Source organism: Microbacterium sp. Leaf203, assembly GCF_001421275.1.
Lineage (GTDB): Bacteria > Actinomycetota > Actinomycetes > Actinomycetales > Microbacteriaceae > Microbacterium > Microbacterium testaceum_A.
Genome location: NZ_LMKF01000031.1, coordinates 696,078 through 741,591 on the forward strand (window position 1 = coordinate 696,078; position 45,514 = coordinate 741,591).

37 protein-coding genes (1 of these 37 running past the window's edge) are annotated in these 45,514 nt (G+C 69.8%); 15 read left to right on the forward strand and 22 right to left on the reverse strand.

What is annotated here, in order from left to right; translation table 11 throughout:
• A protein-coding gene (locus ASE56_RS16105; RefSeq protein ID WP_056232144.1) for a hypothetical protein crosses the window boundary here: on the forward strand, nt 1-435 show its 3' portion. It extends 54 nt beyond the left edge of the window; the window shows 435 of its 489 coding nt (coding positions 55-489); its start codon lies off the left edge, out of view; it ends in the stop codon at nt 433-435.
• A gap of 409 nt (nt 436-844) precedes the next feature.
• On the opposite strand, the gene ASE56_RS16110 is transcribed toward ASE56_RS16105, so the two are convergent.
• Complete coding sequence (locus ASE56_RS16110; RefSeq protein ID WP_056232147.1) at nt 845-1,771, reverse strand: heme o synthase; 927 nt, start codon at nt 1,769-1,771, stop codon at nt 845-847.
• A gap of 230 nt (nt 1,772-2,001) precedes the next feature.
• Between ASE56_RS16110 and tkt the strand changes: the two genes are divergently transcribed.
• The 7 genes from tkt to ASE56_RS16145 all read left to right on the forward strand — a co-directional run bounded on the left by tkt (nt 2,002) and on the right by ASE56_RS16145 (nt 12,948).
• On the forward strand, nt 2,002-4,101 hold the full coding sequence (gene tkt / locus ASE56_RS16115) for a transketolase (protein WP_056232151.1): 2,100 nt from the start codon (nt 2,002-2,004) through the stop codon (nt 4,099-4,101).
• A gap of 19 nt (nt 4,102-4,120) precedes the next feature.
• Nucleotides 4,121-5,242, forward strand: a complete 1,122-nt coding sequence (gene tal, locus ASE56_RS16120; RefSeq protein WP_056232154.1) for a transaldolase — start codon at nt 4,121-4,123, stop codon at nt 5,240-5,242.
• Entirely contained in the window at nt 5,239-6,864 is a 1,626-nt protein-coding gene (locus ASE56_RS16125; RefSeq protein ID WP_056232157.1) for a glucose-6-phosphate isomerase, read from the forward strand. The genes tal and ASE56_RS16125 overlap by 4 nt, the downstream gene beginning before the upstream one ends.
• Nucleotides 6,865-6,867: 3 nt before the next feature.
• Nucleotides 6,868-8,418 (forward strand): glucose-6-phosphate dehydrogenase, encoded by a 1,551-nt coding sequence (gene zwf, locus ASE56_RS16130; protein ID WP_056232160.1) that lies wholly within the window; start codon nt 6,868-6,870, stop codon nt 8,416-8,418.
• Nucleotides 8,415-9,362 (forward strand): glucose-6-phosphate dehydrogenase assembly protein OpcA, encoded by a 948-nt coding sequence (locus ASE56_RS16135; protein WP_056232163.1) that lies wholly within the window; start codon nt 8,415-8,417, stop codon nt 9,360-9,362. The genes zwf and ASE56_RS16135 overlap by 4 nt, the downstream gene beginning before the upstream one ends.
• Nucleotides 9,359-10,150: a 6-phosphogluconolactonase gene (gene pgl, locus ASE56_RS16140; RefSeq protein WP_056232168.1), complete on the forward strand. Its 792-nt coding sequence runs from the start codon at nt 9,359-9,361 to the stop codon at nt 10,148-10,150. Before ASE56_RS16135 ends, pgl begins: the two co-directional genes overlap by 4 nt.
• A gap of 254 nt (nt 10,151-10,404) precedes the next feature.
• The gene (locus ASE56_RS16145; protein WP_162234526.1) at nt 10,405-12,948 is read left to right on the forward strand and encodes an AAA family ATPase; all 2,544 of its coding nucleotides are present in this window, start codon (nt 10,405-10,407) and stop codon (nt 12,946-12,948) included.
• Here the strand turns inward: ASE56_RS16145 and ASE56_RS16150 are convergent.
• On the reverse strand, nt 12,899-14,233 hold the full coding sequence (locus tag ASE56_RS16150) for a glycosyltransferase family 2 protein (protein ID WP_056232175.1): 1,335 nt from the start codon (nt 14,231-14,233) through the stop codon (nt 12,899-12,901). The two genes, ASE56_RS16145 and ASE56_RS16150, sit on opposite strands and share 50 nt — an antisense overlap.
• Nucleotides 14,234-14,561: 328 nt before the next feature.
• On the opposite strand from ASE56_RS16150, the gene ASE56_RS16155 reads away from it, so the two are divergent.
• The 5 genes from ASE56_RS16155 to ASE56_RS16175 all read left to right on the forward strand — a co-directional run bounded on the left by ASE56_RS16155 (nt 14,562) and on the right by ASE56_RS16175 (nt 21,046).
• The gene (locus ASE56_RS16155) at nt 14,562-15,893 is read left to right on the forward strand and encodes a nucleotide sugar dehydrogenase (RefSeq protein WP_082450774.1); all 1,332 of its coding nucleotides are present in this window, start codon (nt 14,562-14,564) and stop codon (nt 15,891-15,893) included.
• Nucleotides 15,890-16,954, forward strand: coding sequence for an NAD(P)-dependent oxidoreductase (locus tag ASE56_RS16160; RefSeq protein ID WP_235557019.1), 1,065 nt, complete (start codon nt 15,890-15,892; stop codon nt 16,952-16,954). The genes ASE56_RS16155 and ASE56_RS16160 overlap by 4 nt, the downstream gene beginning before the upstream one ends.
• Nucleotides 16,954-18,768, forward strand: a complete 1,815-nt coding sequence (glmS, locus tag ASE56_RS16165; protein WP_056232178.1) for a glutamine--fructose-6-phosphate transaminase (isomerizing) — start codon at nt 16,954-16,956, stop codon at nt 18,766-18,768. Before ASE56_RS16160 ends, glmS begins: the two co-directional genes overlap by 1 nt.
• 80 nt (nt 18,769-18,848) lie before the next feature.
• Entirely contained in the window at nt 18,849-20,300 is a 1,452-nt protein-coding gene (locus ASE56_RS16170) for a polysaccharide deacetylase family protein (RefSeq protein WP_056232181.1), read from the forward strand.
• A complete protein-coding gene (locus ASE56_RS16175) occupies nt 20,297-21,046 on the forward strand; it encodes a hypothetical protein (protein ID WP_056232185.1) in 750 nt (249 codons plus the stop codon). The genes ASE56_RS16170 and ASE56_RS16175 overlap by 4 nt, the downstream gene beginning before the upstream one ends.
• 116 nt (nt 21,047-21,162) lie before the next feature.
• Here the strand turns inward: ASE56_RS16175 and ASE56_RS16180 are convergent, their stop codons facing one another.
• The 11 genes from ASE56_RS16180 to ASE56_RS16230 form a co-directional block, all read right to left on the reverse strand.
• Nucleotides 21,163-21,516 (reverse strand): RNA polymerase-binding protein RbpA, encoded by a 354-nt coding sequence (locus tag ASE56_RS16180; protein WP_055955187.1) that lies wholly within the window; start codon nt 21,514-21,516, stop codon nt 21,163-21,165.
• 1 nt (nt 21,517) lies between these two features.
• Nucleotides 21,518-21,766, reverse strand: coding sequence for a preprotein translocase subunit SecG (gene secG / locus ASE56_RS16185; protein WP_056232190.1), 249 nt, complete (start codon nt 21,764-21,766; stop codon nt 21,518-21,520).
• 113 nt (nt 21,767-21,879) lie between these two features.
• Complete coding sequence (gene tpiA, locus ASE56_RS16190) at nt 21,880-22,668, reverse strand: triose-phosphate isomerase (protein ID WP_056232195.1); 789 nt, start codon at nt 22,666-22,668, stop codon at nt 21,880-21,882.
• A complete protein-coding gene (gene pgk / locus ASE56_RS16195; protein ID WP_056232199.1) occupies nt 22,659-23,873 on the reverse strand; it encodes a phosphoglycerate kinase in 1,215 nt (404 codons plus the stop codon). Before pgk ends, tpiA begins: the two co-directional genes overlap by 10 nt.
• A gap of 6 nt (nt 23,874-23,879) precedes the next feature.
• Nucleotides 23,880-24,890 (reverse strand): type I glyceraldehyde-3-phosphate dehydrogenase, encoded by a 1,011-nt coding sequence (gene gap / locus ASE56_RS16200; RefSeq protein ID WP_056232202.1) that lies wholly within the window; start codon nt 24,888-24,890, stop codon nt 23,880-23,882.
• Between the two features lie 103 nt (nt 24,891-24,993).
• Entirely contained in the window at nt 24,994-25,620 is a 627-nt protein-coding gene (locus ASE56_RS16205) for a superoxide dismutase (RefSeq protein WP_056232453.1), read from the reverse strand.
• 496 nt (nt 25,621-26,116) lie between these two features.
• Nucleotides 26,117-27,094 (reverse strand): DNA-binding protein WhiA, encoded by a 978-nt coding sequence (gene whiA / locus ASE56_RS16210; RefSeq protein ID WP_056232204.1) that lies wholly within the window; start codon nt 27,092-27,094, stop codon nt 26,117-26,119.
• A gap of 40 nt (nt 27,095-27,134) precedes the next feature.
• Nucleotides 27,135-28,016 carry an RNase adapter RapZ gene (gene rapZ, locus ASE56_RS16215; RefSeq protein ID WP_056232207.1) on the reverse strand — a complete coding sequence of 294 codons (882 nt, stop codon included), beginning with the start codon at nt 28,014-28,016 and terminating at the stop codon, nt 27,135-27,137.
• A gap of 31 nt (nt 28,017-28,047) precedes the next feature.
• Nucleotides 28,048-29,991, reverse strand: a complete 1,944-nt coding sequence (uvrC, locus tag ASE56_RS16220) for an excinuclease ABC subunit UvrC (RefSeq protein ID WP_056232210.1) — start codon at nt 29,989-29,991, stop codon at nt 28,048-28,050.
• A 2-nt stretch (nt 29,992-29,993) separates the two neighbouring features.
• Entirely contained in the window at nt 29,994-32,963 is a 2,970-nt protein-coding gene (gene uvrA / locus ASE56_RS16225) for an excinuclease ABC subunit UvrA (RefSeq protein WP_056232213.1), read from the reverse strand.
• Between the two features lie 115 nt (nt 32,964-33,078).
• Nucleotides 33,079-33,507, reverse strand: coding sequence for a MarR family winged helix-turn-helix transcriptional regulator (locus tag ASE56_RS16230; RefSeq protein ID WP_056232217.1), 429 nt, complete (start codon nt 33,505-33,507; stop codon nt 33,079-33,081).
• A 36-nt stretch (nt 33,508-33,543) separates the two neighbouring features.
• On the opposite strand from ASE56_RS16230, the gene ASE56_RS16235 reads away from it, so the two are divergent.
• Nucleotides 33,544-33,780 (forward strand): hypothetical protein, encoded by a 237-nt coding sequence (locus ASE56_RS16235; RefSeq protein WP_056232222.1) that lies wholly within the window; start codon nt 33,544-33,546, stop codon nt 33,778-33,780.
• A gap of 19 nt (nt 33,781-33,799) precedes the next feature.
• On the opposite strand, the gene ASE56_RS16240 is transcribed toward ASE56_RS16235, so the two are convergent.
• The 3 genes from ASE56_RS16240 to coaE form a co-directional block, all read right to left on the reverse strand.
• A complete protein-coding gene (locus tag ASE56_RS16240) occupies nt 33,800-34,225 on the reverse strand; it encodes a VOC family protein (protein ID WP_056232224.1) in 426 nt (141 codons plus the stop codon).
• A gap of 31 nt (nt 34,226-34,256) precedes the next feature.
• Nucleotides 34,257-36,326, reverse strand: coding sequence for an excinuclease ABC subunit UvrB (uvrB, locus tag ASE56_RS16245; protein WP_056232228.1), 2,070 nt, complete (start codon nt 36,324-36,326; stop codon nt 34,257-34,259).
• Between the two features lie 81 nt (nt 36,327-36,407).
• Nucleotides 36,408-37,010, reverse strand: coding sequence for a dephospho-CoA kinase (gene coaE, locus ASE56_RS16250; protein WP_056232232.1), 603 nt, complete (start codon nt 37,008-37,010; stop codon nt 36,408-36,410).
• A 112-nt stretch (nt 37,011-37,122) separates the two neighbouring features.
• Between coaE and ASE56_RS16255 the strand changes: the two genes are divergently transcribed.
• Nucleotides 37,123-37,497, forward strand: a complete 375-nt coding sequence (locus ASE56_RS16255; protein ID WP_082450786.1) for a response regulator transcription factor — start codon at nt 37,123-37,125, stop codon at nt 37,495-37,497.
• Between the two features lie 8 nt (nt 37,498-37,505).
• Here the strand turns inward: ASE56_RS16255 and ASE56_RS16260 are convergent, their stop codons facing one another.
• The 6 genes from ASE56_RS16260 to ASE56_RS16285 form a co-directional block, all read right to left on the reverse strand.
• Nucleotides 37,506-38,663 (reverse strand): diguanylate cyclase, encoded by a 1,158-nt coding sequence (locus ASE56_RS16260; RefSeq protein WP_056232238.1) that lies wholly within the window; start codon nt 38,661-38,663, stop codon nt 37,506-37,508.
• Nucleotides 38,660-40,279, reverse strand: a complete 1,620-nt coding sequence (locus ASE56_RS16265; RefSeq protein WP_162234527.1) for a cell wall metabolism sensor histidine kinase WalK — start codon at nt 40,277-40,279, stop codon at nt 38,660-38,662. Before ASE56_RS16265 ends, ASE56_RS16260 begins: the two co-directional genes overlap by 4 nt.
• Nucleotides 40,280-40,369: 90 nt before the next feature.
• Nucleotides 40,370-41,047, reverse strand: coding sequence for a hypothetical protein (locus tag ASE56_RS16270; protein WP_056232246.1), 678 nt, complete (start codon nt 41,045-41,047; stop codon nt 40,370-40,372).
• Nucleotides 41,048-41,164: 117 nt separating this feature from the next.
• Complete coding sequence (locus tag ASE56_RS16275; RefSeq protein WP_056232249.1) at nt 41,165-41,716, reverse strand: GIY-YIG nuclease family protein; 552 nt, start codon at nt 41,714-41,716, stop codon at nt 41,165-41,167.
• A gap of 34 nt (nt 41,717-41,750) precedes the next feature.
• Nucleotides 41,751-44,051: a maltose alpha-D-glucosyltransferase gene (treS, locus tag ASE56_RS16280; RefSeq protein ID WP_200914225.1), complete on the reverse strand. Its 2,301-nt coding sequence runs from the start codon at nt 44,049-44,051 to the stop codon at nt 41,751-41,753.
• Between the two features lie 116 nt (nt 44,052-44,167).
• Entirely contained in the window at nt 44,168-45,445 is a 1,278-nt protein-coding gene (locus tag ASE56_RS16285; protein ID WP_082450789.1) for an MFS transporter, read from the reverse strand.
• Nucleotides 45,446-45,514 lie beyond the last annotated feature (69 nt).

Genomic DNA, 45,514 nt, shown 5'->3' on the forward strand with positions numbered 1-45,514 from the left:
GCATCCCTGGCCGCCATCGCCGGCGGACTCGCGATCGTCCTGAACGGGATCGACGCGATGGAGCAGGTGCTCAACGACCCGAACGCCACCGTCGTGCAGGTCTACGTCGGCCAGTCATGGGTCGTCGTCGGCGCCGCCGTCCTCGGCGCCGGTGCCATCGGCATCGTCGCGGTCCTGGCGCTCGCCGCCGCGGCCACGCTGACCCGCCGCCCCGACGTCGCGATCGAGACGATCGACTGGAACAGCGACGACGAGACGGCCGCCGAGAGCGCCGTCCCCGCCGCTCCGTTCGCTCCGGCGACCACCGCAACCCCCCTCGCGGTCGAGGACGCCGACGTCGAGGTGCCCTCGACGACCCCCGCTCCGCCGCAGGCCGCCGCCGCGACTCACGACGCGCCCAAGCTCGACGCGGGTGACGGTTCGACCGGCCGCTGACTCGCGACGAGAAAGCGCCCGCTCCCTTCGGGGGGCGGGCGCTTTCGCGTACGGGAGTCCTCCACCCGCGGGCGCGGGATCACGACCGAACAGCATCGTGGGCACCGCGGGTCGCTCAAGGACACCCTCCCTCCCCGCAGCACCATCGCCTCGCACCACCGCGGGGTCTGACCGCACGAGTCGGGTCCGCCTCGCCACGCCGATCGCGCGCACTTCGCTGGTGGCGGAACCGCGCGCGCACCGTGTCGCGGCGCGAGATCAGCGGAGGACCGCGCCGTCGCCGCGCTGCCCCGGGGCCCGTCGACCGCCGGTTGAACCGGTCGACCAACCCGACGGACGCGCGGGCAGCCGGCATCCCGAAACGACGAAGCGCCCGCCCCGCAGACGGGACGGGCGCTGTCGAATCCGATCAGAACGGAAGTAGCGGGTCGACGGCGATCGCGACGAACAGCAGCGTCAGGTACGTGATCGAGGCGTGGAACACGCGCATCGGGCGGGGCTCGCCCCCGCGCACGGCGCGCGAGTAGAGGCGGTGCGATTCGTAGATGAACCAGCCACCGAAGACGAGGGCCGACACGGTGTAGACGAGACCCATCGGCGCGACCGGGATCAGCAGGAGCGAGCACGCGACGGTCGCCCACGCGTACAGGATGACCTGCAGTCCGACCTGCGAACCGCTGCGGGTGGCGCCCAGCATGGGCACGTCGACCTCGTCGTACTGCGCCGCGTACTTCATCGACAGCGGCCAGTAGTGCGGCGGCGTCCACAGGAACACCAGCGCGAAGAGGATGAACGGCGCCCACGACAGCGAGCCCGTCACGGCCGACCAGCCGATGAGGACCGGGAAGCACCCGGCGATCCCGCCCCAGACGATGTTCTGCTCGGTGCGGCGCTTGAGGATGATCGTGTAGATCACCACGTAGAAGAAGATCGCCGCGGCCGACAGACCCGCCGCGAGGACGTTGGTGAAAGCCCACAGCCACACCGTCGACACGACGGCCAACGTCCACGCGAAGACCAGCGCGCCGCGGGGCGAGACCTCGCCCGTCACGAGCGGCCGGTTGACCGTGCGCTGCATGTGCGCGTCGATGTCGCGATCGAGATACATGTTGAACGCCGCGGCCGAGCCCGCGCTCAGCGAGCCGCCGATCACGGTGGCCAGGATCAGCCACAGATTCGGCAGACCACCCTGCGCCAGGATCATCACCGGCACGGTGGTCACGAGCAGCAGCTCGAGGACGCGGGGCTTCGTCAGAGCGACGTAGGCCCGGAGGGTACGTCCGACGGAGCGGCGATCGGTCGTCGCAATGACGTGCGACGTCGTCGAGATGTCCATCGTCCCCCGGGGTAAGCGCGTATAGAACCTCCACGATTCTATGCCATGTCCACCACACGACCGGCCGTCTGTCGAGCCCCGTCACGCACCGCAACCTGCACCGGCGTTCTCGCTATGCTGGCGATGAACGCGCGCCCCGCGCCGACACCCCACCCCTCTCCCACTCCTACGGTGGTGAGTGCGGCGTCGGAAGTGAACCCGGGCGCTCAGTATCGAGAAAGGCGACCCAGTTGTCGGACTTCGAATGGGATGACATCGATCGGCGCGCGGTGGACACCGCCCGCATCCTCGCGGCGGATGCCGTGGAGAAGGTGGGCAACGGCCACCCCGGAACCGCGATGTCGCTCGCACCCGCGGCCTACCTGCTCTACCAGCGCGTCATGCGCCACGATCCCGCCGACACGCACTGGCCGGGCCGCGACCGCTTCATCCTGTCGGTCGGTCACTCCTCGCTGACCCAGTACGTTCAGCTCTACCTCGGCGGCTTCGGCCTCGAGAAGAAGGACCTCGAGGCGCTGCGCACCTGGGGCTCGCTGACCCCCGGTCACCCCGAGTATGGCCACACCGACGGTGTCGAGATCACCACGGGCCCCCTCGGCCAGGGCCTCGCCTCGTCCGTCGGCTTCGCCTACGCCGCCCGCTACGAGCGCGGCCTGTTCGACCCGGAGTCGCCGGCCGGCGAGAGCCCCTTCGACCACTACGTCTACGTGATCGCCGGCGACGGCGACCTGCAGGAGGGAGTGACCAGCGAGGCCTCCTCGCTCGCCGGCCACCAGGAGCTCGGCAACCTCATCGCCATCTACGACTCCAACCAGATCTCGATCGAGGACGACACCAACGTCGCCTTCACCGAGGACGTCCAGAAGCGTTACGAGGCCTACGGCTGGCACGTGCAGACGGTCGACTGGAAGAAGACCGGCGAGTACGTCGAAGACGTCGCCGAACTCCACGCCGCGATCGAGCGCGCGAAGGGCGAGACGAGCAAGCCCTCGCTCATCGTCCTCAAGACGATCATCGGCTGGCCCTCCCCCGGCAAGCAGAACTCCGGCAAGATCCACGGCTCGGCCCTCGGCGCCGACGAGCTGAAGGCCACGAAGGAGGTGCTCGGCTTCGACCCCGAGCAGCACTTCGCCGTCGCCGACGACGTCATCGCCCACACGCGCAAGCTCGTCGAGCGCGGCGAGGCCGAGAAGGCCGCCTGGCAGCAGAAGTTCGACGCGTGGGCCGAGGCCCACCCCGAGCGCAAGCAGCTGTGGGACCGCCTGCAGGCGCGCGAGCTCCCCGAGGGCATCGCCGACGCGCTCCCCGCCTTCGAGGCGGGCAAGGACGTCTCGACCCGCGCCGCCAGCGGCACGGTCATCAACGCCCTCGCCGCCGAGCTCCCCGAGCTCTGGGGCGGTTCGGCCGACCTCGCCGAGTCGAACCTGACGACGATCAAGGATGCCAAGTCCTTCATCCCCGCCAGCTGGTCGACGCACGAGTGGTCGGGCGACCCCTACGGCCGCGTGCTCCACTTCGGCATCCGCGAGCACGCCATGGGTGCGATCCTCAACGGCATCGTGCTCCACGGCCCCACGCGCCCCTTCGGCGGCACGTTCCTCATCTTCAGCGACTACATGCGCCCGCCGGTGCGTCTGGCCGCCCTGATGAACATCCCCACGATCTTCGTCTGGACGCACGACTCCGTCGCCCTCGGCGAGGACGGCCCCACGCACCAGCCGATCGAGCAGATCGCCACGCTCCGCGCCATCCCCAACTTCGCCCTCGTGCGTCCCGCGGATGCCAACGAGACCAGCGTCGTCTGGCTCGAGATGCTGCGCCGCACCGCCGGTCCCGCCGGCATCGCCCTGACCCGCCAGAACATCCCCGTCTTCGCCCGCGGCGAGGGTGCGGCATCCGGAGATGAGTTCGCCTCCGCCGAAGGCGCGGTCAAGGGAGCGTACGTACTGGCCGAGGCCAAGAACGGCGAGCCCGACATGATCCTGATCGCCACCGGCTCCGAGGTGCAGCTGGCCGTCGAGGCGCGCGAGAAGCTCGCCGCCGAGGGCGTGCACGCCCGCGTCGTGTCGGCCCCCTCGCTCGAGTGGTTCGCCGAGCAGGACGAGGCGTACCGCGAGTCGGTGCTGCCGTCGTCGGTCAAGGCCCGCGTGTCGGTCGAAGCCGGTTCCGCGCTCAGCTGGGCGGGCATCGTCGGCGACGCCGGCCGCTCCGTCGCGATCGACCACTTCGGCGCGTCGGCCGACTACAAGACCCTTTTCCAGAAGTTCGGCATCACCACCGAGCACGTCGTCGAGGCCGCGCACGAGTCGCTGGCCGCCGCGAAGAAGTAATCAGAGGAGAACCAGAACCATGAGCACTCCCACCGCAGACCTCTCGGCCGCCGGCGTCAGCATCTGGCTGGACGACCTGTCGCGTCAGCGCATCCAGTCCGGCAACCTCGCCGAGCTCATCGAGTCGCGCAACGTCTCGGGTGTCACCACGAACCCGACCATCTTCGCCGGCGCCCTGTCGAAGGGCGAGGCGTACGAGGGCCAGGTCAAGGAGCTCGCGGCCGCCGACGCCAGCGTCGACGAGGCGATCTTCTCGATCACCACCGACGACGTGCGCGACGCGTGCGACATCTTCCTTCCGGTCTTCGAGGCCACCAACGGCGTCGACGGCCGCGTGTCGATCGAGGTCTCGCCCGACCTCGCCCACGACACCGAGGGGACCATCGCCCAGGCGAAGGACTTGTCGGCCCGCGTCGACCGCAAGAACGTCCTCATCAAGATCCCCGCGACCAAGGCCGGCCTCCCCGCCATCACCGAGGTCATCGGTGCGGGCATCTCGGTCAACGTCACGCTGATCTTCAGCCTCGAGCGCTACGAAGAGGTCATCGACGCGTACCTCGCCGGTGTCGAGAAGGCGCAGGCCGCCGGTCACGACATCTCAACCCTGCAGTCGGTGGCGTCGTTCTTCGTCTCGCGCGTCGACACCGAGATCGACAAGCGCCTTTCCGCGATCGGCACCGACGAGGCCGCAGCCCTCAAGGGCAAGGCCGGCATCGCGAACGCGCGCCTGGCGTACGAGCTCTACGAGAAGAAGTTCTCGGAGGACCGCGCCACGAAGCTGCTGGATGCCGGTGCCACGGTGCAGCGTCCGCTCTGGGCGTCGACCGGCGTCAAGGACCCCGCGCTGCCCGACACGCTGTACGTCACCGAGCTCGTCGCCCCCGGCACCGTCAACACGATGCCCGAGAAGACGCTCGAGGCGACCTTCGACCACGGCGTCATCGCGGGTGACACGGTCACCGGTGCCTACGCCGAGGCGCACGAGGTCTTCGACCGCCTGGCAGCGGCCGGCGTCGACGTGGCCGACGCCACGCAGGTGCTCGAGGACGAGGGTGTCGAGAAGTTCATCGCCTCGTGGCACGAGCTGCAGGACACCGTGAAGACCGCGCTGCAGGCCGGAAGCGCCCAGGCCGCGCAGTGACTCTCGCCGTCAAGGTCACCGGCCACGTCAAGTCGGTCGTCGACGCGGAGCTGCCGGGCCTGACCGGCTCGCTCATCGCGTCGGGGATCACGGCGGCCGACCCCACCCTGTGGGGCGCGGCGGCCGAGGACGAGGCGTCGCGTCGACTCGGGTGGGTGCGGGCGGTCACCGTCTCGCGCCCGCTCGTGGCCGAGATCACGGCCCTGCGCGACGAACTCGTCGCGCAGGGTGTGACCCGCGTCGTCCTCGCCGGAATGGGCGGGTCCTCGCTCGCTCCCGAGGTCATCGCGCAGTCGGCGGGCGTGCCGCTCGTCATCCTCGACTCGACCGCTCCGGGCCAGGTGCTCGCCGCGATCGACGGCGACGCCGAGTCCGGCGGTCTCGAGCAGACCGTGCTGGTGGTCTCGAGCAAGTCGGGCGCGACCATTGAGACCGACTCCGCCAAGCGGGCCTTCGAGGCCGCCTTCCGCGACCTCGGCATCGACCCCGCCGGTCGCATCGTGGTGGTCACCGACCCCGGCTCCCCGCTCGAGCAGTCGGCTCGCGCCGACGGCTACCGGGTGTTCACCGCCGATCCGACCGTGGGCGGACGCTACTCGGCGCTCACAGCGTTCGGGCTCGTGCCCACCGGCCTCGCCGGCGTCGACATCGAGGACCTCCTCGACGAGGCGGATGCCACTCTGCTCGAGGTCGCGATCGACTCCCCCGAGAACCCGGCCCTCGTGCTCGCCGCGGCGATCGCGGGCGGCGGGGTACACCGCCGCGACAAGCTCGGTCTGGTCACCGACGGAAGCCACATCATCGGCCTGCCCGACTGGATCGAGCAGCTCGTCGCCGAATCGACCGGGAAGGAGGGCACCGGCATCCTGCCCGTCGTCCTGCTCCCCGTGTCGCCCGAGCTCGAGTCGAAGCCCGACGACCTTCAGGTCGTGCGGTTCGTCGACGACGCCGAGGCATTCCACCTGTTCGAGCGGCACACCGGCGAAGTGCTCATGAGCGGTTCGCTCGGTGCGCAGTTCGTCGTGTGGGAGTACGCCACCGCGATCGCCGGCCGACTGCTCGGGATCGATCCCTTCGATCAGCCCGACGTCGAGTCGGCGAAAGAGGCGACGCGCGGCCTGCTCGACGCGCAGCCCGCTCCCACCGCCCCGGTCTTCGTCGACCGCGGCGTCGAGGTGCGCGTGTCCGACCCCGCCCTCGCGGCGAGCGGCACGGTCGCGGGCGTCCTGGAAGCGCTGTGGCGGACGGTCCCGGCCGATGGCTACGTCAGCGTCCAGGCGTACGTGAACCGTCTCGAACTGGCGCAGCTCGCGGGACTCCGCGAACTCGTGGCGGCCGACTCGGGTCGCCCCACCACGTTCGGCTGGGGACCGCGGTTCCTGCACTCCACCGGACAGTTCCACAAGGGAGGACCCGCCAGCGGCGTGTTCCTCCAGATCATCGAACGCACCGACGTCGACCTCGAGATCCCCGGTCGACCGTTCACGTTCGGACAACTCATCCAGGCACAGGCCGCGGGCGACGCGAGCGTGCTGGCGGAGGGCCACGGCCGTCCCGTCGTCACGCTGACGCTGACCGACCCGCAGGTCGACGTGCTCTCACTCTTCGAGGCGGCGCAGTAAAGCATGGTCGTAGAGATCACTCCGGGTCACAATCCGTTGCGCGATCCCGAGGATCGCCGTCTGAGCCGGATCGCGGGGCCCAGCGCCCTCGTGATCTTCGGCGTCACCGGCGACCTCTCGCGCAAGAAACTCATGCCGGCGGTCTACGACCTCGCCAACCGCGGCCTGCTGCCCCCGGGCTTCGCGCTCGTGGGCTTCGCGCGTCGCGACTGGGAGGACCAGGACTTCGCCGAGGTCGTGTACGAGTCGGTCAAGAAGTACGCCCGTACGGAGTTCCGCGAGGAGACGTGGAAGGAGCTCCTCGAGGGCATCCGCTTCGTCCAGGGCGAGTTCGACGACCCCGAGGCGTTCGGTCGTCTGCGCGAGACCGTCGACAAGCTCGACACCGAGCGCGGCACGATGGGCAACCACGCGTACTACCTGTCGATCCCGCCGAAGGCCTTCCCGCTGGTCACCACCCAGCTGAAGGCGTCGGGGCTCGTGGGTGACGACGAGACGAAGACCTCGGGCTGGCGCCGCGTCGTCATCGAGAAGCCGTTCGGTCACGACCTCGCCTCGGCGCGCGAGCTGAACGAGGTCGTCGAGAGCGCTTTCCCCGCCGACGCGATCTTCCGCATCGACCACTACCTCGGTAAAGAGACGGTGCAGAACATCCTCGCGCTGCGCTTCGCGAACGAGCTGTACGAGCCGATCTGGAACCGCAACTACGTCGACCACGTGCAGATCACCATGGCCGAGGACATCGGCGTCGGTGGTCGCGCCGGGTACTACGACGGCATCGGCGCGGCGCGCGACGTCATTCAGAACCACCTGCTGCAGCTGCTCGCGCTCACGGCGATGGAAGAGCCCATCAGCTTCAACGCCGCCGACCTGCGCGCCGAGAAAGAGAAGGTCCTGGCCGCGGTCCGCGTGCCCGAGAACCTCGCCGAGGCGACCGCTCGCGGTCAGTACGCCGGCGGCTGGCAGGGCGGCGAGCAGGTGCTCGGCTTCCTCGAGGAAGACGGCATGAACCCCGAGTCGGTCACCGAGACGTACGCGGCGATCAAGCTCGAGATCAACACCCGCCGCTGGTCAGGGGTCCCCTTCTACGTCCGCAGCGGAAAGCGTCTGGGTCGCCGCGTGACCGAGGTCGCCGTGGTGTTCAAGCGCGCGCCGCAGCAGCTGTTCTCGCAGAGTCAGACGCAGGAGCTGGGGCAGAACGCCCTCGTCATCCGCGTCCAGCCCGACGAGGGCGTGACGATACGCTTCGGGTCGAAGGTCCCCGGCGACGGCACCCAGGTGCGCGACGTCACGATGGACTTCGGCTACGGGCACGCCTTCACCGAGGCGAGCCCCGAGGCCTACGAGCGCCTCATCCTCGACGTGCTGCTGGGCGATCCGCCGCTGTTCCCCCGGCACGAAGAGGTGGAGCTCAGCTGGAAGATCCTCGACCCGATCGAGGAGTTCTGGTCCGCCCAGGGCGGTCCGCTCGAACAGTATTCGCCCGGTTCGTGGGGTCCGGCATCCGCCGACGAACTCCTCGCCCGCGACGGTCGCACCTGGAGACGCCCGTGATCATCGATCTGCCCGACACCACCGTCAGCGCCATCTCGAAGAAGCTCGTCAGCGTGCGCGAAGAGGGCGGCGCCGTCGCCCTCGGCCGCGTGCTGACGCTCATCATCGTCACGCACCACGGCGCCGAAGAAGAGGTCATCGAAGCGGCCAACGACGCCTCGCGCGAACACCCGATGCGCGTGATCGCCGTGCTGTTCGGCGACGACGACGACGAGCCCCGCCTCGACGCCCAGATCCGCGTGGGCGGCGACGCCGGCGCGAGCGAGGTCGTGGTGCTGCGCGCCCACGGCGCCGCGGGCTCGAACGCCGAGAGCCTCGTCACCGGCCTGCTGCTCCCCGATGCCCCGGTCGTGGCCTGGTGGCCGGCCGACGCGCCCGAGGACCCCTCGCACTCCGCGATCGGTCGGATCGCGCAGCGTCGCATCACCGACGCGTCGTCGCAGGCCGACCCGGCCGCCTGGGTCGCCCGGCTCGGCGAGCACTACTCCCCCGGTGACACCGACTTCGCCTGGACCCGTGTGACGCGCTGGCGCGAGCAGCTCGCGGCCGTGCTCGATCAGCCCCCGTACGAGCCGGTCACCGCGATCGAGGTCCGCGGCGCCGCCGACTCCCCCTCCACCGCCCTACTGGCGGCCTGGTTGGGGATGAAGCTCGAGGCTCCCGTCGACTACGCCTACCTGCCGGCCGAGGAGTGGGCGAGCGGCATCAAGTCGGTGCGTCTCACCCGTCCGAGCGGCGACACGCTGCTCGAGCGGCCCGAGGCGGGGGTCGCGGTGCTCACGCAGCCCGGTCAGCCCACCCACGACCTGGCGTTCCCGCGCCGCACGTTGCGCGAGTGCCTCGCCGAGGAGCTGCGCCGCCTCGACCCCGACCTCCTCTACGGTCGCGTGATCACCGAGGGGCACGACCTGCTGCTCGCCGCGAGCGAGCGGGACGACGCATGACCGACAACGGCTCGGTCAAGCAGGTCATCATCAAGCCGGACGCCGAGACCCTCGCCTCGTACGTCGCCACGCGCTTCGTGAACCGCATCGTCAAGCGGGTCGCCGAGGGCAAGCGCATGCACGTGTGCCTCACCGGCGGCACGATGGGCGGAGCGGTGCTGCGCACCGCAGCGAAGGACGCGCGGGTCGGCGAGATCGACTGGTCGCTCGTGCACTTCTGGTTCGGCGACGAGCGGTTCGTTCCGCGCGACTCGGACGACCGCAACGAGAAGCAGGCCCGCGAGGCGTTCCTCGACCACCTCGACATCCCGGCCGAGAACATCCACACCGTCGCCTCGAGCGAGGACGGTCTCGACCTCGATGCCGCGGCGATCGCGTACGCCGACGAGTTGGCGCAGTTCGCTCCCTCGGACCGCAGCGAGACGGGACCCTGGCCCGCTTTCGACATCTGCTTCCTCGGGGTCGGACCCGACGCGCACATCGCCTCGCTGTTCCCCGATCGTCCCGAGATCTCGGTGACCGATCGGGCCACCGTCCCGGTGCGCAACTCCCCCAAGCCGCCGAGCGATCGCGTCTCGCTGACGCGGCCGGTCATCAACTCGTCGAAGCGCGTGTGGATGGTCGTCGCGGGCGCCGACAAGGCCGCCGCCCTGGGTCTCGCCCTCGCCGGTGCGAGCTATCAGAGCGTTCCCGCGGCCGGGGCGAAGGGCCGCCGTCGCACGGCGTTCTTCGTCGACGAGGTCGCGGCTGATCAGGTTCCGCCGCAGCTCATCGACCGCGAGTACTGAGGAGCGGGAGCTCGCCCGACGGGGACTCTCCCCCGCACGCGCCGCGAGTTCACACGCTCGAGCCGGAGGACCGGATGCCACACGGCATCCGGTCCTCTGCGTTGTCCGCGCACGTCTGTAGGGGACTTCCACCCATTGTCTTCCGCGTGGCGCCGATTTACTCTCTTCGTGGGGGGCATCCTGGTCCGCTCGGCGGGGCTCGATCCGTGAGGGTCGATCCGCGACGAACGGCCGACGCAGTAGGGAGCGTTCGGATGCCATTTGTCGGTCGAGATCGAGAGTTGCATGTCGCCGCGAACCTGATCGGTTCGGGCAGCGGCTCCGCGGGTTTGTTCGTCGGTGAAAGCGGGTCGGGCAAGTCCGCCCTGGCACGCGAGGTCGCCGCGCGCCACGACGCCGTGGTGGTCACGGCCAGTCCGAGCGAGCGCATGTGGCCGCTCTCGGGCGTGACCGCGGTGGTGGCGGCGCTCGACGACGGGCGACGAGATGCGGTCGACAGCGTCCTGTCCCGCAGCGGTGACTGGCCGGAGCACCTCCTCGCCGAGGAGATCAGCCGCACCCTCCACCTGCTGCGAGCCGATCCGTGCGTCGTCGTCGTCGACGACCTCGACGAGATGGACAGCGCGAGCATCACCGTGCTGTCGTACGTCTTCGGACGCCTCCGCGGCACCGGCGTCAGCGTCATCGCCACGAGCGGTTCGTTCGAGGGACGCCACGACTTCGCCGGCATGCTGCAGACCCGCATCCAGCGGTTATCGTTCGACGAGTCCGTGGATCTCGCGCGCACCGTCCTCGGGGCGGGTGCCGACCGCGCCGTGCTGCGGATCGTGGCGGACCTCGCCGCCGGCGACCCCGGCGTGCTGGTGGGGTTGCGCCTCACCCCCGCCGAGGCGAACGGCGAGGAGCCGCTCAGCGTCCCGCTGCGCGTGCGCGAGCAGCGACCCCACCGGCGACAGCAGCGTGAGTGCCGCGTCATCGACCCGCGCTGGGCGCACGTGCTCGATCTGCTCGCCGTGGGTCCCGTGTACGGCCTCGACCGGCTGCGCGCCACCGCCGGCGAGCACGATGTCGACATCGACGATCTGCTCGATCACGGCATCGTCTCCGTCCACGGCGGTCTCGCCCGCATCGCCGACCCGGCTCGCCGACTGCGCCTGCACGCCGGATTGAGTCCGGAGGAGCGTCGCGCCCTCCACGCGCGGGGAGCGGCCGACCACGCCGGCGCGTACCCGGCGACGCGTCGCTGGCACGAGAGCTTCCTCGACCCGACCGCGGACCGCAGCGCCCTTCTCGGAGGTGCCATCCTGCTCGCTCGAGACGCTGAGACCGCCGCCGCCGTGGAGTTCGCCGAGCGGGCGTTGGCCGGGGAGATGGACGAAGCACGTCGCTGCGAGCTCCTCGTCGACCTCGGCGAGGCGCTCGTGCTCGGAGGACACGACCTCCTCGGTCAGCACTACCTCCGGCGGGCCGGGGTGAGCGCCGATCCCGCGACCCGCACGCGCGCCGCGATCGCCCGCCTCCGCGCCGTCGCGGCGGTGGATCACACGGTCGACGACACCGTCCTCGATCACGTCGATCCGCTCGTCGGCGCCGAGGCCGCGGCATCCGAGAGGCTTCTCTGCGAGAGCGCCTGCCTGCACCTGCACCGGGGAGAGGTCGACCTCGCCGTCGAACGGATCGCCCTCGCCGTGAAGCTCGGCGTCGCGTCCACTCAGACGGCGCTGCTCGCCGGTATCGCCGAAGAAATGGGCGGGCGCTCCCACGCCGCGGCGGCCATCCGTCTCGAAGACGACGGCGACGACGTCCAGATCGACCACGCCCTGCTGTACGCGGGGCTCACCCTGCTGCGCGAGGACTACAGCACGGCGAGACGGATCATCCGCGCCGAGCTCGATCGTTCCCCGCGACACGCGCCGATGTGGCGAGAGCATCTTCTGCGCCAGCTCGTCACCGTCGAGGTCCGCGCCGGAGACCCGATCGCCGCGCGCGACGCCGTCATCGCCTGGCAGCGCGAGTGGATTCCGGGACGCAGCACCGACGCCGCCAGCACGCTCATCCTCGCCGCCGAGGCGGCAATGCATGAACCGCCCACTTGTGCCGCCGACCTCGTCGAGCGGGGGCGGGAACGAGCCCGTCGCGAAGGCGCGAGCACCCTGACGCCGTGGTTCGCGGCGATCGAGGGATCCCTCGCCCTCGGCGAGGGGCGGCACACCGAGGCCATCCTGCACCTGCGCGAAGCCCGCTCCCTCCACGCCGACGACGACCCCGCCGTGATGCGCCTCGACGCCGACCTCATCGAAGCCCTCTGGCTCGACGGTCGGCACGACGAGGCCCTCGAAGAACTGCAACGCCTCGAGCGCGCGGCCGCCGATTCGACGAGAAGGTGGACCCACCTCGCCCTCGCGCGTTCGCGGGCCGTCTGCCGGTCCGCCCGCGAGGGCGCGGCGGCTTTCCGTGACGCGGAAACGCTCTTCCGCGGCGACGACTCTCCTCTCGAGCGGGAACGCCTCCGCCGGGCGGAGGAACGGTGCCTGCCGGACGTCCGCGTGTCGGCCGTCCGCGCGATCGGTGGCGACGCCGTCCCGAACCCCCGACCGAGTCTCAACGCGCGAGAGCTCACCGGCCACGAACGCGAGATCGTCGCCCTCGTCGAGCGCGGGCTGCGCAACCGCGAGATCGCGGCTGCCCTGTTCATCTCACTCCGGACGGTCGAGCTGCGCCTGACCGGCATCTACCGCAAGCTCGGCATCACCTCGCGGGTACAGCTCGTGGCCCACCTTCGCGGAGCGGCGAGCTGAGCGGAGCGGCCGCCGGTTCGACCGACGGCTGCGACATCCGGCGATCTGGGCTGCGCCAGCGCCCGTCGGACGGACGCCCGAGCGCGGCGACGAGGGCACGCAGGCACAGGGTCGCATCCCACACCCGCAGGAGGGGGAACACGAGCATCCGGGGGTGCGGGCGCGTGCGGGACACCGCACAGGTGAACGCACTCATCACAAAGTCGACGATCAGGAACCCCGCGGCCAGGGGAAGCACCGGAAGCGCCGCGGCCACCCCGGCCGCCGTCGCGGCCACGGTGCCGTCGGCCGTCGCGGCGATCAGCGCCGCCAGAGCTCCCACGACCAGGAGCGGGAGCATCGCCACCAGGACCAGACTGGACAAGACGGTCTCGACCGCGAAGACGCCGACCGATGACCAGAAGAGGCCCGGATGGGGACCGTGGCGGCGCACCGTCTGCCAGAACCCCAGGCTCCAGCGCCGGACCTGCGCCGAGTAGTCGCGCAGCACCGCGGGATCCTGCGTCTCGGCGACGGCGCACTCCGGGTGGAAGGCGATCCGTCCGAGCCTCTTGGCGTGAACCTCGAAGGTCATGTTGAAGTCCTCGATCGACAGCCCGGGGGCGTCGATGTCGATGCGATCCAGCACATCGGTGCGGTACAGGCTGGCGAACCCGGGCACGATCGCCACGGCATCCGCTCCCCGCGCCGCCTGCCCGAACTTGTGCAGGTACTGCGTGCACACGTAGGTGCGCTCGCGATACGAGGTGAGGAGGCGCCCCACGCCCGTGGGCGGAGAATCCGCCGACGTGGTCGCCCGACCGGCCACCGCGACGACACCGTCGTCCGTGAACTGCGGAAGCGCGGTACGCAGGTAGTCGGGGCGGGGCCGGGAGTCCGCGTCGAGCAGGAGGAGCAGGGGGAACCGCTCCGGGATCCGGAAGTGGTCGAGACCCGCCCGGATGGCGCCCGCCTTCCCCCGATTCGGCGTGAGATCCCAGGCCTCGGCACCGGCGGCCCGCGCCCGCTCGACGGTGCCGTCGCGGGAGCCGTCCGACACGACGAACACGTTGCCCGCGGGCACGAGCCGGCGCGCCGCACGCACGGCGTCGGCGATCACGAGCTCCTCGTCGTGCGCGGCGATGAGGATCGCCACCTCGGCGCTGCGGAAGAACATCGACGGGTTCAGCAGCGCGGCGGACGGTCGACGCTCGGCGACGAGACGGCACACCGCTGCCGTGCCCCACACGAGCGTCGAGACGCCGATCGTGCACACCGCGACGAGCACGACGAGTGCAGGGGTCATGGCATCCCACCTCTTCGGGTCGAGGGTTCGGGTCGCGCCTCCGGATCGGGCGACCGGATGACGCGTCGAAGGCGACCGTACGTGACCGGGCGCCCGTCGAGGCCGCCTCGACCCGCAGTTGCGGTTGCGGATTCCCGCAGATCGCGATGCGGGGAGCGGGACCCCGCAGGATCGTCCGAGATCGCTTGACCCGACCCGCGCCGACGACGCACTGTGATCCCGGATCAGCGTCGATACCCGATCGGACGCCGTCCCACCACCCGAAATCGTCCGAGGGGGCGCTGCATTTCCCCCGCCGCCCCCTCGGACCCTGCCTTGGAGGATGAAGATGTCCACTCTCGATGTCCGGCCCGACGTGATGACCACGCCGCGGCCCCCGGCTCCCGCCCCGACGCGGACGTTCGACTTCGACGTCGCCATCGTCGGACTCGGGTACGTGGGCCTGCCGACCGCCTTGGCCTATCACGCCAGCGGGTCGCGCGTTCTCGCCCTCGACGTCTCGCCGCGACGCCTGCGCGATATCGCCGCGCGCAGCGCCGATCTCATCGACTCCGACCGGCAGCGCCTGGAGACCGCCCTGCACGCGCCGGCCGGCTTCCGCCTCACGAGCGACACCTCCGAGCTCGGCCGCGCGGCCGCCATCGTCGTGTGCGTCCCCACGCCCGTCGACCACCAGCAGGTCCCGGACCTCACCGCACTCCGGGCGGCGTGCGCCACCGTCGTCGCCGCCGTCCGGCCCGGGCAGCTCATCATGCTCACCTCGACCACGTACGTCGGCTGCACCCACGACCTCGTCGAGAAGCCGCTCCGCGAGCGCGGGATGCAGATCGGACGCGACGTCTTCGTCACCTTCAGCGCCGAGCGCATCGACCCCGGCAACGTGGGCTTCGCCCAGGAGATCGTTCCCCGCGTGGTGGGAGGCGCCACCGCGCAGTGCGAAGAAGAGGGCGCGCGCCTGCTCGCCCGATACGCGGCGCGCGTGCACCGGGTGTCGAGCCTCGCCACCGCCGAGATGACGAAGCTGCTCGAGAACACCTTCCGCGCCGTCAACATCGCCCTCGCCAACGAGTTCGCCGACATCTGCGGTGCCCTCGACGTCCCGGTCACCGAGGTGATCGAAGCCGCGAGCACCAAGCCCTACGGCTTCATGGCGTTCTACCCCGGCCCCGGCGTCGGTGGACACTGCATCCCCTGCGACCCGCACTACCTGCTCTGGCAGCTCAAGGCGCTGCACGTCGACGCGGGCGTCATCACCGAGGCCATGACGCGCATCGCCGCCCGCCCGCGCCGTGTCGTCGACCGCATCCGTGATGTCCTCGGACGCGCCGGCAAGGGCACGCTCGGCGCCCGCGTGCTCGTCGTCGGCGTCACCTACAAGCCCGACGTCGCCGACCTGCGCGAATCCCCCGCCCTCGAGATCATCGACCACCTGATCGACGTGGGCGCCGAGGTGCAGTACGTCGACACCCACGCCCCGCACATCCGCCTCGATTCCGGGCGGGAACGCGATTCGCTGCCCGACCCGGCGGCCTTCCATCCCGACATCGTGCTCGTGCACACCCGCCACCACGACGCCGACCTGGGTTGGCTCGACGGCGACGCGGTCGTCGTCGACGGCACCTACCGCAGCGCCGACATCGCGGGGCGGGTGCTCCTGTGAGCGGCGTGACGGTCTACCCGGGTTCCGCCTCGCCCCGGACGCGCACGCTGGTGACCGGGGGCGCCGGGTTCGTCGGCAGCCACCTCGTCGAGCACCTGCTGACCCTGGGTGACGAGGTCGTCGTCCTCGACGACCTCTCGACCGGCTCGGCCCGCAACCTCGCGGGCGTCGCCGACAACCCCCGCCTCGAGATGATCCACGGCTCGATCCTCAACACCAAGACGGTGGGCGCGGCGATCCAGGGATGCGACCGCGTGTTCCACCTGGCCGCGGCCGTGGGGGTGAAGCTCATCGTGGAGCAGCCCCTGCGGGGTCTGCGCATCAACATCCACGGCACCGAGAACGTGCTGACGGCGGCCATCGAGCACCAGGCCTCGGTGCTCATGGTGTCCACGAGCGAGGTGTACGGCAAGAACACCGCCGATCGCCTGCGCGAGGACTCCGACCGCGTCCTCGGTGACCCGCTGCTCTCGCGTTGGACCTATGCGGGAGCCAAGGGCATCGACGAGGCCTTCGCCAAGGCCTACTGCGATCAGGAGGGCCTCGACGTCTCGATCGTCCGCCTGTTCAACACCGTCGGGCCCCGCCAGACCGGTCGCTACGGCATGGTGCTGCCCAACCTCGTGGGGCAGGCCCTACGCGGCGCTCCCCTCACCGTGTTCGGCGACGGCCAGCAGACGCGCTGCTTCTCCGCGGTCGAGGACGTCGTGCCCGCGATGGTGCTCATCGAGAGGGACCCGCGCGCCCGGGGTCAGGCCTACAACCTGGGCGGCGCGCGCGAGATCTCGATCTTCGAGCTCGCGACAGAGATCATCCGCACCCTCGACAGTCGGAGCACGATCGAGCTCGTCCCCTACGAGCAGGCGTACGCCCCCGGCTTCGAGGACATGCGGCGCCGCGTCCCCGACAACACCAAGGCGCACGACCTCGTGGGCTACGAGCCGCACACCTCGCTGACCTCCACGATCATGCGGGTCGCCGCCGACCTGCTCTCGCGCGAACGCCTCGGCTCTGACGCCATGCCGCTGGCCGGCGCAGGCGCCTTCCGCGGGGTCCTCTGATGTGCGGCATCACCGCGTACCGCGGTCCGACGTCCGCCGCCTCGCGCGCCCGCAGCGCCCTCGAGCGTCTGGAGTACCGGGGCTATGACTCCGCGGGCATCGCCGCGCGGTACGTCGACGGCACGGCCCTGCACGTGCGCACTCTGAACGGCGTGGCATCCCTCACCGACGCAGTGCGTTCGGGCGAATCGGGGACGGATGCCACGACCTCGGCGATCGGTCACACCCGCTGGGCCACCCACGGCGGCGTCAGCGAGCGCAACGCCCACCCGATCGAGGACTGCAGCGGTCGGTTGTTCCTGGTGCACAACGGGATCATCGAGAACGCCGATCTGCTGCGGGCGCGGCTCGTCGCCGACGGGCACCGGTTCGCCACCGACGTCGACAGCGAGGTGATCGTCCACCTGCTCGAGCAGGCGCTGCGCCCCGGGGTGGGCCTCGGCGACGCGCTCGCCGACATCGTCACGCGCCTCGAGGGGTCATGGGCGATCGTCGCCCTCGACAGCCGGTCGGGATCGCTCGCGGGAACGGCGCACGGTTCGCCCCTCATCTTCGCCGAGGGCGAGGAAGGGGTCTACTTCGCGAGCGACGTGGGTGCGATCACTCCGGTGGTCGAGACGTTCCGCGTGCTGGAGGACGACGACGTGGTCGAGGTGGACGCGGGAGGCATGCGTTGGCACCGCGCGGGCGGTAGTTGTCGCCCGCGGGGACTGTGGCCCGTCCCGCAGACGGCGTACCTGTCGAGCAAAGGACGCCACCGCGACCACATGGGCAACGAGATCGACGAGCAGCCCGCCGTGGCGCGCCGCGTGCTCGAGGTCCTCACCCCCGGGATCGCCGACGGCGTCCTGTGGCGAGGGGCGGGCCTTCCCCCGCTCGACGAGGTCGATCGGGTGACGGTCATCGGGTGCGGGACGTCGCTGCACGCCGGCCGTGCGGTGGCCGGAGTGTTCTCCCGCCTCGGCGGCCTTCCCACTCGCACGCTCGTCGCGAGCGAGGCGGCGCACGAGGTCTGGGAGCCGCGCACGCTGGTGATCGCGCTGAGCCAGTCGGGTGAGACGGCCGACGTCCTGCGGGCGCTCGACGGTCTCCCGGCCCGCGGGCGCACCGTGTTGGCCCTGACGAACAACCCGTCGTCGACGCTGGCCCGTCGCGCGGATGCGACGCTCGATTGCCTCGCCGGTCCCGAGATCGGGGTCGCCGCGACGAAGACGTTCATCGCCCAGGTCCTCACGGGCGCCTGCCTCGCCCTCTCGGGATTGTCGGTCTCGTCGCGGGCCGACGCGATGGCCCTCGACGGTGACCTGCGCGCGCTCGCCGCGACCCCGGAGGCCCTGTCGGCCGCACTCGACACCTGGCGTGGCCCCGCGGCGAAGATGGCCGCCGAATTCGTCAACGCCCCCGGCTTCCTCTTCATCGGACGCGGCTCGGGTCTCGTCTACGCCGCCGAGGGGGCGCTCAAGCTGAAAGAGCTGTCGTACCGGTGGACCGAGCACCAGCCGGCGGGCGAGCTGAAGCACGGCCCCCTCGCCCTGGTGGATGCCGGCACCCCGGTCTTCGTCGTCGACAACGGCGATCCGCGGCTCGACGTCGACGTCGCCGAGGTGCTCGCCCGCGGCGGCCGCGTGCTCCGCGTGGGAGAACGCGTGCTGAACGTGGGCGGCATCCCCCTGCACCTGCCGCGGACGGGCCCCTCGTGGGGACCGCTCGAGACGGTGGTGCCCCTGCAGATGTTCGCTCGCGAGCTCGCCCTGCGCCTGCGCCGCGACGTGGACAAGCCCCGCAATCTCGCCAAGTCGGTGACGGTCTCGTGACCGGCCGCGACTCCGAGGTCCCCGGCCCGGACGACTCACGGATCCGCCGACGGACCCGCCCCACCCGAAAGGACGCCCCCATGATCCACCGCCACGTCGCCCCCGGGCGTCGGCGACTCCGGGCCCTCGCGGTCCTCGCCGCCGTCGCCGTCGGAGCGGGCGGGCTGATCGCCGCGGCACCGCCCGCCGCGGCACCGGCCCAGGCCGCGACCCGCACGATCGTCAGCCTCACGTTCGACGACGCCAACTCCGACCAGCTCAACGCTCTCCCCGCCCTTCAGGCCAACGGCATGAAGGGGACGTTCTACATCAACTCCGGGTTCATCGGCGCGGCGGGGCACATGACCCGCACCGACCTGACGAATCTCAAGAACGCGGGGCACGAGATTGGCGGGCACACCGTCAACCACCCCGACCTCGCGCAGGTCAGTGTCGACGAGGCGACGCGCCAGATCTGCACCGACCGCAAGAACCTCACCTCGTGGGGCTTCACGGTGCGCAGCTTCGCCTACCCGTTCGCCTCGTCGACCCCCGCCGTTGAGAAGGCCGTGGCGAATTGCGGGTACAGCAGCGGGCGCCTCCTCGGCGACATCCGGAGCCGCTTCGGCTGCCCCGACTGCGCCTACGCGGAGTCCACCCGCCCGGCCGACAAGTACGCGCTCAAGGCCCTCGACCAGGTCGACGCCGCCTGGACCCTCGACGACCTCAAGGCGGGGGTCACGAACGCCGAGAAGAACGGCGGCGGGTGGGTGCAGTACACCTTCCACGATGTCTGCGACGACGCGTGCAGCGACCTGGCGGTGACCACGTCGCTGTTCAGTCAGTTCACCTCGTGGCTGAAGACGCGACAGGCGGCGGGGACGGTGGTCAAGACGATCGGCGACGTCATCGGCGGCACGGCCAAGCCCGTCGTCGACGGCCCCTCGGTGCCCGCCGTGACGGGGTCGACCAACGGCATCGTCAATCCGAGCATGGAGACCGGTGCCCCCGACTGCTGGATGAGGGGCGGTTACGGCAACAACTCCCCCGCGTTCAGCACGGGCTCCCCCGCGCACACGGGGAACATCTCCAGCGGAATCGTCATGTCCGCGTACGTCGACGGCGATGCCAAACTCCTCCCGCAGTTCGACCTCGGCCAGTGCTCCCCCACTGTCACACCAGGCAAGACCTATACGCTGCGCGAGTGGTACCAGTCGAGCGGGGTGACGCAGTTCGCGGTCTACCTCCGGTCGACGAGCGGTTCGTGGTCGTACTGGACCTCGAGCCCGTGGTTCTCCTCGGCCGCCGACTGGACGCAGGCCGACTGGACGACGGCCGCGATCCCCGCCGGCTACAACGGCATCAGTTTCGCACTGACGATCTTCGGCAACGGCACCCTCCGCACCGATGATCTGCAGCTCTACGACAGCGCCGGTGCCCCGTCCCTGGCCCCCGCCACCGTGACCGCTCCGTCGTTCGCCCCGATGACCGCGACGCCTCCCCAGGGCCCGGTGGAGAAGGTCCACCCCACCGAGAGCGACGTCACCGGATGACGCGGACGCTGCGGCCGGCGGCGGCGATCACCCTCGTGGTGGTCGCCGCCGTCGGCCTGTCAGCGTGCGCCCCACCCGCCGTGCCGCGCCCCGACACCGGCTACCCGTGGCATACCGACATCGTGGCGACGACCTTCTGGGTGGGCGAGGTGTTCGACCCGAACGCCTCCGACGGCAGCCAGCGCATCTCGGCGTACGACTCGGACTGGCTGGGGTCCTACGGCGGATGCGATGGGATCGTCGACGGCACCGATTGCCGCACCGAGGCCCGTACCGCCGACGCCGGCTACTTCCCCACCGCCATGACTCCGCGCGAGAACCCGTTCTACCTCGACCTGCCGTTCGACGACGTCAACGACGACCAGGGCTTCGCCACGCGCGGCTCGGTCATCCCGTGGGCGAAGGAGCCCGCGTACTCCTCGGCCGTCGACGACCCCTCGCAAAGCCTCATGAAGAACCGGTGGGTGGTCCTGCGCAAGGACGGACACGTCTGCTACGGCCAGATCGAGGACGCGGGGCCGGGCGAGTATCGCGACGCCGCCTACGTGTTCGGCTCAGACGATCGTCGTCCCGCGAACACGCGGTACAACGGCGCGGGCCTCGACGTGTCGCCCGCCCTGAACGGCTGCCTGGGCTTCTCTGATCTCAACGGGGAGGACGACCGCGTCGACTGGGCTTTCGTCGACGACGCCGACGTCCCCGCGGGCCCGTGGACGAGGATCGTCACCGACTCCCCGGTCCGCTGAACAGACTCGGACCGCCGACGCGCGCGCTAGCGCCCGCACCCTCTCACGTGGGTGTGGAACGGAAAAGGGCCGGATGCCATGGCATCCGGCCCTTCTCTCGTTCGCGCGGTGAGGACTTACTGTCCGCGACGCTCGCGCAGCTGCTGCAGAGCGTCATCGAGGAGCGAAGCGGCTTCTTCGTCGCTGCGGCGCTCCTTCACGTAGGCGAGGTGCGTCTTGTACGGCTCCGCCTTGGCGAGAGCCGGCGGGTTGGCCTTGTCGCGCCCGGCGGGGAGCCCGGAGTGCGGGGAGTCGATCGTCTCGGGAATCTCGTCGTCGGGGATTCCCGCGGCGAAATACCGGACGGTCTCGTTGCCGAGGGCGTCCCAGTACGAGACGGCGACGCGGTCGGCGTGGAAGCCGTGATCCTGCTCGCCCATGGGGCCCGCGCCGACGCGCGAGCCACGGATGGCATTGCCGCCAGTGGCCATGTCAGATCTCCGCGAACTTGGTGAGGAGACCGAGACCCACGATGGTGACGAACCACACCAGCGCGAGCACGATCGTGAAACGGTTGAGGTTGCGCTCGGCCAGGCCCGACGAACCGAGGGCGGAACTCATGCCGCCGCCGAACATGTCGGACAGACCGCCACCGCGACCCTTGTGGAGCAGGATGAGCAGGGTCAGCAGGAGGCTGGTGATACCCAGGAGCACCTGCAGGACGAACTCGAGAATCTGCACAGTCGAAAGCCTTTCGTAGCGATCAGGTCGACCGCACAAGCGTCAAGTATACGGGGAGGCGCCCCAGACGCACGGATGCCCGCGGCGAAGCGCCGCGGGCACCCATGTCGGCGTCAGACGCCGACGTGCTTCTGGAAGCGGACGATCGCGGCGAACTCGTCGACGACGAGGCTCGCGCCACCCACCAGGGCGCCGTCCACATCGGGCTCGCGCATGAAGCCGGCGATGTTCCCCGACTTCACCGAACCGCCGTAGAGGACGCGCGTGCGAGCAGCCGCATCGGCGCCCAGCTTGTCGGCGACGACCGCACGGAGCTTGGCGCAGACCTCCTGGGCCTGGTCGGGCGTCGCCGCCTGACCCGAACCGATGGCCCATACCGGCTCGTAGGCCACGACGATGTCGGCGTCCGCCGCCACGCCCTCGAGCGCGACCTCGAGCTGACCGACCGGAACGGCGCTGGCGCCGAACTTCTCGAGGTCCTCCGAGGTCTCGCCGACGCAGATGACCGGCGCGAGACCGTGGCGAAGGGCCGCCTGGGTCTTCGCCGCGACGACCTCGTCGGTCTCGTGGTGGAACTGACGACGCTCCGAGTGCCCGATGATCACGTACTTCGCGTCGAGCTTGGCCAAGAACTGACCCGAGATCTCGCCGGTGTACGCACCGGAGTCGTGGGCCGACAGGTCCTGACCGCCGAGGGCGAAGTCGATCTTGTCGGCGTCGAGCAGCGTCTGCACGGTGCGCAGATCGGTGAACGGCGGGAAGACCGCGACCTCGACGCTTCCGGCCTCGTGCTTGGCTTCCTTCAACGTCCAGTGCAGCTTCTGAACGAACGCGACCGCCTGCAGGTGGTCGAGGTTCATCTTCCAGTTGCCGGCGATGAGAGGGGTTCTGGTCACTGCCATCCGAGGACCTCCAGTCCGGGGAGCTTCTTGCCTTCGAGGAACTCCAGGCTGGCGCCGCCACCCGTGGAGATGTGGCCGAACGCCTCGTCGGCGAAGCCGAGCTGACGCACTGCTGCGGCGGAGTCGCCACCGCCGACGACGCTGAGGCCGTCGACCTCGGTGAGTGCCTGGGCGACGGTCTTGGTGCCGGACTCGAACGCCTTCATCTCGAACACGCCCATCGGGCCGTTCCAGAAGACGGTGCGCGAGCCGCGGACGGCGTCGGCGAACATCTCCGCCGTGCGGGGGCCGATGTCGAGGCCGAGACCGGACGCACCGAAGGCGGTGTCTTCGAGGGCGTCCGCGTCGGCGACCACGTGATCGGCGTCCGCCGAGAACGAGGCGGCGACGACCGCATCCACCGGCAGCACGATCTCGACGCCGCGCTCCTTCGCCGAAGCGAGGTAACCCTTCACGGTGTCGATCTGGTCCTGCTCGAGCAGGCTCGAGCCGACCTTGTGCCCCTCGGCGACGAGGAAGGTGAACATCATGCCGCCACCGACGAGAAGCTTGTCCACGCGCGGCAGCAGGTGCTCGATGACGCCCAGCTTGTCGCTGACCTTCGAACCGCCGAGAACGACCGTGTAGGGCCGCTCGGGGTTCTCGGTGAGACGGTCGAGGACCTCGAGCTCCTTCTGGATGAGAAGGCCGGCGGCCGAGGGCACCAGCTGAGCGAGGTCGTAGACGCTCGCCTGCTTGCGGTGCACGACGCCGAAGCCGTCCGACACGAGGGCATCGCCGAGAGCGGCGAGCTCTCGGGCGAAGGCCTGGCGCTCGGACTCGTCCTTCGAGGTCTCGCCCGCGTTGAAGCGGAGGTTCTCGATGACGGCGACCTCACCGTTCTCGAGCGAGGCCACGGCATCCTGAGCCGACTCGCCCACCGTGTCGCGCGCGAACGCGACCGGCTGGCCGAGGAGCTCGGACAGGCGCTGCGCGACCGGCTCGAGGGAGTACTTCGGGTCGGGGGCCCCGTCGGGGCGGCCCAGGTGCGAGCACACGATCACACGCGCGCCGGCGTTGATCAGTGCGTTGAGGGTCGGCAGCGACGCGCGCACGCGGCCATCGTCCGTGATGATCCCGTCCTTGAGAGGAACGTTGAGATCACAACGGACGATGACGCGCGTGCCGGCCAGCGACCCCAGCGAATCGAGGGTGCGCAGAGCCATGGAGGGTCAGAGACGCTCGGCGACGTACTCGGTCAGGTCGACGAGACGGTTCGAGTAGCCCCACTCGTTGTCGTACCACGACGAGACCTTGACGAGGTTGCCGCTGACGTTGGTCAGCTCGGCGTCGAAGATCGACGAGTGCGGGTTGCCCTGGATGTCGCTCGAGACGATCGGGTCTTCGGTGTACTGGAGGATGCCGTTGAGGCGACCCTCGGCAGCGGCCTTCTTGTAGACCTCGTTGACCTGGTCGACGGTCAGACCATCGGTGGGCGTGACGATCGTGAGGTCGACGATCGAGCCGGTGGGAACCGGAACGCGGTACGACGAGCCGCTGAGCTTGCCGTTGAGCTCGGGCAGCACCAGGCCGATGGCCTTGGCGGCACCGGTCGAGGCGGGAACGATGTTGATCGCCGCGCCGCGCGCACGACGCAGGTCGCTGTGCGGGCCGTCCTGGAGGTTCTGGTCGGCGGTGTAGGCGTGAGCGGTCATCATGAAGCCGCGCTCGATGCCGAAGGCCTCGTTGAACACCTGGGCGAGGGGCGCCAGGCAGTTCGTGGTGCAGGACGCGTTCGAGATGATGACGTCGGTCTCGGGGTTGTACGTCTCTTCGTTGACGCCCATGACGATCGTGGCGTCGTCGCCCGTGGCGGGAGCCGAGATGAGGACCTTCTTGGCCCCACCGGTGATGTGCTTCTTGGCGTCTTCGGCCTTGGTGAAGCGGCCGGTCGACTCGATGACGATGTCGACGCCCAGCTCGCCCCAGGGGAGGTTCGCGGGGTCGCGCTCTTCGAAGACCTTGATGGTCTTGTCGCCGACGGTGATGGAGTCTGCGGTGTACGAGACGTCCTCGGTCAGCACGCCGCCGACGGAGTCGTACTTGAGGAGGTGCGCCAGCGACTTGTTGTCGGTGAGGTCGTTCACCGCCACGATTTCGAGGTCGGCACCCTGCGCGAGAGCCGCGCGGAGGTAGTTGCGTCCGATACGGCCGAAGCCGTTGATTCCGATCTTGACGGTCACGGAATATCTCCTGAATCAGTTGTGCGCGAGAAGCGCGTGATTGCGGTGTTCGCTGGCGGACAACGGCGTCCCGGTGAGGTGTCCCACCGGGACGCCGCACCGTTTACGACAGTACCAGCAGACCCGCGGTCTTCTCTCGGGCGGCGGCGAAGCGCTGCTGGGCGTCATCCCAGTTCGCGATGTTCCAGAACGCCTTCACGTAGTCGGCGCGGACGTTCTTGTAGTCGAGGTAGTACGCGTGCTCCCAGACGTCGAGGAGCAGGATCGGCACGGTGCCCGCGACGATCTGACCCTGCTGGTCGAAGAACTGCTGGATGACGAGGTTCTCGCCGATCGAGTCCCAGAACAGACCCGCCCAGCCGGAGCCCTGCACGCCGAGGGCGGCGGCGGTGAACTGCGCACGGAAGGCGTCGAACGAGCCGAACTGGTCGTCGATGGCCGACTCGAGGTCGCCGGTGGGCTTGTCTCCACCGTTGGGCGAGAGGTTTGTCCAGAAGATCGAGTGGTTCGTGTGACCGCCGAGGTTGAACGCGAGGTCCTTCTGCAGGCGGTTGATGTTGGCGAAATCGCCCTTCTCGCGCGCTTCGGCGAGGAGGTCGAGAGTGGTGTTGGCACCGTTGACGTAGGTCTGGTGGTGCTTGCTGTGGTGCAGCTCCATGATGGTCGCACTGATGTGCGGCTCCAGCGCCGAGTAGTCGTAGGGCAGTTCGGGCAGCGTGTACTTCGCCATGATCTCAACTTCCGAATCGGGCGCTGCCGAAACCTCTTCGCCGAGACGACGTGCCGAGGGATCGAGCAGCGAGGGTGACGAGTTCATCCTACTGAGGGGTAACCACAGCGCACCGGGGTTGCTTCCCCGGATGACGGAAGATAAACGCCCGGGCGCGTCGGAAGGGGGCGATGGATGCCGTGACCCGCGGAGCCCGGACGAGCGAGGTCGCACTCAGCGGGCGTCGGTGATCGCAACAGCCCGAGCGTCCTCGGGGCGCCCCGAGGACGGCATCCCCCTCCGCCCCCGGATCTCTCCGGAACAGCGGCCTCGATCCCGGGATGCCCGCAACGGCGGCATCCCGCCCGGGCTCACTCCTCGGCACCGACCGGAACAGCGGCCTCGGTTCCCGGGATGCCCGCAACGGCGGCGCCCCACCCGGGCTCAGTCCTCGGCACCCACTGGAACAGCAGCCTCGGTTCCCGGGATGCCCGCACCGGCGGCGCCCCACCCGGGCTCAGTCCTCGGCACCCACCGGAACAGCAGCCTCGGTTCCCGGGATGCCCTCGACGTCGGCCTTCTTGTCGGCCATGGCGAGGAGGCGGCGGATACGGCCGGCGACGGCGTCCTTGGTGAGGGGCGGGTCGGCGTGGTGGCCGAGCTCGTCGAGGCTCGCGTCGCGGTGCGCCAAGCGCAGCTCACCCGCCTGCTGAAGGTGCGCGGGAACGTCGTCGCCGAGGATCTCGAGAGCGCGCTCGACACGCGCGCACGCCGCGACGGCGGCCTGCGCGGAGCGGCGGAGGTTCGCGTCGTCGAAGTTCACGAGACGGTTGACCCCGGCCCGCACCTCGCGGCGCTGGCGCATCTGGTCCCACTCCCCCGCGGTGCGGCGGGCACCCATCTCGTACAGGGCTCCGCGGATCGCCTCGCCGTCGCGGACGACGACGCGCGGCACTCCGCGCACCTCGCGGGCCTTGGCGGGGATGCCGATGCGGTGGCCCGCACCCACGAGCGCCATCGCCGCCTCCGACGAGGGGCACGAGATCTCGAGGGCCGCGGAACGACCGGGGTCGCTCAGGGTGCCGGCGGCGAGGAATGCTCCACGCCAGATGGCGCTCAGGTCGGGACGCGAACCGGTGGTCAGCTTGTTCGGCAGGCCGCGCACGGGGCGACGGCGCTGGTCGAGGAGTCCGGTCTGCCGCGCGAGGGTCTCGCCCGCCTCGATCACGCGCACCGCGTAGAGCCCGCCCGCACGCCCGCCGGAACCCTGCACGTGGTGCAGTTCGGGACGGACGCCGTAGAGCTCCATGAGGTCGCGGGCCACGCGGCGCGCGAGGATGTCGGAGTCGAGTTCGGCCTCGACCGCGACGCGGTTGGCGATGGAGTGCAGACCACCGGAGAAGCGCAGGAGGGCCGTCAGCTCGGCGACGCGCGCGGTCGGGCGCGGGTCGCGAACGGTGATGAGTTCGGCCTTCACGTCGGCGGTCAGCGGCACGGTTCTCCTCGGGTGGGGGCGGCGGGGACGACGGTACAGCCTACTCGCGACCGAGGTCGCGGTGAGCCACACGGACGGCCACCCCGGGCACATCGGACAGACGTGCAGCCAACTCCCGGGCCATCACCACCGAACGATGCTTGCCCCCCGTGCAGCCCACAGCCACGACGGAATGCCGCTTGTTCTCGCGCTGATACCCCTCCATCACGGGGCGCAGCGCCGCCGCGTACGCATCGAGGAACTCCGCCGCGCCCTGCTGACCCAGCACGTATTCCCGCACGCGGGGATCCTCTCCGGTGAGCGCGCGCAGATCGTCGTTCCAGAACGGATTCGGCAGGAAGCGCATGTCGGCGACGAGATCGACGTCGGGCGGCAGGCCGTACTTGAACCCGAAACTCATCAGCGTGACGGTGTGACGCGCAGCGCCCTCTTCGCCGAACAGCTCGACCGCCCGCAACGACAACTGATGGACGTTCAGGGCGGAGGTGTCGATCACGACGTCGGCGGCCTCGCGGACCGGAGCCAATCGCTCGCGCTCGCGACGGATGCCGTCGAGGATCGTGCCGTCGTGCTGCAGGGGGTGCGGCCGGCGCACCGCCTCGAACCTGCGCACGAGCACCGCGTCACTGGCATCCAGGAACACCACCCTCACCTGCCGGTTCGCCTGCAGGGTGCGCATGGCCTCGGGAAGGTCGCCGAACAGCGATCGGCCGCGGACGTCGACCACGACCGCGACGCGCGGAACCGCCCCACCGGCGAGCTCCGTGAGCTCGAGAAGCGGCCGCAGCATGCGCGGGGGCAGGTTGTCGACCACGTACCAGTCGAGGTCTTCGAGGGCGTTGGCGACCGTGGATCGCCCGGCGCCCGACATGCCCGTGACGATCAGCACCTCGCCTGGCTCGTCATCGCGTGCCGGTTCCATGGGCGATCGCCTCCCGTCGTGTCGGTCCAGCCTACCGAGCCAGATGGCTGTGGATGTTCTCGGCGAGCGTCGGCCCGATGCCGGGGAGCTCCATGATCTCTTCGGGCGTGGCGTTCTTCAACGCCGAGACCGACCCGAAATGCCGCAGCAGCGCCTTGATGCGCGTATCGCCGAGTCCGGGCACCTCGGTGAGCACGCTCGTGATGTCGCGCTTGCGGCGCTTGCGCTGGTGGACGATCGCGAAGCGGTGGGCCTCGTCGCGCAGACGCTGCAGCAAGTACAGCGCCTCCGAGGTACGCGGAAGGATCACCGGGTACTCCTCCCCCGGCAGCCACACTTCTTCGAGACGTTTGGCGATGCCGCACAGCGCGATCTCCTCGTGCCCCGCGTCGGCGAGGGCACGGGCCGCGGCGGCGACCTGGGGCTGACCGCCGTCGACCACGAGCAGCTGCGGGCGGTAGGCGAAGCGCGGCCTCTTGCGGGCCGTGACGACCTCGCCGTCGGCCGTCGCCTCCTCGGAGTCGGGATCGGCCACGATCGCCCCGTCGATGGTCTCGGGCTCGATCTCGTCGGGCCGGTCGAGGTACGCCAGCCGGCGACTGAGCACCTGGTACATCGAATCGGTGTCGTCGGTCGTCTCGGCGACGCCGAAGGAGCGGTACTGGTCCTTGCGCGGAAGGCCGTCCTCGAACACGACCATGGATGCCACCACGTTGGTGCCCGACAGGTGCGAGATGTCGAAGCACTCGATGCGCAACGGCGCCTCGGTCATGCCGAGAGCCTCTTGCAGGTCGGTGAGGGCCTGCGACCGGGCGACGTAGTCGCTCGTCCGGCGCGTCTTGTGAAGCATGAGGGCCTGTTGCGCGTTGAGCGTCGCGGTCTTCAGCAGGTCGGCCTTGCGGCCCCGCTGGGCGACCTGCAGGGTCACCGGGCGGCCCCGGCGTTCGCGCAGCCAGTCCTCGAGCTGCTCCGCGTCGTCGGGGAGTTCGGGAACGAGAACCTGACGGGGGATGTCGCTCGAGTCCGCGTCTCCGTAGGTGCGCTGGAGGACCTGGTCGACGAGATCGGCACCGGAGATGTCGATCTCTTTCTCGATCGTGGTGGCGCGGACTCCGCGCACGCGTCCGCCGCGCACCACGAAGTGCTGGACGGTCGCGGCGAGCTCGTCCTCGGCGATGCCGAAGAGATCGGCATCCGTGTCGGAGGCCAGCACGAGCGCGCTCTTGCCGAGCACGGCGTCGATGGCCTGCAGGCGGTCGCGGTAGTGCGCGGCCGACTCGTAGTCCATCGCGGCCGAGGCCTCTTTCATTCGCGACGTCAGCTCGCGCGCGAAGCGCTGGTCGCCGCCCGACATGAAGGCGACGAAGTCGTTGACGATCGCGCGGTGCTCCTCGATCGTCACCTTCATCGAACAGGGACCACCGCAGCGCCCGATCTGACCCGGGAAGCACGGTCGACCGGAGGCCATCGCCTTCTTGTACGACGAGTCGCTGCACGTGCGGATCGGGAAGACCTTGATCATCAGGTCGATCGTGTCGTGCACCGCCCAGACCTTGGGGTACGGGCCGAAGTACTTTGCCCCGCGGATCTTCGGGTTGCGCGTGACGATCACCCGCGGCGCCTCGTCGGCGAGGGTGATCGCCATGAAGGGGTACGACTTGTCGTCCTTGTAGCGGACGTTGAACGGCGGATCGAACTCCTTGATCCACATGTACTCGAGCTGCAGAGAGTCGACGTCGCTGGGCACGACCGTCCACTCCACGCTCGCCGCCGTCGTGACCATGCGGCGCGTGCGCTCGTGCAGCGAGTGCAGCGGAGCGAAGTAGTTCGACAGGCGCGCGCGCAGGTTCTTCGCCTTGCCGACGTACAGCACGCGCCCCTCGGCGTCCCGGAACCGGTAGACCCCCGGATTGGTGGGGATCTCGCCGGCCTTGGGACGATACGGAAGGTGCGAGACCCGTTCGCGGGACGCCATGCTCAGCGCGCCGCGCTCACGAGCTCTCGCTCGGTGTCGCCGGTCTCGACCGTCGCCGTGTTGCGCTGCGCGCCGGTGCGACCGGTCTCGAGGAGCTCCGCGAGGAAGGCACCGGTGTGGCTGCCCTCGACCTTCGCGACCTGCTCGGGCGTGCCGGTGGCCACGATCGTTCCCCCGCCGGCGCCGCCCTCGGGGCCGAGGTCGATGACCCAGTCCGAGCTCTTGATGACGTCGAGGTTGTGCTCGATGACGATGACGGTGTTGCCCTTGTCGACGAGACCGTTGAGCACCTTCAGCAGCAGGGACACGTCTTCGAAGTGCAGACCGGTCGTCGGCTCGTCGAGCACGTAGATCGAGCGGCCGTTGCTCCGGCGCTGCAGCTCGGTCGCGAGCTTGACGCGTTGCGCCTCACCGCCCGACAGGGTAGTCGCCGACTGTCCGAGGCGCACGTAGCCCAGGCCGACATCGACGAGGGTCCGCAGGTAGCGGTGGATCGCCTGGATCGGCTCGAAGAAGTCCGCGGCCTCGGAGATGGGCATCTCGAGCACCTCGGCGATGTTCTTGCCCTTGTAGTGCACCGACAGGGTGTCGCGGTTGTAGCGCTTTCCGTGGCAGACCTCGCAGTCGACGTAGACGTCGGGCAGGAAGTTCATCTCGATCTTCAGCGTTCCGTCGCCGGAGCACGCCTCGCAGCGCCCGCCCTTGACGTTGAAGCTGAAGCGCCCGGCCTGGTAGCCGCGCACCTTGGCCTCGGGCGTCTCGGCGAACAGGCTGCGGATGCGGTCGAAGACGCCGGTATAGGTGGCCGGGTTCGAGCGCGGCGTCCGGCCGATGGGCGCCTGATCGACGTGCACGACCTTGTCGAGGTTGTCGAGTCCGGTGACGCGCGTGTGCTTGCCGGGTACGCGCCGCGCGCCGTTCAGCTTGGAAGCGAGGACCTCGTACAGGATGCCGTTGACGAGCGTGGACTTGCCCGAGCCACTGACCCCGGTGACGGAGGTCAGCACACCGAGCGGGAAGTCGGCCGTCACATTCTGGAGATTGTTCTCGCGTGCCCCGACGACCGTGACCTGGCGCTTCTTGTCGATCTTGCGGCGCTTCTTGGGTGCCTCGATCGAACGGCGGCCCGAAAGGTAGGCACCGGTGAGGGAGCGCTCGTCTTCGAGGAGTTCGGCGAGAGGGCCGGAGTGGACGACGTTTCCGCCGTCGACGCCCGCGCGGGGTCCGATGTCGACCACCCAGTCGGCCGCGTGGATCGTCTCTTCGTCGTGCTCGACGACGATCAGCGTGTTGCCCAGGTCGCGAAGGGTCTCGAGGGTCTGGATGAGACGGCGGTTGTCGCGCTGGTGCAGGCCGATCGACGGCTCATCGAGGACGTAGAGCACACCCGTGAGGCCGGAACCGATCTGGGTGGCCAGGCGGATGCGCTGGGCCTCGCCGCCCGAGAGCGTACCGGCGGCGCGACCGAGGCTGAGGTAGTTCAGGCCGACCTGCAGCAGGAAGTCGAGACGAGCCCGGATCTCGCGCAGCACTGCGGCGGCGATCGTGGCCTCGCGGTCGGTCAGGGTGAGCTGCGAGAAGAAGTCCCGCGCGTCGGCGAGGCTCATGCGCGATGCCGCGGCGATCGAGGTGCCGTCGACGAGGACCGAGAGCACCTCGGGCTTGAGACGGTCGCCGTCGCAGACCGCGCAGGGAACCTCGCGCAGGTACTCCGACCAGCGCTGGCGCTGCGTGTCGGACTCGGCCTGGAGATACTGACGCTCGATGTACGGAACAACGCCCTCGAAGCCCGAGGAGTACCGCATCTCACGGCCGTAGCGGTTCTTCCATTTGACGGTCACCTTGTAGTTCTCGCCGCGGAGGACAGCCTGCTGGACGTCGTGCGAGAGGTCCTTCCACGGGGTGTCGAGCGAGAACTCCAGGTCGCGCGCGAGTCCTTCGAGCAGGCGCTCGTAATACTGGAACAGGCCCTTGCCCTGCGTGGTCCACGGCAGGATCGCTCCGTCGCGGATGGAGAGTTCTTCATCGCCCAGCATGAGGTCGACGTCGACCGACATGCGCGTGCCGAGGCCCGAACACACGGGGCACGCACCGAACGGCGCGTTGAACGAGAACGTGCGCGGCTCGATCTCGGTCAGCTGCAGGGGGTGGCCGTTGGGGCACGCGAGCTTCTCGGAGAATGACTGCCAGGCGTCGTCGCCCTCTTCGTCGACGTAGTTGACCTGCATGATGCCGCCGGCGAGGCCCATCGCGGTCTCGACCGAGTCGGTGACGCGGCTCAGGTTGTCACCGGAGGCCACGAGGCGGTCGACGACGACCGCGATGTCGTGCTTGTAGCTCTTCTTGAGTGTCGGGGGCTCGGCCAGCTGGACGAGCTCGCCGTCGACGACCGCGCGGGCGTAGCCCTTGGCGCTGAGCTCTTTGAAGAGGTCGACGAACTCGCCCTTCTTCTGGGTGACGACGGGGGCGACGATCTGGTAGCGCGTGCGCTCGGGCAATTCCATGAGCTGGTCGGCGATCTGCTGGACCGTCTGACGCTGGATGCGGGCGCCGCAATCGGGGCAGTGGGGAACGCCGACGCGCGCCCAGAGCAGGCGCATGTAGTCGTGGATCTCGGTGATCGTGCCGACCGTCGAGCGGGGGTTGCGGTTGGTCGACTTCTGATCGATCGAGACGGCCGGGCTGAGGCCCTCGATGAAGTCGACGTCGGGCCGGTCGACCTGTCCGAGGAACTGACGCGCGTACGCGCTCAGCGACTCGACGTACCGACGCTGCCCCTCGGCGAAGATCGTGTCGAAGGCGAGGCTCGACTTGCCAGAACCCGACAGACCGGTGAAGACGACGAGCGAATCGCGGGGGATGTCGAGGTCGACGTTCTTGAGGTTGTGGACACGCGCGCCCCGGACACTCAGCTTTCCGCTGGTACCGGAATTCGCGGATGACGAGGGCTGGGCGACAGGAACGATGGGCACCTGTTAAGTCTAGGTCGGACCTCCGACATCGGCCCCGGGTTCGCCCGGGGCGCACGGATGTGCGAGAGTGCGGGCCCCGCGGCACCCGCCCCGCACTGTCGCTCGAGGCCGGGCGTCAGTCGCGCGTCGGTCCCGCGAAGGGAGCCAGACCATCGCGCAGCGCCACGAGCGCATCGTGGTCGACCCCGACCCGCTCCATGATCTTGCCCGGAACTTCGAGCGCGGCCGCGCGCAGAGAGCGACCCTCGTCCGTCAGCGCGATGTCGAGCACGCGCTCGTCGTCGGCGCGTCGCGACCGCGCCACCCTCCCCTGAGCCTCGAGGCGCTTGACGAGCGGCGACAGCGTGGCGGGCTCCATCGCGAGTTCGACGGCCAGAGCGCCGAGGGAGCGCGGCTCCTCCTCCCAGAGCGCGAGCATCACCAGGTACTGCGGGTGCGTCAGTCCGAGCGGCTCGAGCACGGGGCGGTAGATCGAGACCACGTTCCGGGCGGCCGTGACCAACGCGAAGCACACCTGGTTTTCGAGCTTCAGAAGGTCGTCCACGTGCGCTCCTCTCCATTCGTTAGTACACTAACTATCATGACACGAAGGGATGCCGACCGCCCGCCTCTGCGCGCGCGCGTCCGCGACGCCGGCGGCTGGTACCAGTACCTCAACATGCGCCTCATCCGGGTCGCCGGACCCGCGTCGGTCGGCCCGTACGAGAACACCCCCGAGCCCGTCCGCACGGAGCGCCCCTGTCCGCTGTGCGGTCACGCGATGTCCGAGCACGCCGTCGACCGGTCGGGGCCGAAGCCCCTCCTGCACTGCCCCTGATCTCCGATGCGGACCCGACTCACTCGTCGAGCACGGGCCTCCCCCGGTCATCGAGTGGCCAGCCCGGGTTGACCGCGACCTCCCAGGGGTGGCCGTCGGGGTCGACGAAGACGCCGGAGTACCCGCCCCATGGGGTGTTCACTCCCGTGCGCGCGAGCCGGGCTCCCGCCGCCTCCGCCTCCGCGAGGATCGCATCGACGTCAGCCGGGTGATCCACGTTGTGGGCCAGGGTCACCCCGCCCCAGCCCCCGGCATCCGAGACCCCGGAGTCCTCGGCGAGCTTCGCCCTGTCCCACAACGCGACGACCATACCTCCGACGTCGAAGAACGCCACCTCCCCGGCGACCGACGACGGATGCGCTCGCCACCCGAGCGCCGTGTAGAAGGCCATCGTCCGTTCCAGATCGCTGACGCCGAGGGTGACGAGAGTGACGCGTTGTTCCATGACGACCTCCGTGCGCCGGACCCGATCAGGGTCAGGCGTGACCGGCGCGCTCCATGGCGCGCAGCTCTTTCTTCATGTCCTGCACCTCGTCGCGCAGGCGTCCGGCGAGCTCGAACTTGAGCTCGGCCGCGGCCGCGAGCATCTGCTGCGTGAGATCCGCGATCGTGGACTCGAGCTGATCGGCGCCCTCGGCCGCGATACCGGTGCGGCGCAGGGTCGGCGTGGGCGATTTGCCCTTGCCGGACTTGTCGTTGCGTGCCAGGAGGTTCTTCGTGTCGGACGCCTCGCGGTTGAGCACCTCGGTGATGTCGGCGATCTTCTTGCGCAACGGCTGCGGGTCGATCCCGTGCTCGAGGTTGTAGGCGATCTGCTTCTCGCGACGACGTTCGGTTTCCTCGATGGCCTTGCTCATCGAGTCGGTCATCTTGTCGGCGTACATGTGCACCTCGCCCGAGACGTTTCGCGCCGCACGGCCGATGGTCTGGATGAGCGAGGTGCCGCTGCGCAGGAACCCCTCCTTGTCGGCATCGAGGATCGACACCAACGAGACCTCCGGAAGGTCGAGACCCTCCCGCAGGAGGTTGATGCCCACCAGCACGTCGTAGACGCCGGCGCGCAGTTCGGTGAGCAGCTCGACACGGCGCAGCGTGTCGACGTCGGAGTGCAGATACCGCACGCGGACCCCGTGCTCGCCGAGGAAGTCCGTGAGCTCCTCCGCCATCTTCTTCGTGAGGGTGGTGACGAGCACGCGCTCGTCGCGCTCGACGCGGACGCGGATCTCTTCGAGCAGGTCGTCGATCTGTCCCTTCGAGGGCTTGACGATGATCTCCGGATCCACGAGACCGGTCGGACGGATGATCTGCTCGACCACGCCGTCGGCGATCCCCATCTCGTAGCGGCCCGGCGTCGCCGACAGGTAGACCGTCTGGCCGACGCGCTCCTTGAACTCGTCCCAGCGCAGCGGGCGGTTGTCCATCGCGCTCGGGAGGCGGAATCCGTGCTCGACCAGAGTGCGCTTGCGCGAGGCGTCGCCCTCGTACATCGCCCCGATCTGCGGGACGGTCACGTGGGACTCGTCGATGACGAGAAGGAAGTCGTCGGGGAAGAAGTCGAGCAGGGTGTGCGGCGGGTCGCCGGGCATCCGGCCGTCCATGTGCCGCGAGTAGTTCTCGATGCCCGAGCAGAACCCGAGCTGCTGCAGCATCTCGAGGTCGAAGGTGGTGCGCATGCGCAGACGCTGCGCCTCGAGGAGCTTGCCCTGCGACTCGAATTCCTTCAGACGCTCCTCGAGTTCGTGCTCGATCGTTCCGATCGCACGCTGGACCGTCTCGGTCCCAGCGACGTAGTGCGATGCGGGGAAGATCGGCACGGAGTCCATCTTCTCGATCACATCGCCCGTCAGGGGGTGGAGGAGATACAGGGCCTCGATCTCGTCACCGAACATCTCGATGCGGATGGCGTACTCCTCGTACACCGGGATGATCTCGATCGTGTCACCGCGCACGCGGAAGTTTCCGCGCGAGAAGTCGACATCGTTGCGGTTGTACTGCATCGAGATGAACTTGCGGATGAGGGCGTCGCGGTCGTACCGCTCCCCCACCTGCAGGGCCACCATCGCGCGGAGGTACTCTTCCGGCGCGCCGAGGCCGTAGATGCACGAGACCGTCGACACCACCACGACGTCGCGGCGCGAGAGCAGCGAGTTCGTCGTCGAGTGCCGAAGGCGCTCCACCTCTGCGTTGATCGAGCTGTCCTTCTCGATGAAGGTGTCCGTCTGCGGAACGTAGGCCTCGGGCTGGTAGTAGTCGTAATACGAGACGAAGTACTCGACGGCGTTGTTGGGCATCAGCTCGCGGAACTCGTTGGCCAGCTGGGCGGCCAGCGTCTTGTTGTGCGCGAGCACCAGCGTCGGGCGCTGCACCTGCTCCACCAGCCACGCCGTGGTCGCCGACTTGCCGGTACCCGTGGCACCCAGCAGCACGACGTCGGTTTCACCGGCGTTGATGCGCCCCGCGAGATCGGCGATCGCCTGTGGCTGATCACCGGAGGGCGTGTATTCGCTGATGACCTCGAAGGGGCGGACGGAGCGCGTGGCCTGCATACTTCCAGCGTAGGCGGGGCCTCCGACATCGGGGTCGGGTTGCGTTCGCCGTGGGCGAGCGCCCGGGTCGCATCGGCCCGATCAGGCGGGACGGACCACCCGAGCCCAGAGCTCGTCGACCTGTCGACGCGTGGCATCCATGTCGGCCGCGGTGTCGATCACGACGTCCGCCAGAGCGAGTCGCTCCTCCTCGCTCGCCTGCGAACCCACGCGCGCGCGGGCGTCGGCCTCGCTCAGCCCCCGGTGCTCGACGAGGCGCCGCACGCGGAGCTCCGCGGGGCAGTGTGCCACGACCACCAGGTCCCACGAGTCGCCGCCGCGGGCCTCCGCGAGCAGGGGGACGTCGTACACGACCACCGCACCCGCGTCCGCGGCGAAGGCCTCCTCGAAACGCCGCTGCGACTCCTCGCGCACGGCCGGGTGCACGAGCGCGTTGAGGCGCGCGAGTCGATCGGGATGACCGAACACAAGGGTTCCGAGCGCGGCCCGATCGAGAGACCCGTCGGGTCGCACGACGTCCGCGCCGAACTCGTCGGCGATCGCGCCGAGCACCACGGACCCCGGGGCCTGCACCTCCCGCACGATCGCATCCGCGTCGACCACGACGGCTCCGCGGTCGGCGAGAAGGCCGGCGATGGTGGATTTGCCCGAGGCGATCCCACCCGTCAACGCGAGAAGAGGCACCCATCGAGGATGCCATATCCGCACGTCCTCCCACCGGGGAGGCGGATCGTCCACCTGTCGTCTACCATTTGCCCAGGCCGCACGCCCGTTCCGGCCCGACGAAAGCTCCGCCATGACCTCCCCACACACCACTGTGGTGATCGAGGACGACCTCGACATCCGCCTCCTCGTGACGGCGGTCCTCGAGAGCGCCGGATACGTCGTCCACGCGGCCGCGACCGGCCTCGACGGCATCGAACTCGTCCGTCGGCACGACCCCGTTGTGACGACGTTGGACGTGAGCATGCCGGGGATCGACGGGTTCGAGACGGCGCGCCGCATCCGCGCGTTCAGCGACACCCGCATCCTCATGGTGAGTGCGCGGGCTGATGAGAACGAACAGCGGGCGGGCCGCGAGGCCGGCGCCGACGACTACCTCACCAAGCCGTTCCGTCCGCGCGAGCTCCGCCAGCGGATCACCGACCTCGCCCAGTCCGTCCGGGACTGACCCCCGACTCAGGCCAGCCCGAAGGCCTGTTCGCCGGTCGCAGCCGCGTGCGCCGCGGCCTCGTCCGCTCGTGTCGTGAGGGCGACGGAGTGATAGCCGTGATCGGCGGCCAAAGCCATTCCGACGCCCACGGTGGGCACGACCGCGGCGCCCAGGCGCGCGAGGTCGGCGACCACGCGCTGATGAAGGACGCGAGCGGCGCGACGCACGTCCGTCGTCGGCGTCGTGGTGAACGCCACGGCGAGGCCGGCGGCATCCGTCTCCCCCACGAGAGCCATCGTGGGCGAGTGCCGACGCACGGACGCGCGCACCTCGAGGGCCAGCCGCTCGGCGTCATCGGGGCCGAAAGCGACCGCGACGCGCTTGAGATCGTCGATCCGGATGCCGATCACGCACACGCCCTCGCCCGCCTCCTCGGCCCGCGAGCAGATGATGGCGAGAGTGGCCTCGAACGATTCGCGGAAGAGCACGCCGTTCGCGTCCACCGACAGCCGTCGGGTCTCGGACGTCCCGCGCAGCGCCGACTCGTTCGCCCGGAGGACGGAGGTCACCACCACCGCCGCGATGACGAGCGAGATCGTGAGGATCGCCGACACCCGCGTGTCGAACGCGTCGCGGAACAGCGCGCTGTCGGGGCCGAGCGAGAGGAACACGATCGCGCGAGCGACGAACCACACCGTCTCGACCGCCAGGACGACGGTCAGTCCCGACGAGCTCCAGCGACGGGCGATCGCCCCTCGACGCGTCTCGATCGCCCCCGTCGCGGCGAACACCGCGTTGCCGAGGAAGAACGGCACGGCCCCCGCCCACGATCCTCCCTCGGGCCCTGCGGCCAGAGCGGCGACGACGACCACGAGGACGGTCGCCGTGAGGATGAGCGCGGCGCGGCGAACCGATCCGCCGTTGAAGGCGACGCACCCCAGCCAGATGAAGCCGGTCGCGGCGACGAACGCGCCGTTGCCCACCGCGATCGCGACGTACACGTCGGGGAGCAGCAGCCAGGCCAGGTAGCACATGGCCGAGAACGTCCCCGACAGGTAGGCGCTCGCCCACAGTCGCCCGGGGAGACCGTCCTTGAGCATGAGGGTGTCGAGCAGGTACATGACCGTCGACATGACGATCACGAGGGTCGCCGCGGCCTGCAGGGTGAGGACGTCGAGGTTCACGGGGTCTCCCTCGGATCGCGTGGCAGCCGCACGGTGAAGGTCGCCCCTTCGCCCGCTGCCGTGTGCACGGTGATCTCGCCGCCGTGGGCGCGGACGAGGTCTCGGCTGATGGCGAGGCCCAGCCCGCTGCCGTGGGTCGAGGATTTGCGCACGGCGTCGCCCCGGAAGAACCTTTCGAACAGGCGCGCCTGTTCGCTCGCGCTGATGCCCGGCCCGTCGTCCGAGATGACGACCGTGATCGAGCGCGGTTCGTTTCCGACCGAGACGGCCACCGACCCGCCGCGCGGGTTGTACTTCACGGCGTTCGAGAGCAGATTGTCGATGACCTGGCGCACCCGGCGTCCGTCGACCAGCGCGTGCGCCGTCGGCAGGTCGCCGGCCTCGATCAGGATGCCGTGATCATGCGCCTTCAACGCGATCGACTCGATCGCGGAGCGGACGATGGCCGAGACGTCGGTCGTGCGCAGATCCAGGTCGACGCCGAAGCCCTCCCTCGACGTGGACGACACCGCGAGGATGTCGGCGACCAGCTCGAGCAGCCGCGAGGCGTTGCGCTCGGCCACCTCGAGCCTCTCCCGGGTCGCGGGATCGAGCTCGTCGTCGTCGAGCGCGAGGTCGAGGTAGCCGATGATCGAGGTGAGCGGGGTGCGCAGCTCGTGCGAGACGCTGGCGACCAGGTCTTCGCGGGCTCGACGGGCTTGCTCCTCCACCGTCACGTCGCGCGAGACGACCACCGCCCCGGCGTCGCCGGCGTCGCTGCGGGGCAGACGGCGCGCGGTGACGTTGAGGGCGCGGCGGTCCTCCCCCGGGAGGCCGTACCAGACCACCTCACCCTCGAACACCTCTCCCGAACGCGCGCGAGCGAGCGGAGCGGATTCGGGGGCGATCGCGGTGGACCCGTCGGCGGCGAACACCGCGACCTCCCGGCCGAAGGCGTCCGTGCTGTTCAACAGGAGCCCGTGGGCGGTGTTGGTGACGGAGAACTCCCCGGTCGGGGTGATGCGCGTGACGCCGAAGTCGACGGCATCCAGCACCTCGGTGACGAGGTCCTCCTGACGCCGGGCACGATCGAGGGCTCGACGCAGCTCGGCGGACTGCTTCTCGAGCAGGACCCGCTGGGCGCGGGATCGTCGAGCGGTGAACGCGGCCATCGACGACAGCGCCGTCACGGTGAAGGGCAGCACGAGGGTCGACGCGGTGAATCTCTGCAGGTCATCGGTCGTGAGCTGGTGGACCATCACGGCGGTGACCGTCAACGACACGGCGACGACGCCGCGCAGACCGAAGACCGTCCCGATCCAGATCGCGGGGAACGTCCACAACAGACCGACTCCGGCCAGCGGCGAGCTCTCGCGCATGACGGCGATCGCCACGACGTCGACGATCGGCAACAGCCCGACCACCCACCGGGGCATGCGCTGCCAGGGCAGGAGCACGGCGGCGATCGCGCCCGCGAAGACGAGCGAGGTCCCTCCGAAGAACAGCGAGGCGTGGCCCACCTGCCCCACCGAGATCGACACCACGACACTCAGGAGGGTCGCTGCGGCGAGAAGCGTCTGGCTCGCCACGATGCTGCGGCGCAGACCGAAGCGCTCGCTCGAGGTCGGAGGCGCCATGGCCTCGACCATAGCGTTTCCCGAGTGCGCGACAGGGGCGGTGTGCTCCGGCACGCCGGTCAGGGGGTCGTGACGGCTCGCGCGAAGGGGTCAGAACCCGAAATCGCCGCCGAAATCTCCCCCGAGGTCCCCGCCGAAATCGGCCGCGCCCGCGTCCGTCTCCGACGCGTCCGCGACGCCGGCGGCATCCGCGTCGGCCAGGGCGTCCGCTACCGCGCCGTCGGCGTATCCCGCGTCGTATCCGGGGTCGAACATCGCCCCGACGAGAGCGGAACCGACGACGTACCCCCCGATGGTCCCGAGCATCGAGGCTCCGAGCATCGACCCGAAACCCGGCCCGTTCGAGAACCCGCGCCCGCCGAAGGTGCGCTCCATGAAACCCGGCTGCGAGTACTCGGCGCGGGTGGCCGCGCGGGCCAGGGATGCCGGATCATCGCTTGCGGGACGCTCGGCGGGTGCCAACCCGGCCGACATCTCGGCGAGCACCTGTTGACGCTGGGCCGGGGTCAATCGGCCGAAGGCTTCGGCGTGCACCTGCTCGACCGTCTCGGGAGGCGCCGTCCGGAGCAGGTAGCGGTAGCGTTCGATCGCCTGGCGGTCCTCGTCGGACCCGGATGCGGCGGCCGGCGCCTGCTGCTGCGCGGGCGGAGGGGCGTACCGACCCTCGGCGTCGCGAGAGCCGCTCGCCGAACCGGGGGGCACCGGCGTCTCGGGGGCTCGTCGCGAGACGTCGTCGCCGGAGCCGAACAGTCTGTCGAACAAACCCATGGGTGCGCCTCTCGGATCGTGTGTCTCGAACCGTAGACCGCTCGCCTCGGAGCGCCCTGAGGCTTGTGGACGGCGGAGCACTCGTGGCAGACGGGGAGGCGGAGCGTGCGACAGCCGTCAGCCCCGGCGCGCGATCGCCGCGCTCGTCCACCGGGCGTACAACGCCCAGGGGTCGTCGACGCCCGCCGCGAGCTCGGCCACGTGCGCGTCGAGCGCGGGACTGCGGTGAAACCACTCGGTCCTGCCGAATCGCTCGTCGCCGAACTGCGCGTGTCGACGCCGCTCGACGAGCCTGTCCCCCGGCTCGAAGGCGAGGAGTTCGTCGTGCCAGATCGCGGCCAGCCGCTGGCGGGGGCTCGCCGTGGTGCCGATCTTGATGCGGTCGTCGAACCGGAGGTAGTAGACGACGTCGACGCGCGGCGGCGGCAGTTCGCCGTCGACGGGGTCGCCGTGCCGCCACTCGCACACCGCGCAGAGCCACCCGCTCGGCCACCGCACGCCCAGCCGCGACCCGCACAATCGGCAGGGCGCCGGGAGCACGTCGGTCACGCCGTCGTGTCCGGCGGCCCAGTCCGCGCTCACGCTCAGGTGCCAGGTGCACATGGCCACCGGGGCGGAGGAATCGCCCGCTCGCCGGCAATCGGGCACGAGGCAGTCGGGGTCGGACATGCGCTCACGCTACGCCCGACCCCCGACATCGCCGTCAGTCGTCGGCGGCCGGCGCCTCCAGAACGAGGAACAGACCGGCGTACGGCCCGAGCTCGAGAGAGAAGCTCTGCAGTTCGTCCACTCGGCCGACGGCCTCGCCGGTCGCGGCGTCGATCGCGGTACTCTGCGGTACCAGCCACTCCGACCGGACCGTTCCCTCGATCGTCTCGCCCGAGAAGTTCAGCACCGTGATCTGCAAGGGCGCCGACTCGTCCCGTCGGTCGCCCCCGTCGAGACGATGGACCATGACGAGCATGCTCGGATGCCCGACCTGCGGGATGTCGACCTGAGAGGCGATGGCGATGCCGTGATCGCCGCGGATCCGCAGGATCTCTTTCAGCCCCGACAGGAAGGATTCGGGGTCTTCCTGCTGCCGGCCCAGCGAGCCGTAGAGCGAGCGCGCGCGCGGCACGCCCGACATCGACGACGCTGCGTCGGGGGCCACGTCGAGCAGGTCGTGCGCTCCCCGCTCGATCCAGCGTGTGTCGCCGGTCGAGATGAGGTGTCGCACGTCGTCCGCCGGAAGCGTGAGCGAGCCCGTGAGGTCCCAGCCCGAGAGGGCGAAGACCCCCGGCTGCCAGGAGTTGTACTTCGCGAGCAGCAGGTGCGCATCGCGGATGGCCGGGATGTCTTGGTCGGTGATCTCGTCGAGCGTCGCCTTGCCCTGCGTCGCGGCGATGAGGGATGCCGATGTGCAGGCGATCCCGTTCTGCGTGAAGACGAGGTTGTAATCGGCGTCGACGGTGAGCTTCTCGGTGAGCTCGGCGCGCACCATCTCGGCGATCTCTCCCCCGGTGTGCTCCTCGTGCCGGAAGGGGTAGACGGTGTCGCGGTGGGTCGTGGCCCAGTGCACGAGCTCGTAAGTCAACTCGTCGTGATTCTGCATGCCGTGCACGAGCTGCACGGGCTCGACGCCGGTCTCGAGCGCCGTTGTGAGAGCGAGCCGCAGGAACTCCGTGTTCGCCGTGGCGAGGGCGTGGTGATACCCGGGCCGCGTGACGAAGTCGTACGACAGGTCGGCGCCGACCGCACTTGTGTCGCGGATGTCCTCCATCGTGAGGTTCAGCTCTTGGAACGTGAACCCGCCGACCTTTCGGACCATCCCGGCGATGATGTGGTTGGCCGCGTGCGACAGCGGGTGCCCCTCCGACCACGCGGGCAGACCCTCTGCGCTCTTCTCCACACCGAGGAAGCCGTTCGCGTCGAGTCGCAGCGCGCTCGTCCCGAGATCGCCGAGGGAGTGCAGGGCGTCTCCGATCACGAGCCGCATCCCCGCGAAGGTGGGGTCGAGCCAGTTGATCGACGGCTGCCCCTCCTTGAAGTAGTGGAGGTACACCCAGCGTCGCTCGAGACCGTCGGTGCCGACGACCGGGGCGGTCGTACTCCAGTTCGTCTCTTTCACCCCCGGGGTGTAGAAGATGACGCGCTGCAGCTCGCCGATGATGTAGCCGCGTGCGCTGAGCTCGCGCTCGGTCTCGGCGTCGAGGTTGACCGAGTCGCGTCCGGCGGGCACCTCGGGAAGCAGGTCCCAGTCCTCACGCGGGATCTCGACCATGTGGTAGATGCCCGGGTAGTCCTTGTAGGCCATCTCGGCGAGCCGGAAATCCGCGCCCTTACCGGTGTGACCGGGAACGATGTCGTCGATGACGCTGCCGCCGTGCGACTCCGCCACGTCGGCCACGCGGCGGAAGGCGTTCTCGTCACCGAATTCGGGGTCGATCTGCGTGCTGATGCGATCGAAGTGACCGTCGACGCTGGGGGTCTCCTGCCAGCCGGTGATGCCTCCGGCTCTCTTGACGGGACCGGTGTGGATGCCGTTGATCCCCACCCACTCGAAAGCCTCCCACAGCGCCTCATCGCCGAGTGCCTCGAGGAACGACTCCCCCGGGCGGGTGATGAGCGAGATCGGATAGGCCGTGAACCAGACGTCGGTCGATTCGATGGCTCGGCGCGCGTCCGGGCGCGCGTACGGATTACGCCACATCGAGGGCTGACCGGACAGCTGCCGGCTCAGCACATCGGCGTCTTTGAGCATCGACTGACGGACGAGCCACTCCACATAGGAGGGATTGCCGCCGTTCGCGTTGCGGGGATCGGTGAGGAATCGACGGAGAGTGCCACCGCGGAACTGGTCGCGGGGACGCAGCCGACGGGGTCGCGCCGGATAGCGCTGCTCGTCGTAACTGATCTCGGTCGTCGTCTCGACCGCCTCTTCGGCATCGATGTCATCCGCGTCGTTCCGACCGGCATCGACCATCTCGTCGTCCATCACAGCGCGCTCATCGGCGTCGTCCACTCCCGACCTCCCTCACGTCATATCCGACGCTAGTCGCTTCCACCGACATCGACCTCGGGCATTGACCTCGACCCGCCGGGTGTCGACAGATCCGTCGTGCGCGCATTCCTCCGGGCTCACCGCGGACGCGACGGGGCCCCGCGCAGGGCCGACCAGGCGATCACCAGCGCGAGCAAGCACATCCCGAGCACCGCGGCGAGGAACGCCCCCCACCCGACGGAGGAGAAGACCAGTCCCAGCAGCCATCCGAACAGGCTCGAGCCCGCGTAGTACCCGAGGTAGTACAGCGACGACGCCTGCGCGCGGGCCTCGGGATCGGCGGCGACGGGTGTCCAGCCCGAGGCCACCGCGTGCGCTCCGAAAAAGCCGGCGGTGAAAGCGAGCAGCCCCACGATCACCGCGGCGATGAACGGCAGGAACATCACGATCACGCCCGCCGCCATGAGTCCGGTGCTGCCGAGCAGGAGGGGGAGCCTGCCGTACCGCACGGCCAGCGCGCCCGCCCGCGGAGACGAGACCGTCCCGGCCAGGTACGCGAGGAACAACAGCGTCACGATCGCCGGCGGCAGAGCGAACGGCGGGGCCGCCACGTGGAAGCCCAGATAGTTGTAGACCGCGACGAAGGCGCCCATCAGCAGGAACGCTTGCGCGTACAGCGCCATCTGCACCGGAGAGCAGAGGTTGAGCGCCAGACGCCGCCTCACCGACGGTCCCCTCACCGTCCGGGACCGACCGGGAACGAATCCCCTGGCGGCCGGCACAAGCCACAAGAAAACCACCGCCGCGGCCACGCAGAGAAGGACGACGGATGCCACCCCCCACCGCCACCCGGCCAGTTCGGCGATCCAGCCCGAGGCCACGCGTCCCGACAGACCACCCACGGTCGTTCCCGCGATGTAGGAGCCAGCCGCGGCCGCCACGAAGCGGGGCGACACCTCCTCGCTCAGGTAGGCGAGAGCGACAGCCGGAACGGCGCCGAGCGCCGCCCCCTCGAGAAGGCGCAGCGCCAACAGCACGCCGAGGTCGTCGGCGAAGGGCGTGACAGCGCCGAGAAGCGTGGCCGCGATCAGGCCGATGGCCATGGCGGACACGCGACCGATGCGATCGGCTACCAGCGACCAGGGGATGACCGCCACCGCCAGGCCCAGAGTGGATGCCGAGACGGTCAGCGCCGCCCCTGCCGGGCCCGACGCGAGATCGTCGGCGATCGCCGGGAGGACGGCCTGCGTCGCGTACAACTGCGCGAAGGTCGCGACGCCACCGAAGAAGAGTCCGATCAGCAGGCGACGGTAGTCGCGACTCCCGGGGAGATGGCCCGAGAACTCGCTCACACCCTCGAGCCTACCGACCAGTGCCCCGGGGTAGGACGAAGCGCCGGTGCCCACACCCTCCATTTTCTGGGTGGTGTGGGCACCGGCGCTGAAACCCAATCCCCGGGCGTTCGACCGGGGTCGATCACCGGG

Excerpts from the sequence above, each read along its gene's own strand:
- uvrC (WP_056232210.1), bottom strand. The coding sequence starts at position 29,991 with ATGGCGTCCCGCGAACGGGTCTCGCACCTTCCGTATCGTCCCAAGGCC.
- ASE56_RS16255 (WP_082450786.1), top strand. The coding sequence starts at position 37,123 with ATGACCTCCCCACACACCACTGTGGTGATCGAGGACGACCTCGACATC.
- ASE56_RS16270 (WP_056232246.1), bottom strand. The coding sequence starts at position 41,047 with ATGGGTTTGTTCGACAGACTGTTCGGCTCCGGCGACGACGTCTCGCGA.
- ASE56_RS16150 (WP_056232175.1), bottom strand. The coding sequence starts at position 14,233 with ATGACCCCTGCACTCGTCGTGCTCGTCGCGGTGTGCACGATCGGCGTC.
- pgl (WP_056232168.1), top strand. The coding sequence starts at position 9,359 with ATGACCGACAACGGCTCGGTCAAGCAGGTCATCATCAAGCCGGACGCC.
- ASE56_RS16155 (WP_082450774.1), top strand. The coding sequence starts at position 14,562 with ATGTCCACTCTCGATGTCCGGCCCGACGTGATGACCACGCCGCGGCCC.
- ASE56_RS16145 (WP_162234526.1), top strand. The coding sequence starts at position 10,405 with ATGCCATTTGTCGGTCGAGATCGAGAGTTGCATGTCGCCGCGAACCTG.
- glmS (WP_056232178.1), top strand. The coding sequence starts at position 16,954 with ATGTGCGGCATCACCGCGTACCGCGGTCCGACGTCCGCCGCCTCGCGC.
- ASE56_RS16205 (WP_056232453.1), bottom strand. The coding sequence starts at position 25,620 with ATGGCGAAGTACACGCTGCCCGAACTGCCCTACGACTACTCGGCGCTG.
- rapZ (WP_056232207.1), bottom strand. The coding sequence starts at position 28,016 with ATGGAACCGGCACGCGATGACGAGCCAGGCGAGGTGCTGATCGTCACG.
- ASE56_RS16180 (WP_055955187.1), bottom strand. The coding sequence starts at position 21,516 with ATGGCCACTGGCGGCAATGCCATCCGTGGCTCGCGCGTCGGCGCGGGC.
- ASE56_RS16285 (WP_082450789.1), bottom strand. The coding sequence starts at position 45,445 with ATGGAGGGTGTGGGCACCGGCGCTTCGTCCTACCCCGGGGCACTGGTC.
- ASE56_RS16170 (WP_056232181.1), top strand. The coding sequence starts at position 18,849 with ATGATCCACCGCCACGTCGCCCCCGGGCGTCGGCGACTCCGGGCCCTC.
- ASE56_RS16175 (WP_056232185.1), top strand. The coding sequence starts at position 20,297 with ATGACGCGGACGCTGCGGCCGGCGGCGGCGATCACCCTCGTGGTGGTC.
- ASE56_RS16110 (WP_056232147.1), bottom strand. The coding sequence starts at position 1,771 with ATGGACATCTCGACGACGTCGCACGTCATTGCGACGACCGATCGCCGC.
- ASE56_RS16265 (WP_162234527.1), bottom strand. The coding sequence starts at position 40,279 with ATGGCGCCTCCGACCTCGAGCGAGCGCTTCGGTCTGCGCCGCAGCATC.
- uvrB (WP_056232228.1), bottom strand. The coding sequence starts at position 36,326 with ATGCAGGCCACGCGCTCCGTCCGCCCCTTCGAGGTCATCAGCGAATAC.
- ASE56_RS16240 (WP_056232224.1), bottom strand. The coding sequence starts at position 34,225 with ATGGAACAACGCGTCACTCTCGTCACCCTCGGCGTCAGCGATCTGGAA.
- tpiA (WP_056232195.1), bottom strand. The coding sequence starts at position 22,668 with ATGGCAGTGACCAGAACCCCTCTCATCGCCGGCAACTGGAAGATGAAC.
- ASE56_RS16235 (WP_056232222.1), top strand. The coding sequence starts at position 33,544 with ATGACACGAAGGGATGCCGACCGCCCGCCTCTGCGCGCGCGCGTCCGC.
- tal (WP_056232154.1), top strand. The coding sequence starts at position 4,121 with ATGAGCACTCCCACCGCAGACCTCTCGGCCGCCGGCGTCAGCATCTGG.
- ASE56_RS16275 (WP_056232249.1), bottom strand. The coding sequence starts at position 41,716 with ATGTCCGACCCCGACTGCCTCGTGCCCGATTGCCGGCGAGCGGGCGAT.
- zwf (WP_056232160.1), top strand. The coding sequence starts at position 6,868 with ATGGTCGTAGAGATCACTCCGGGTCACAATCCGTTGCGCGATCCCGAG.
- pgk (WP_056232199.1), bottom strand. The coding sequence starts at position 23,873 with ATGGCTCTGCGCACCCTCGATTCGCTGGGGTCGCTGGCCGGCACGCGC.